The following is a 55,249-nucleotide window of genomic DNA, read 5'->3' on the forward strand; positions in this document are numbered from 1 at the left end:
GCCAGGTATAACGACCCCGCCCGGCCCACGATTCCGCCGCCGGGGTGGCCCCGACCACCCGACACCCGACGTCAGACCCGACAAACCGCCCACCCTGACGGCCTATCGAACCCGACATGCCGGCCCCGGCGTCGTGATCGACTCGGGTTCCTGAAAGTCGCGGTGTCCGGGTGTCGGGGATGCCCCGACGTCATGAAAGCCGAGTGGATCATGTCGGTCTGCGCCGTTTCCGTGGCCCTGGCCGTGTTGACCTGGGGCAGAGCGCCGTGCGGACTGGCCCGGCCAGGGGCACAGCGCCGTACGGAACCTCGCGGACCGGAAGATCGCGCTCGAACCAGGAAAGAGGCCCCTCCCTACACCACGAGGCCACTACATCCAGGATCGAGCGCGATCATGCGGGGGCGTGACACCTCAACCGCCTTGGCTAGCCGACGATGTGGCCGACGGGCGGGCGGCGTGCGGGGTGCGCGGTTGGGGCGAGAGCGGTCAGGTTGCGTCGAGCAGCTTCAGGACCGCGTCGCGGGCGGCCAGGACGGCTGCCTCGGACTGCGGACCGTGGTTGAGGATCTCGAAGGAGTGCTGGCCGTCCGGCACCTCGATCACCTGCATCGGCCAGCCCTGGGCGGTCGCTGCGGGGAGGAACGCGTCGATGCCGGCCAGGACCGGCGGGATGTCCTGGCCGGCGCGGGTCAGCACCAGTGGCACGTTCGTGCCGGAGTTGAGTGCCTCGACCGGCAGGAACCGAGCGTCGACTTCCCAGCCGGGGAACGGGATGAGCAGCGGGTACGTCAGTGCGATCCCGCGTAGCCATGGCGGCGGAACGCGTAGCCAGTCGGCCGCGAAGAGGCCGCCGCCGGAGAAGAACCACAGCACCACCCGCTCGCTGTCGACCCGCGGATCGGCGCGGACCTGCTCGACCATCGCGGCGATGTCGTCGGCTGCGGCGGGCAGCGCCGACAGGTCGGACACCTGGTAGCTGACCAGCGCGGTGACCACGCCGCTCTCGGCGAGCAGCGCGCCGTAGCCGCGGTAGAGCAACCAGTCGCGGGGGTCGGGCGCGTCGGGTGGCAGCGGAGCGCCGTGCACCACCACGACGGCGGGCGCGGGACCGGTGCGGGTGGGCAGGTGCAGGTCGACGTTGCCGTGTCGTTCGACAGGCGCGGCCGGGATGGACAGGACGAAGGGCCGTTGCGCGACGGGCGTCGTCATGGCCTCATCGTATCGATCATCGACCTGACAGTCTGCCCCACAGATGATCTACAGAGGACGATGGGTCAGGTCGGGTCGCCGGGTTTCGTGGCGTCGCTGGCCTGGGCATGTCGCTCCAGCAGCCGCTGCCGGATCTCCTCGGGGGTGTACGCGCGCCGACGCCGTTCGGCCCGCGCGATGACCACACCGGAGGCCGCGACACCGGCGAGCCCGGCCAGCCCGAGAACCTTCCACCACCGCATTCGTTGCCGCATCGGCCTAGGCTAGACCCTCATGAGCATCAGCCTGGATGAGGCCGTCGAGTTGACCCGCACCGGTGACGTGTGGGTGTTCCGGGGTCGCAGCGTGCCGGACCGGGCGATTCAGTTCACCACCAACAGCCCGGTGAACCACGTCGGGATGGCGGTGGTGCTGGACGACATGCCGCCGCTGATGTGGCACGCGGAGTTGGGCAGGTCGTTGCCGGACCTGTGGTCGGGCAGCCACCAACGCGGCGTCCAGCTGCACGACCTGCGGGACGCGGTCTGCGTCTGGGCCAACCGGTACGGCCAACGGGCCTGGCTGCGGCAGCTCGACCCGCCGGCCGACGCGGAGATGGAGCGGGCGGTGCTGCGGACGATCGCGCGGTTGGACGGCACGCCGTTCCCGTCGACCGCCCAGTTGGCGTGGCGCTGGGTGCGTGGTCGGGTGCCGGCGCTGCCGCGCCCCGGCCGGCTCGCCGACCGCCCTAACCCAGCCGACCGTGCAAACTCCTCCGGCCCGGCCACTCCGGCTCGGTCGGTGGGGGAGCGGGACCGGGCGCTGGAGACGGCGTACTGCGCCGAGGTGGTGGCGGTGACCTATGAGGCGATGGGGTTGCTGCCGGCGGGTCGGCGTCCGAACTGGTATGACCCGGGGCGGTTCTGGAGTGGCGACGACCTGGGCCTGGCCGCCGACGCCCGGTTGGGTTCCGAGATCGAGGTGCAGGTACCGCCGCGCTGAGGTTTGACCTGTGCGGTGACCGGCAATTGCTGTGACCGTGAACGCCTCCACGGATCTTGACACGCTGGCCGACTTCTTCGACCGGTACGGCGTGGCGCTGACCTCCGGTGACCTGCCGGCCATCGCCGGCTGCTACGCCCTGCCGGGGCTGGTGGTGGCCGACACCTACAGCTTCTCGTTCACGTCCGCGGCGGCGGTGGCGCTGTCCTTCGTGGGCGCCGCACCCGACTACCAGGATCGGGAGTTGGTCGCGGCCCACGCCCGGATCGAGGACGTGCAGCAGGTGTCCGCGCTGTTGACGATGGTGGCGGTGGAGTGGGAGTTCCTGGACAGTCGGGGGCAGGCGGTGCCGGGGGAGCGGTACCGGTACCTGCTGCGTATCTCGGATGACGGACCACTGATCTGCACTGTCGTCCGGACGGGCTGACCGACGGGGGCCGGTCGGCCCGATCCGTACCCGCCCGGTTTCCGGTTCGTGCGGCGCTGGCTACGCTGTCGCGTCGGTGGGGACGAGGGGAGACCTGATGGCGGTGCGGCCGGACGGTACGGCAGATTCGCGGGCGGCGCGGGTGTTGGCGTCGGTGCCGTGGATCGTGGTGCTGCTCGGGGTGTGCGCGCTGGTGGTGCTCCTGGTGATCGCGCTGTTGTCGTTCCGGACCAGGGAGCGGGACGCGCCGACGCAGGCCGCGCCTCCGGCGTTCCTGCCGACCGTGCCGGCCGCCGCGTCGGCCACCGGTGGGCCGACTCCGGCAGCTGTGGAGCGGCGTTCGGTGTCGCCGCGACCGTCCCGCAGTAGTCGGACGCCGTCACCGCGGGCCACAGTCACCGGCTCGCCGACTCCGGGGCGGACGAGCGTCCTGATGGCGCCGTCTGCGGACGACACTGTCAGCGCCCGGTACGAGGTCGGTTCGAACGGCTGGGACGGGGACGCGGCGGTGCTGACGATCGCCAACGAGTCGAGTCGATCGATGGACTGGCAGGTGGAGTTGGTGTTCGACGACGACACCTGGACTCTGCGAGTGGGTGATGACTCTGGCGTCTCGGTGCGGGGGCGCGGGCACGGGGAGTTCGTGGTGCGCGGCACCCGCTCGCTGGATGCGGGTGACTCTAGGACGCTGCGGCTGCGCGTCGGCTGGGGCGACTCGGCGCAGCGACCGGTCAAGTGCACTGTCAACGGGGGCGACTGCCGGATCGGCTGAGCCAGCGCCGCACCGCGTAGACCGCCGCACCGCGTAGACCGCCGCGCTGCTAGACCGCTGCACCGCTAAACCGTTGCACCCCTAGACCGCCGCACCGCTAGACCGCCGCGCCGCCAAGGCTTTCCGGGTCGGGCCGCCGATCGCTACGCTGCGCGGACGGTCCGCTGAAGGAGGTACATGTCCGGCATGCGCCGTGTTCCGCGCCCGCCGCACGGTCCGGTGGCGATCGCCACGTCGCCCTGGATCGTGGTCGGCGCCGGTGTCGTCGTGATGGTGGTCCTGCTCATCGTGGCTCTGGGCGCGTACCGGGGACGTAGCCCCGCGCCGGACGGCGCGCAACCGCCGGCGCTGCCGGTGCCGTCCGCGGTGGTGGCGCCGAGCGTGCCCACCTCGGTGCCGTCTCCGGCACCGGTGCTGCCGGGGATATCCGGCCGTGCGAGCGGGCTGCCGCCGAGCGCCGCGGCCGGGTCCGGGTCACCGTCGGCCGACCCGACGGCCGGTCCGATCGGGAAGCCGACGGCGACGCGGTCGCCGAGCCGGGCCGGGCCGGGGCAGTCGGCGATGACCGGGCGGTACCGGGTGGTGCAGAGCTTCGACGGGGGTTTCATCGGCGAGGTGGCGATGGCCAACACGTCCACCCGGAGCCGTGGTTGGACAGTGCGGTTGGAGTTCTCCGGTGGACGGCTGGTGACCGCGTGGGTGGAGGGCGTCCCGCAGGGAACGATCCGCCAGTCCGACGACGGCTTCACGTACGTCAGCGGGGTCGACGTGTCGCCCGGCGGCTCGGTGTCATTGCGGTTCCACATGGAGCGGGCGCCCAGCACGCCGAGGGAGTGCACCGTGGACGGGGCCCGCTGCAACGGGCTCTGAGCGGCGCTTCCGCAAGGATGCTGCTGTGTTGCGACCATGTTTGCAAGGTATTGCAGAATGTTTCGGCAAGGGTTAGCGTGCGGCCAATCAGCGACCAGAGGAAGGCGTCGATGAAACCCCCGCCGATACCGCGCACTGCCCTGCTGGCCCTTGCCTCCCTGCTCACCGTCACTCTCGTCGGCGCTCCGGTCGCCGTGCACCCCGCCGCTGCGGGTCCCCGGCCGTCCGACGGCGCCCCACTCGCGATCGGCGGCGCGACCCAGTGGCGTGCCGAACCCACAGCCGAGGCGCTGCTGAAGGCCGGTGGCAACTCCGCCCGAGCCGAGCAGTTCTACTTCGTCCTGCCGGACCGGTTCGCCAACGGAGACCCCCGCAACGACTCCGGCGGCCTCACCGGCGACCGGCTGCGGACCGGCCTCGACCCGACCGACAAGGGCTTCTATCACGGCGGCGACCTCAAGGGCGTCATCGACAAGTTGGACTACATCCAGGGGATGGGCACCACTGCCATCTGGCTCGCCCCGATCTTCAAGAACCGGCCGGTGCAGGGCACCGGCAACGACGTCTCGGCCGGCTACCACGGTTACTGGATCACCGACTTCACCCAGGTGGACCCGCACTTCGGCACCATGGAAGAGATGAAGCGACTGGTCAAGCTCGCCCACCAGCGCGGCCTCAAGATCTACCTTGATGTGATCGTCAACCACACCGCCGACGTGATCAAGTACGCCGAGGACAAGTACGCGTACGTGGACAAGGCGACATCGCCGTACACCGACGCGCAGGGGCGGGCGTTCGAGGACCGCAACTACGCCGACGGCTCCCGGGCGTTCCCGCCGGTCGACAAGGAGTCCTTCCCGTACACGCCGACGTTCGCCGAGCCGAAGGACGCGAGCGTCAAGGTCCCGGCCTGGCTGAACGACGCCACCATGTACCACAACCGGGGTGACTCCACCTTCGCCGGCGAGAACAGCGAGTACGGCGACTTCTTCGGCCTCGACGACCTGTGGACCGAGCGTCCCGAGGTGGTCCGTGGCCTGACCAAGGCGTACGGGGACTGGATCGGCGCGACCGGCGTCGACGGCTTCCGGCTGGACACCGTCAAGCACGTCAACATGGACTTCTGGCCGCAGTTCAGTCAGGGCATCGAGCGGGCCGCCGAGAAGGCCGGCAAGAAGGACTTCTTCATGTTCGGCGAGGTGTACAGCGCCGACCCGGAGATCAGCTCCAGCTACGTCCGCCAGGGTGGCCTGCCGGCCACCCTCGACTTCGCCTTTCAGGAGGCCGCGCGGGGCTTCACCGCCGGCGCCGGCTCCGCGAAGGCGCTCGCCGACGTGTACGCCCGCGACGACCTCTACGCGGCCCGGGACACCGACGCGGGCCGGTTGACCACCTTCCTGGGCAACCACGACATGGGCCGGATCGGATCGTTCATCGCCGGTGGTGGCAGCGACCCGGCCAGCCACCTGCGTCGTGACCAGCTCGCGCACCAGTTGATGTTCCTGACCCGTGGCCAGCCGGTGGTCTACTCCGGCGACGAACAGGGCTTCACCGGCCCGGGTGGGGACAAGGACGCCCGCCAGGACATGTTCGCGTCAAAGGTTCCCGACTACCTCGACGACGACCTGCTCGGCACCGACCGCACGCACGCCAGCGACCAGTTCGACGCGACCCACCCGCTGTACCGGACCATCGCCGACCTGGGCCGGCTGCGCAAGGCCCACCCGGCGTTGCGCGACGGCGTGCAGGTCACCCGGTACGCGGACGACGGGCCGGGCGTCTTCGCCGCCTCCCGGATCGCCCCGGCCGACCGCACCGAGTACGTGGTGGCAGTGAACAACGCCGACACCGCGCAGACTGTCACGGTGGACACCTGGTCGGCCGGCGCCACCTTCACCGGCATCTACGGCGGCTCGGAAGACGAACAGGCCGGCGACGACGGCGAGTTGACCCTCACCGTGCCGCCGCTGTCGGCGGCGGTGTTCCGGGCCGGCAACCCCATCGCACCGGCGGCCGACAAACCGACCATCACCATCACCAGCCCGGTTCCGGACGCGGCGGTCGCCACCCGGGCGGCGGTCACCGCCCGGGTGACCGGCGACCCGCTGGCCACCGTCACCGTCGCGGCGCGGGTGGCCGGCGGCCGGTGGACGCTGCTGGGCAGCGCCGACCACGCCCCGTACACGGTGCAGCACGACCTGACCGGCCTGGCCGGCGGCACCGGTGTCGAGTACAAGGCGGTGGTCCGCGACGGCAGGGGTCGTACCGCCACCGCCCGGTCCACAGCAGTCGTGGGGACCCCGCCGCAGGGCAGCTCCCGGGAGTGGGCGGTGGTGCACTACCAGCGACCGGCCGGGGGGTACGACGACTGGGGGCTGTACGCGTGGGGGGACATCGACCCGGCGTACGTCACCGAGTGGCCGAAGGGGCAGCCGTTCGCCGGGGAGGACTCCTACGGTCGGTTCGCCTGGGTGAAACTCAAGCCGGGCGCCACGTCGGTGAACTTCCTGGTTGTCGACAAGGCCGGTACGAAGGACGTCGCCCAGGACCGCAGCATCGACGTCACCCGGACCGGCGAGATCTGGCTCAAGCAGGGCGACCCGGCGATCTACCCGAGCAGGCAGGCGGCCGCCGGTGAACCGGAGCCGCCGGTCGAGGAGGGCACCGCCGTGCTCCACTATCGGCGGGCCGACGGCAACTACGACGGCTGGGGCCTGCACCTCTGGGACGGTGCGGCCAACCCGACCGAGTGGTCCGCCCCGCTGCGGCCGAGCTCCGTCGACGCGTTCGGGGCGGTGTTCCGGGTGCCGCTGGCGGCCGGTGCCACCGGCCTGAACTACATCATCCACCAGGGCGACACCAAGGACCTGCCCGACGACCAGCGGCTCGACTTCGCCAGCGCCGGCCGGGAGGTGTGGCTGCTCGCCGCCACGCCGGGCCGCCTGTTGCCGTCGACAGCCACCACCGCCAGCGGAGACACCGACATCGGCAAGCAGAAGGCGCACTGGATCGACAGGTCCACAGTGGCGTGGCAGACCCCGCCGACCGACGGCAAGACGTACGCGTTGGTCACCGCGCCCACCGGCGGGGTCAGCGTGGTCGACGGCGAGCTGACCGGCACGTACACCACACTGCCGCTGCGGGCGCAGCGCAACGGGCTCACCGACGCACAACGCGACAGGTTCCCGCACCTGTGGTCGTACCGTAGCTTCGCCCTGGACCGGGCGGACCTGGCCAAGGTCCCGGCGGCGCTGCGGGGGCAGTTGCTGGTCACCGAGCGCGACGCCGAGGGTGCGCTGCTCGCCGCGACCGGCGTGCAGATCCCCGGCGTACTCGACGACGTCTACTCCCGGGCGGCCGACGCCACCCTCGGGCCCACCTTCGCGGGCCGGACGCCCAGCCTCGCGCTGTGGGCGCCGACCGCCCACAGCGTGCGCCTGCACCTGTTCGACTCGCCCACCGCCGCAGCCAAGACGGTGCCGATGCGCCGCGACGACCGCACCGGCGTCTGGTCGGTGCGCGGCGACCACACCTGGACCGGCAAGTTCTACCGGTACGAGGTGCGGGCGTGGCAGCCCGCGGCACAGCGGATGGTCACCGCGTCGGTGACCGACCCGTACGCGGTGGCCCTCGCCGCGGACTCCACGCACAGCCAGCTCGTCGACCTGAACGACAGGGCGCTGGCACCCCCCGGGTGGCGCACGCTGCGCAAACCGGCACCGGTGCCGGCCGCGAAGGCGCAGATCACGGAGCTGTCCGTGCGGGACTTCTCCATCGCCGACGACACGGTGCCGGCCGAGCGCCGGGGGACCTTCCTCGCGTTCACCGACCCGGGAACCGCCGGCATGACCCACCTGCGGGCGCTCGGCGACGCCGGGGTCACCCACCTGCACCTGCTGCCGGTGTTCGACTTCGCGACGATCCCGGAGAAGCGGGCCGACCAACGGCAGCCGGCCTGCGACCTGGCGGCGCTGCCGCCGGACTCGGCCGAGCAGCAGAAGTGCGTGGCGGCGGTCGCCGAAACCGACGGCTACAACTGGGGGTACGACCCGCTGCACTACACGGTGCCGGAGGGCGGCTACGCCGTCGACCCGGTCGGCGCGGCGCGGACCACCGAGTTTCGGCGGATGGTCGCCGGGGCGAACGACGCCGGGCTGCGGGTGGTCATGGACGTGGTCTACAACCACACGTCGGCGGCCGGCACCGACGCGAAGTCGGTGCTCGATCAGATCGTGCCCGGCTACTACCACCGGCTGCTGGAGGACGGCACCGTGGCCAACTCCACCTGCTGCGCCAACACCGCCCCCGAGCACGCCATGATGGGCAAGCTGGTGGTCGACTCGCTGGTCACCTGGGCCCGGCAGTACAAGGTGGACGGGTTCCGCTTCGACCTGATGGGTCACCACCCGAAGGCGAACATCCTTGCCGTCCGGGCGGCCCTGGACCGGCTCACCGTCGCCCGCGACGGCGTCGACGGCAAGGCGATCATGCTCTACGGCGAGGGCTGGAACTTCGGCGAGGTCGCCAACGACGCCCGTTTCCTCCAGGCCACCCAGGCCAACATGGCCGGCACCGGCATCGGCGCCTTCAACGACCGACTGCGCGACGCGGTGCGCGGTGGCGGACCGTTCGACGCCAACCCCCGGGTGCAGGGTTTCGCCTCCGGGCTCTACACCGACCCGAACGGCGACGCGGTCAACGGGTCGCCGGCCGAGCAGAAGGCCCGACTGCTGCACGCCCACGACCTGATCAAGGTGGGGCTCACCGGCAACCTGCGCGGCTACCAGTTCACCGACACCGCCGGGCGTGCGGTCACCGGGGCGCAGGTGGACTACAACGGCTCCCCGGCCGGCTACACCGCCGCGCCGGGGGAGGCAGTCACCTACGCCGACGCGCACGACAACGAGATCCTGTACGACGCGTTGGCGTACAAACTGCCGCAGGCCACGACAGCGGCGGACCGCTCACGGATGCAGGTGCTGGCGCTGGGCACTGTGGTGCTGGGACAGGGCACCGGGTTCGTCACCGCCGGCACCGAACGGCTGCGGTCGAAGTCGCTGGACCGCAACTCGTACAACTCCGGTGACTGGTTCAACCAGATCCGCTGGGGCTGTGAAGGGGGCAACGGGTTCGGCGCCGGTCTTCCGCCCGCGCCCGACAACGAGGACAAGTGGTCGTACGCGAAGCCGCTGCTGGCCGACCCGGCGCTGGTGCCGGACTGCGCGGCGATCAACACCACCGACGCCCGGTACGCCGAGTTGCTGCGCATCCGGGCGTCGTCGCCGGTGTTCGGGCTGGCCACCGCCGAGCAGGTCCAGCGGAGGGTGGCGTTCCCGCTGTCCGGTGCCCAGGAGACGCCGGGGGTGCTGACCATGACCCTGGACGCCAGTGGGCTGGGCGGGCCGTGGAAGTCGCTGACAGTCGTCTTCAACAGCACGCCGTCGGCGGCCGACCAGACGGTGACCGGACTGCGCGGAGCGGACGTGGCACTGCACCCGGTGCTTGTCGACTCGGCCGACCCGGTGCTGCGTACCGCCTCGTTCGACAGGGCGGCCGGCACGTTCACCGTACCGGCGCGCAGCGTGGCGGTCTTCGTCCAGAAGTGACGTGAACCGGCCCCCTTCCGCGTCTCGCGGAAGGGGGCCGGCCGTTGTGCTGGCGCTACGCCGTCGTCACCCGAGGGTTGATCAGGCGAAGCAGTTGTCGATCGTGCCGCCCGGGATGGCCAGGCAGTTGGTCGGACGGTTCGCGGTGATCGCGGACTTGTCGTCCAGGTTCACGTCTCCGAAGAAGCTGAAGACACCGCCCGGCTCGAAGGTGGAGAAGTTGTGGGCGACCTTCGTCTTCGACAGGTTGACCTCGCCGAAGATGTTGAAGATGCCGCCGCCGACTCCGATCGGGCCCACGGCCCGGTTGCCGACAACCTCGCTGTCGCGCAGCGTGGTGACGCTGCCGGCGTTGAAGAGCCCGCCGCCGAAGAAGCCGGCGGTGTTGTCCTTGATGCTGCTCTTCTCGAAGGTGGCCACGCTGTCGAAGGCGATGGCCACACCGCCACCGACACCGGCGGTGCTGTTCTTCTCGACAGTGACGTTGTGCAGGTTCAGCTGGCTGTCCGCCGCAGCGAGACCGCCACCGGCGAGAACCGCGGTGTTCGAGACGAACTTGGTCTCGTACGCAGTGGTGTTGCCCTCGATGTCGAGGTAGCCGCCACCGAAGCCGAGCGTCTCGTTGTCGGTGATCTCGGTCTTCTTCAGCTCGACCGTTCCGCCGTCGACGTCCTCGGTGAAGATCTCCGCGGCACCGTTGGAGATACCGCCACCACCGATGACGGCGGTGTTGTCCTTGATCTTCGACTCCTCGACCTTGAGCAGCCCGGCGTTGAAGACGCCGCCACCGAAGAAGAAGGCGGTGTTACGGGTGACGGTGCTGTGCCAGATCTTCGTGGTGCCGAAGTTGGCCACACCACCACCGTTGCCGCCCGACTGGTTCAGGACGACCTCGGACTCCAGGATCTCGGCGGTGCCACCCGGCTGGACCAGGATTCCGGCGCCGTCGTTCTCCTCCGGCTGCTCGACGAGCGGCGTGACGACGCCCGGCGTGACCTTCGGGGTGACCTTCGGCGCGGCCTTCAGGCCGGCCTTCGGGTTGGCCTGCCGCGCGGTGAGCGCCTGGGCCAACGGAACGCCCGCCTTCACCTGCGCGGCGAGCGCCTCGGAGTCCGAGTAGGCCGCCCAGACCGCGGCCGGCTCGACACCGTTCTCCAGTTCGAGGGTCTGGCCACCCTTGATGGTCAGGCCCTTGATGGTGAGGTGACCACCGGCGCCGACGTTGAGGATGCGGAAGTAGTCCGCAGTGGCTTCCCGAGAGATCGTGGTGTGCTCGCCCTTGAGCGTGATCCGCTCGGTGATGATCGGCAAGCCGTTGCCCTCGTAGTCGTTGCGGGTCAGGTTGTAGGTGCAGCCCTTGGCCAGCTCCAGCACACCGCCGTGCTTGTTGTTGGCGAACACGATCGCCTGAATCAGCTTGTCGGTGTCGCAGGGCACCTCCTTCCCGCGCTCGTGGTCCTTGTCCTTGTCCTTGTCCCGGTTCTTGTCGTCCCGGTTCTTGTCCTCGTCCTTGTCCCAGTCGCGCGCCTCGTCACCTCGCTGGTCGCCGTCCTTGCTGACCTGCGCGGTGTTCCAGTTCAGGCCGACCGCTCCGGCGCTGCCCGCGACGCCCACCGCCGCGAGACTGATCACGCCCGTCAAACCGGCCACGCCACTGGCGAGCCAGAGCTTGCGGCGGCTCTTGGCCGTCGCCCGCCCGGAGGCTTCTTTGTTCGTTAGGTAGTTGGACATCGGAGCTCTCTGCCCTCTCCTCGTACCAGACAGGGTCGCCGCCGTCAGACGGGTGTCCCCTGCTACAAATCGGTTGTAGCTCCCAAAACCACCGTATGAGAAGGTTCCTCGCCTCGCGTGCTTATCCGAGATAAGCCCACATTCGGTTCATGTTGCCCCCAGCGAGGCCCGGACCGACACACCGGCCCCCAAGCGGCCTGCACGCGCCTGACCTGCCCAAACGGGTACGCCCCTCCGAGCCGTGACGGCTCGGAGGGGCGTTTTATGTGGTTCAGCCCCACCCGATCAGGCGAAGCAGTCCAGAACGTTGAAGCAGTTGGTCGGGCGGTTGGCAGTGACGGCGGACTCGTCGTCCAGCGTCACGGTGCCGCCGATGCTGTTGAAGATGCCGCCCGGCTCAAGGGTCGAGAAGTTGTGCGCCACAGTCGTCCGGTAGAGCCTGACCTCGCTCCCCTCGTCGTTGACGATGCCGCCGCCGCGGCCGAACGGACCGACGGCCCGGTTGCCCACCACCTCGCTGTCGCGCAGCGTGATGACGCCGTCGTCGTTGTGGATGCCGCCACCGTCGAAGCCCGCGGTGTTGTCCTTGATCCTGCTGCTCTCGATCGTCGCGACGCTGTCGGAGGTCACGACCAGGCCGCCACCGTCGCGAGCGGCGCTGTTCTTGGCCACCGTGGCGTCCTTGAGGGTGAGCTGGCTGTCCGCCACCGCGACGCCGCCACCGTCGAGCAGTGCAGTGTTGCCACTGACCGTCGTCTGGTGCAACGTCGTGGTGCCCTCGACATCCAGGACGCCGCCGCCGAAGCCGAGCGTCTCGTTGTCGGTGATCTCGCTCTTGTAGACCCAGACCGAGCCACCGTCGACGTCCTCGGTGAAGATGTCGGCAGCGCCGTTGGAGATGCCACCGCCACCGATGATTGCGGTGTTGTCCTTGATCTTCGACTCGTCGACCTGGAGTACGCCGGCGTTGAAGATGCCACCGCCGAAGAAGAAGGCGGTGTTGTGCGCGACGGTCGTCTTGCTGAGCCTGGTGCTGCCGAAGTTGGCCAGCCCGCCGCCGTTGCCGCCGGACTGGTTGTAGAGCAACTCGCTGTCCAGGATCTCCGCGCGACCACCGGGCTGCACCAGCACCCCGGCGCCGTCGTTGAACCCAGGCTGCACAACCAGCGGCACCACCGCTGTACCGGCACCCACCGGCTTAGCCGCCGCGGCTACCGGCTTGGCCGTGGCGGCCTTGGCGGCAGTCGTGGCGGCTGTGGTTGCTGGCGCTGCGGGCTTGGCCGGCGCTGCTTTCGCGACCGGCTTGGCGGCGGCCTCGGCAGGCGCTGCCTTGGTGGCCGGTTTGGCGGGCGCTGCCTTGGCGGTCACCTTGACAGGCGCTGCCTTCGCAGCCGGCTTGGCGGCGGTTGCTGCCGGCTTCGCTGCTGCTGGCTTGGCGCCTGGTGCGGCAGCGGTCGCCGGCTTCGCGGCGGGCGCCGCCGCTGCCGGTGACTGGGCCCCTGTCGAGCGGACCTGGGTCGAGTACGGCGCCCAGACCGTCGCCGGATCGGCGGTCATCGGGGACTGAAGGGTCTGGCCACCCCTGATGCTCAGGCCCTTGAGAGTGAGGTGCCCGCCGGCGCCGACGTTGAGGATGCGGAAGTAGTCGGCAGTGGCCTCGCGACCGATGGTGGTGTGCTCACCCTTCAGGGTGATGTGCTCGGTGATCACCGGCAGACCGTTGCCGTCCTGATTGCGAGTCAGGGTGTAGGTGCAGCCCTTGGCCAGCTCCAGCACGCCGCCGTCCTCGTTGTTGGCGAACGTGATCGCCTGGATCAGCTTGTCGGTGTCGCACGGGACCTGCTTGGTGCGGTCCTTCTCGTCGTGCTTGCCGTCCTTGCTGTCCTTGCCGTCCTTACGGTCCTTGCCATCCTCGCCGGACCGGTCGTCGAAGCCGCTCCAGTCGTCGCCGCTCCACTCGTCGTCCTGACCGCCGTCGTCCTTGGCGCCGCCCTTGTCCGCGCCGCCGTCGTCGCTGACGGTCTGCCGGTTGGTCGACGGCTGCGCGTCGGACACCTGGTCGGACTGTGGCTTGTCGTCCCGAGCGGCGACGCCGCCGAGGGCCGCCAGGCCGACCACGCCGGTCAGCCCGGCCACGCCGGCGACCCAGAGCGCCCGCCTTCGCCGTGTTGGCGGAGCTGTCGAGGCCCCGCCGTCGGTACTCGTTACGTCGTTGGACATCAGAGCCTTCCGCCCTTTCCTGCTACCAGACGGGATCGCACCGCCCGAGGCGCCACGACCAGCTACAAATGGGTTGTAGCCTCTGATCCTCACCGTATGAGAACCATCTTCGCGATGCGGATGTATCCGAGATAACCACGCATTTGGCGCAGGCCGGGTGAGGGCGACCAACCAGTCCGGTACGGTCGAAAAGGTCCCGAGCAGCATGAACACCGAACGGTGTGGACCACGACAGAAACCCCTGGCCGCCAGCCCCCAAGAAGGGGCGGGCGGCCAGGGGTGGGTGGGCCAGGGAACGGGGCTTGATCCGTCAGCCCCGGCAGACAGTCGGCTCAGCCGGGCAGGCGGGGGCCGGCTTCGCGCTGCTCGGCCAGCCAGGTCTCCACCTCGTCGGAGGTACGGGGCAGCCCGGCCGACAGGTTGACCGCGCCGGTGGCGGTGACCAGTACGTCGTCCTCGATCCGAATGCCCATACCGCGCAGCTCGGCGGGGACCAGCTCGTCCTCCGGCTGGAAGTACAGACCGGGCTCGACGGTGAGCACGTAGCCCTCGCCCAGCGCGCCGTCGCGGTAGGTCTCCTTGCGGGCGTTGGAGCAGTCGTGCACGTCGATGCCGAGCATGTGGCCGAAGCCGTGCAGCGTCCACCGCCGGTACACGGTCGACTTTTCGTCCATCGCCTCGTCGACGCTCACCGGCAGCAGACCCAGATCGGACAGGCCCTCGGCGAGCACCCGCATGCAGGTCAGGTGGACGTCCTTGAACTTCACCCCGGGGCGGATGGCCTCGATGCCGGCCTGCTGTGAGGCGTACACGATGTCGTAGACCTGGCGCTGTAGCGCGGTGAACCGGCCGCTGACCGGCAGGACCCGTGTGACGTCGGCGGTGTAGAGGTTGCGGCCCTCGACACCCATGTCCATCAGCAGCAGGTCACCCGGTCGGGTGGCGCCGTGGTTGTGCACCCAGTGCAGGATCGTGGCGTGCTCGCCGGCGCCGACGATCGAGCTGTACCCGACGTCGTTGCCGTCGTGACGGGCCCGCAGCGCGAAGACGCCCTCCAGCAGCCGCTCGGAGACCGCCCGGTCGGCCGGGAGGATCCGGGCGACGTCCTCGAAGCCGCGTACTGTGGCGTCGATCGCGTCCTGGAGTTGGCCGATCTCCCACTCGTCCTTGACCAGCTTCATCTCCGAGATGGCGATGGCCAGCTCGCGGTCCCGGGCCGGCTGGCCCTCGGCGCGCGGGCCATCGTAGGCCCGCACGGCCGCGTCCACCTGGGCGTCGAAACCGCGCAACACCCGGGTACGCCCCGGAGCCAGGTCGGCGAGCGTCGCCTCCAGGCCGGTCAGGTCGGCGGTGGGCAGGCCCAGCTCGGTCGACTTCTCGCCGAGGGTGTGTCGCCGGCCCACCCACAGCTCGCCGTTGCGGCTGCGGAAGAACTCGTCGGTCTCCCGGGAGGACCGGGGCCGCATGTACAGCGTCGCGTCGTGCCCCGAGCCGTTCGGGCGCAGCACCAGAACGCTGTCGGCGTCGTGGTCGCCGGTCAGGTAGGCGAAGTCGCTGCCCGGCCGGAACGGGTAGTCGGTGTCGTTGGCCCGGACCTTCTCGGTGCCGGTGGGGATCACCAGCGTCTCGCCGGGGAAGGCCGCCGAGAGGGCCGCTCGCCGCTTGGCGTAGTTGGGCGTCTCCGGGCGGGGCGTCACGGGGAGCGCGGTGTCGCTCCAGCCCTGCCGCATGAAGGACAGGAACGCCTCCGGGAAGTCCGGATCGTGCGATTCCGTACCGTCCGTCGGCGTACCGTCGGTCTGTCCCTCGGTCATTGCGCCGCTCCCTCCGCTTCGTTGCTGGTCCCGACGGTACCGCGCGTCCGGTTGGCGCTAACGCCCCCTGTGAGTCGGGTGGATCGACGGACGGCTGCAAGGGCCGACAGCGCGCGTGGAAAGATGGCCACCATGTGCGGACTTCTGGCCTTCTTCAGCGCGAACGGCAACGCCGCAGCGCATCGCGACCACATCGCCGGAGCGTTGGAATGCCTGCACCACCGCGGCCCCGACGAGACAGGGGTCGAGGTGGTCGGCGACGCCTCCGGCCGGTACGCGGACGGCGTGTTCGCCCACAAGCGGCTGGCCATCATCGACGTCGCGTCGAGCCACGAGCCACTGCCCTACGCGAACGGCCGTTACCTGCTGACCTTCAACGGCGAGATCTACAACTACATCGAGCTGCGCGAGGAGTTGATCAGAAACTTCGGTGCCCAGTTCGCCACCGCCGGTGACGGCGAGGTGATCGTCGCGGGCTACCACTTCTGGGGTGAGCAGGTGCTCACCCGGCTTCGGGGCATGTTCGCCTTCGTCATCTGGGACCGGCAGGAACGCCGGGCGTTCGGTGCCCGCGACTACTTCGGCATCAAGCCGATGCACTACCTGGAGACCGCCGACGGCCTCTACCTGGCCTCGGAGAAGAAGGCGCTGCTGCCGTTCGCGCACAGCAACTACCAGGGCGACGCGGGCGTCGACACGGCGAACCTGAGCCACTACCTGACCCTGCAGTACGTTCCCGAGCCCGGCACCCTGCACAAGGGCATCAGCCGGATCGGCTCCGGGGAGTACCTGAACTGGACCCCGGGCGGGCGGATCGACGTACGACGGTGGTACCGGCCGGTGTTCCGGCCGGCGCCGGTCGACGACGAGCAGAAGCTCTACCACGAGATCCGCGAGACGCTGCGGGAGAGCGTGCGCATGCACATGCGCTCCGACGTGCCGGTCGGCTCGTTCCTGTCCAGCGGCATCGACTCCACAGCGGTGGTGGCGCTGGCGCGGGAGTTCAACCCGAACATCCTGACCTTCACCGTCGGCTACGACGTGCCGGGTTACTCGGAGATCGACGTCGCCCAGGATTCGGCCCGGCACCTCGACGTCACCACGATCCCCACCAAGATCGGTCCCCAGGACATGATCGACGCGCTGCCGAAGATCGTCTGGCACCTTGACGACCCGGTGGCCGACCCGGCGTTGGTGCCGCTCTACTTCGTGGCCAAGAAGGCCGCCGAGCACGTCACAGTGGTGCTCTCCGGTGAGGGCGCGGACGAGTTCTTCGGCGGGTACACGATCTACCGGGAGCCGCTGTCGCTGGGCACCGTCAACGGTCTGCCCGGCGGTGTGCAGAAGGGGCTGCGCGCGGTCTCCAAGGCGATCCCGCAGGGGGTCAAGGGCAAGAGCTTCCTGGAGCGCGGCACCACCCCGATCGAGGAGCGTTACTACGGCAACGCCCGGATGTTCACCGAGGAGGAGAAGCAGCACCTGATGCGCCGCTACGACCCCTCGGTGCGCTACACGGACGTCACCGCCCCGATCTACGCCGAGTGCACGGAGCTCGACGACGTCACCAAGATGCAGTACGTCGACCTCTACACCTGGCTGCGCGGCGACATCCTGGTCAAGGCCGACCGGATCTCGATGTCGCACTCGCTGGAGGTGCGGGTGCCGTTCCTCGACCGTGAGGTCTTCGACGTCGCGGCGAAGATCCCGGTCGACCTGAAGCTGCCGCCGCGCTCCGACGCCACGAAGTACGCGATGCGTCAGGCGTTGCAGGGTGTCGTGCCACCGGCCATCGTCAACCGCAAGAAGTTGGGCTTCCCGACCCCCACCCGGGTCTGGCTGCGCGGCGAGATGTACGAGTGGGCCCGGCACGTGCTCAGCACCTCGGGCGCGGGTGACCTGCTGGACCTGTCGTACGCGCTGCGGCTGCTCGACGAGCACAAGCGGGAGGAGGCCGACCACTCCCGCAAGGTGTGGACGGTGCTGATCTTCTGCATCTGGCACGCGATCTTCGTGGCCAAGACCCTCGACCCGGGTATCCAGCGCAACCAGTCCGCCCTGCTCACGAAGCCGGTGGTCGGCTCCATGGTCCGCTGACCCCTGCCCCACGCTGTTGATCAAGAGGTTTGCGTCATCCGGAACGGCTCCGGTGACGCAAACCTCTTGATCATTTCAGGGTGGTTGTGGTGGTGGTTGTGGTTGTTGGGGTTGGGGTTGGGGTTAGCGGCGGGCGCAGGTGACTGTGGGGAGCCCGTTGGTTCCTGTGGAGCTCGCTAGGAAGCCGAACGTCGTGGTGCCATTCGGTGCGACTGTGCCGTTGTAACCGACGTTCGTCGCCGTCACCGTCGAGCCGGACGATGTCTGGGTGGCACCCCAGATCTGACTGATCGCCTGCCCGTTGGGCCAGGTCCAGTTCGCCGTCCAACCGGCGAACGGCGTACTGCCGTGGTTCATGATCGTGACCTCGCCCTGGAAACCGCCCTGCCAGGTGCTGGACACCTTGTAGGTGGCCATGCAGTCACCGCCGGACGGCGGTGGGGTGGTCGGGTCGGTCGGCGGATCCGTGGGGTCGGTCGGCGGGTCGGTCGGGTCGGTCGGCGGGTCGGTCGGGTCGGTCGGCGTGCCACCCGGACCGACACCGGTGACCTGGCCGCTGCCGCCGTCGAAGGTCACGTCGGAGCAGCCGAAGAAGTTCTCCTGCGAGTCCGAGCGGACCCAACGGGAGTAGATGATGTGCCGGCCACTCTTACCCGACGGCAGGTTGCCGCTGAAGTAGTAGTGCCCGTCGTTGCTGCCGACCGAGCCGCGCTGCGGCGGGTTGGTCACCGTCAGGAACGGCTCCTCCAGGTCACTCCAGGCCAGGGCCCGGGTCGGGCTCCAACTGTTCTTGGTCACGTAGAAGTAGAACGTGCCCGGGTGGTGCGCCCAGTTGCTGTACTTGAAGTCCAACCGCGCGCCGGCGGTCAGGTGGGTCAGCGGCCAGTCGGTGCGGGGCAGGTCGTAGCCGCGGAAACCGGTTGCTCCGCCGCTGCACAGTTGCCCGTCCGGAATGAAGCCGGTGGTGCGGCCGCCAGCGTCGGAGCGCAGCACGCTGAACCAGTTGTACAGCGAGTTCGCTCCGCTCTGGGCCACGGCGGCGGAGCACGCGGGATTGTTCGGCTTGATCTCACCGGTCTGGCTGCGGCCGTCCTGCCAGCACAGGTAGGTGCGGCTGCCCGGCGTCATCGCCGCGCCGTGTGCGGCGGCCGGCTGGGGATTGGACGCCAGGGCGACAGCGCCCAGCGCGAGGGTCGTGGCCGCGGTGAGCAGTGCGGCCATCCGGGAACGGTTCACGGGTTCTCCTGACTCGCGAGGGGCGCTGCCTGAGCCGCCCCGCCGCAATCGGGTGGGATGTGGCGTGATCGCCCGCTGTCGTGAGCGGTGCGACGATCACGGCGACGTGCCCCGGCGGAAAACAGCCAGTGGACGTGCGCCGTCGACGGTCCTGTCCTGGACCGGTGCCCTCGCGTCTAACCAACCCGGCAACCGGCGGCGCCGCAGCCCTCGCACCGCCCGGTACGCGTCATCCCACCACGCCGCGGCGGCCGAGCGCAATAGGACTTCCTCGATGCATCAGAAGACCCGCCGGTCGCCGTCGAACGCCATATCCTGCCTACGGGGAGCGGGAACGGAGAGGCGGCAGCCGGTGCCGGACGTGTTCGACGAGGTGCACCGCCGGTGCCGCGACGGGGAGCCGGTCGCGCTGGCCACAGTGGTGACCACCTGGCACTCCGCCCCGCAGCCGGCCGGTGCCGCCATGGTGGTCGCTACCGACGGCACTGTCATCGGCAGCGTCTCCGGCGGCTGCGTCGAGGCCGATCTCTACGAACGCGCCCGCCGTGTGCTCGGCACCGGCCAACCCGAGCTGTGCCGTTACGGGATCAGCGACGACGACGCGTACACAGTGGGCCTGACCTGCGGCGGCATCCTCGACGTGTTCGTGGAGCGCGTCGACGCGAGCGCCCTGCCGGCGCTGGACGCGGTCGCCGCCGCCCGCCGCAGCGGCCACCCGGCGGCGATCGTCACCTGCGTGGCCGCCGACGCAGGCCCCCGAGCAGCCAGCACCGGCAACGGCCCGGCCGGCACCGACGATCCACCCGCCGACGCGGGCAGTTCTCCGGTCGCCGGGCCGGCCGACCCGGCCCGTCGGCTCGGCCGGCGGCTGGTGCTGACCGGCAAACGGTCCGTCGGCTCGCTCGGCGACGACCGGCTCGACGACGCCGCCAGCGCCGACGCCCTCGGGCTGCTCGCCGCCGGGCGCAGCGGCATGCTCCGGTACGGCTACCACGGGCAGCGCCGAGGCGGCGGCGTCAGCCTCTTCGTGACCGCGCACGCCACCCCACCCCGGATGATCGTCTTCGGTGCGATCGACTTCGCCGCCGCCGTTGCCCGGATCGGCGCGTTCCTCGGCTACCGGGTCACCGTCTGCGACGCCCGGCCGGTCTTCGCCACCGCGCGGCGCTTTCCCGAGGCGGACGAGGTGGTGGTGCAGTGGCCGCACCGCTACCTGCGTACCGAGTTGGCGGCCGATCGGCTCGACGAGCGGACGGTGCTGTGCGTACTCACCCACGACCCCAGGTTCGACGTGCCGCTGCTGGAGCTGGCGCTGCGCCACCCATTGGCGTACGTCGGCGCGATGGGCTCACGACGCACCCACGACGAGCGACACAAGCTGCTGAGCGAGGCGGGGCTCAGCCCGGAGCAGCTCGCCCGCCTCGCCTCCCCGATCGGGTTGGATCTCGGTGGTCGTACCCCCGAGGAGACCGCAGTGAGTGTGGCCGCGCAGATCGTCGCGGCCCGGTGGGGCGGCACCGGTCGCCCCCTCGCGGTACTCGACGGGCCGATCCACCAGCCGGGGTAGCGCGCAGGTCGGTGCGTGGCCTTCGGCGCCCATCGGGGCGTGCGCTGTGCCAGCCTGGTGCCACGGAGATCGGCTCGGCGATCGGCGGCCGGTGGCGACGACGAGAGGATCGGCATGGGATACGCGGTGGTGCTCGGCGAAGCGCTCGTCGACCTGCTGGACAGCGAGCTCGACGGTGAGCGGGTCTATCGGCAGGCCATCGGCGGCGGGCCGCTGAACGTCGCCGTCGGGGTGGCCCGACTCGGCGGTGCGGCACAGTTCGTCGGCTCGCTCGGTGACGACGCGCTGGGCGGCCGGATTCGCGCCTTCCTCACCGCTGCCGACGTCGGGGTGGCCGGTGCGATCACGGTCCCGGCGCCGACCACGCTCGCGGTGGTCACGTACGCCGGGCCGGAGCCGGACTTCCGTTTCTACGGCGAGCCGCCCTCCTACGGCCTGCTCGGCCCCGACGACCTGGACCTGGCGTTGCTGGAGGGCGCCGACGTGCTCTACTGCGGCTCTATAGTTCTGCTGCGACCCGACACGCTGGCCGCCGCCCGCCGGGCCTGGTCGCTCGCCCCCGGCCTGCGGGTCTTCGACCCGAACGTACGTCCCCGGCTGCTGCACGGGCCGGCAGCGCTGGAAGGGCTGCGCGAGGTGGTGGCCGAGTTCGCCGCCGGCGCGCACCTGGTCAAGCTGAGCGCCGCCGACGCGGTGCTGCTCTATCCCGGTGAGCCGGTCGAGGGGGTGGCGGCGTACCTGCGTGAGTTGGGGGCGGCCACCGTGGTGGTGACGCTCGGCGCGGCCGGTGCGGTGCTGGCCGCCACCGACGCCGACCCGGTCCGGGTGCCGGCCCCCAAGGTCGACGCGATCGACGCCACCGGCGCTGGTGACTCCGTGATGGCCGCGCTGATCGCCGACCTGCTGCGCGACGGCGAGCCGGCGGTCCCGTCGGGCTGGGCCGATCGCGTCGCCTTCGCGCTGCGGGTTGCCGGCCTGGTCTGCGAATCCCCGGGCGGCGCCACCGCCATGCCCACCCGCGCCGCGGTCCAAAACCGCTACAACACCTAACCCCCCACGCCCCGCCCCGCCCCCACCCCCTCCGCGCCGATCTTGCACTTTCGGTCGTCAGTTGGTCCGCTTTGGTCATCTTTGACGCCACAGAGAGTGCAAGATCGCGGCAGCAAGGAGGGTGGGGGTGGGGATGGGGGAGCGTGGTTGACCTCGGGGCTTTGTGAGCGTTAACATCGACGAAGCACGATGGAAACGTGGGCGCTGGCGGGGAGGCTCTGATGCGGGTGGTTCTGGTACCTCTGGCGTTTCGCCGTGTCGCGGCCCTACTGGCCATGCTGCTCGTGGCTGCCGGGATGATCGTCGCCGACCCGCCCGAGCGAGCGGCCGCGTGGGACAACGGGGTGGCCGACACCCCGCCGATGGGGTGGAACAGCTACGACTCGTTCAACTGGAGCGTCACCGAGGCCGACGTCCGGGCCAACGCCGACTACATGGGCACCAACCTGCGGGAGTTCGGCTGGGAGTACGTGGTGATCGACTGGGCCTGGTACTACCCCGGTCAGCACAACAACAGCCCCAACCAGGACGCGAACCTGCAACCCCGGCTCCGGATGGACGCCAACGGACGGCTGCTGCCGGACACCACCCGGTTCCCCTCCGCCGCCGGTGAGAACGGGTTCAAGCCGCTCGCCGACTACGTGCACGCGAAGGGGCTGAAGTTTGGCGTCCACCTGATGCGCGGCATTCCCCGTCAGGCGGTCGCCGACAACGTCCCGATCCTCGGCACCACCTGCCGCGCCAACCAGATCAACAACACCACCACCGCGAACTGGCTCAACCTGATGTGGGGCCTGAACATGTCCAACCCCTGCGCGCAGACCTACCTGGACTCGATGTTCCAGTTGCTGGCGTCCTGGGGAGTCGACTACGTGAAGGTGGACGACATCGCCGCCCCGACGTACCGGCAGTCGGAGGTCGAGGGATACCGACTGGCCATCCAGCGCAGCGGCCGCCCGATGGTGCTGAGCCTGTCGCCCGGCCCGACCTCGCTGGCCAGCGGCGCACACGTCCAGGCCAACGCGCACATGTGGCGGATCGTCAACGACCTGTGGGACAACTGGTCGTCAGTGGACGCGCTCTTCGACCAACTGCGCAACTGGACCCCGTACCGCACCACCGGCGCCTGGCCCGACGCCGACATGATCCCGATCGGCCGGCTCTCCAAGTACGGGCCGGTCGGGTCGCCGCGGTACTCCAACCTGACCTCCGACGAGCAGCGCACCCTGATGTCGCTCTGGGCAATCAACCGGGCGCCGCTGATGTGGGGCGGCAACCTGGTCGAGAACCGCGCCGCGGAGCTGGCCTTGATGACCAACGCCGCGGTCATCGGGGTCAACCAGAACAGCGCTAACAACCGTCAGCTCTACGGCGGCAGCCAGCAGGTGTGGGTCGCCGACGTGCCGGGCAGCAACCATCGGTACGTCGCCCTCTTCAACCGCAACAGCAGCGCGGCACAGGTGTCGGTGAACCTCGCCGACCTCGGGATCGGAGCGGCCACAGTGACCGACCTGTGGTCCGGCGCGGCACTCGGCACGGTGACCGGCACCCTCACCCGGTCGCTCCCGGCCCACGGATCCGGGCTGTACCGGCTGGCCCCGGACACCACGGTGCCGGTGCCGACCACGTACACCCTCGCCGCGCGGCACAGCGGAAAGCTGCTGGACGTCTACAACAACGCCACCACCGACGGCGCCGAGATGGTGCAGTGGGCAGCGAACGGTCAGCCCAACCAGCGGTGGCGCTTCCAGGATGCGGGTGGCGGTTACCAGACGGTGGTCAGCGCGCACAGCGGCAAGTGCCTCGACGTCAACGGTGGCGCGAGCGCTACCGCCGACGGGGTCCGCGTGATCCAGTGGAGCTGCAACGGCGGCACCAACCAGCAGTGGCGCGTACAGGATCTCGGCTCGGGGTACGTGCAGCTCGTCGCCCGACACAGCGGCAAGTGCCTGGAGGTGCTCAACGCCGCCACCACCGACGGTGCCCGCCTGGCCCAGTGGACGTGTGGCACCGGCACCCACCAGCAGTGGCGCCGTACCGCGGCGTAGAACCGGTTAACCCGTGCCGGTCAGTTCCTGGTAGCCGCGGTGGGCGGCGACCAGGGCCGGGCGGGCCCCGAAGGGCGCCTCGGCGGCCACCCGCTCCGGCGGGGCGCTGCCGGTGTGCCCGGCCCGGATCAGCCAGGCCAGCTTCGCCAGCTCCGCGTGCTGGGCCCGCACGAAGTCGACGTCCACCGGGTCGCCGTGGCCCGGGATCACCACGGTGCGCGCGGTGGTCAGCCGCAGCAGGTCCGCGACCGCGTCCGGCCACTGCAAGGGGTACGAGTCCTCGAAGGCGGGCGGGCCGCTCTGCTCCACCAGGTCCCCGGCGACCAACACGTCGGCGTCCGGCACGTGCACCACCAGGTCGGCCTCGGTGTGCCCCCGCCCCGGGTGGCGCAGCAGCACCCGTCGACCGCCCAGGTCGAGGACCGTCTCGACGTGCACTGTGTGCGTGGGAGCGAGCAGCGGGGTGTCGGCCAGCTCGGCGGCGAGCGCCGGGTGCTCAGTGCGCAACTCCTCGTACGCCTCCCGGCGCAGCCGCTCCGGCTCCTCGCGCAGGGCGGCGGCGGCCAGTTCGTGCGCGTACACCGGGCGGGGTGGGTCGCCGGCCAGGACGGCGTTGCCGAAGCAGTGGTCGTAGTGGTGGTGGGTGTTGACAATCGTCAACGGACGGTCGGTGACCGCCCGGACGGCAGCGGCCAGCTCGGTGGCCTGGGCGGCCGAGGAGAGCGTGTCCACCAGGAGCGCCTCGTCGTCGCCGACGACCAGTGTGACGTTGACCCGCAGCAGCGGTTCGGCCAGCACGTGCACCCGGTCGGCGACCTCGACGAAGCCGGCGTTCACGACGCCCGCCCGGCCCGTTCGACGAAGCGTCCCCGGTCGACCAGGATCCGGTCCACCCGGCCCCTGGCCACCGTCTGGTCGCCGTCGCTGACAGTGACCTCGAACGACAGCCGGCGTCCGTCGACGGTCGCCAGCAGCGCCTGCGCGCGGACCGTCCGGCCGACCACTGTCGGCGCCAGGTGCTCCAACTCGACCCGGGTGCCCACTGTCGTCGACCCGGGCGGCATCCCGGTCGCCGTCGCCGCGACGGTGGCCGCCTCGGCAAGTGCCAGCACCCGGGGAGTGCCCAGCACCGGTACGTCCCCGGAACCGACCGCCTGGGCGGTGTCCGCGTCGGTGACTGTCAACTCGACCTGGGCCGTCAGACCCGGCGCGAAGGCCGGCTCGGGCTGCTCCTGCATGGTCGTCAGCCTAGGTGCTCACCGGACGCGTCGAGCACGCGCCCGACGAACCGGGCCCGACCACCCCTCGACGTGCAACGGGTGGTCCCCGTCGGTCGATGCCGTACCCGTCGTTAACCTTGACCCCGATGGCCGTCGTGACTGACCCCCAGCCCCCCGCCCGGACCGACCCGCCCGCGTCCCCGGACGGGGGTCGTCGGCGCGTCGTCGCCATGACCGTCTGGGCGGTCGCCTTCGTCGCCGCGTGGCTGGCCATCGGGCTGCCCACCGACCCGGCCTACGCCTTCGTCTGGATCTGGCTCGCGACCATCGCCTGGAACAGCGAACGGCCGTGGCGTAGTCACCTGCGCTTCGCCCGGGACTGGGTGCCGGTGGTGCTGCTGTTCGTGATCTACAACCTCTCGCGCGGATTCGCTGACAACGGGGCCACGCCGCACGCGATGGAGCTGATCGTCGCCGACCGGTTCATGTTCGGCTGGGCCACCGGCGGTGAGGTGCCCACCGTCTGGTTGCAGCAGCACTTCTACCACCCGCAGGTGCACTGGTGGGATGTCGCGGCGAGCTGGGTGTACTTCTCCCACTTCGTGGTGGCGCTGGCCGCCGCCGCTGTGCTCTGGCTGCGCGACCGGCACCGCTGGGCCGCGTACATGCGGCGCTGGGGTTTCCTCTGCGCGGCCGGCCTGGTGACCTACTTCATCTACCCGGCCGCCCCGCCCTGGTGGGCGGCGCAGAACGGCCTGCTCACCGAGGTCGCCCGGATCTCGACCCGGGGTTGGAAGGCGTTCGGCATGCACGGCGCCGGCAACGTCCTCAACGCCGGTCAGATCGCCTCCAACCCGGTCGCCGCGATGCCGTCGCTGCACACGGCGTGGGCGTTGTTCGTGGTGTTGTTCTTCCTGACCGCCACCCGTCGTCGCTGGTGGCCGCTGCTGCTCGCGTACCCGCTGGCGATGACCTTCACCCTGGTCTACTCGGGTGAGCACTACGTGATCGACGTGCTGGTCGGCTGGGCCTACGTGGGGCTGACCTTCCTGGTGGTCGGTCTGGCGGAGCGCGGCTGGGCGGCCTGGCGGGTCCGCCACCCGAGCGCCAAGGCGGCACGGTCCACGGAGCAGCCCACCGACCCCCCGCCCGGCCAACCTGAGCCCCCAACGCCACGGGAACCAGACACCACCACCCACCCCGCAGTCCCCGCCGACCACTGACCCACCCTCCGGGGCTCCCCAGGCCCCTCTCGGTCCGGCCGGGCCGCGATCCGTTGATCATGAAGTTGCCCCGACACGCCGTGCGGGAGTGCAATAACTCCATGATCACCGCCCGCGGGCGGGCGGGCGGGTTGGCTGGGTGGGGGTCAGGGTTGGGTTCGGGCTTGGTGGGCTCTTTCGGTCAGTTCGGCTGCCAGGGCCCAGGCCTCTGCCAGGTCGCGGTCCTGGGCGGTGGCGCCGGAGCCACCAGCGGTGTCCGCGTGGACGGTGGCCAAGCCGAGACGGCGCTGGAGGGGCCCCTGGACCACTCGTACGCTCTGGATCCGGGCGTACGGCACGATCACCAACTGCCGGGTGAGCCGCCCGGACCGGGTGGCGAACACCCGCTCGAACAGCCCCGCGCCGAACGCGGTACGGCCCAGCGGGTGCAGCCAGCGGGTGCGGCGCGGCGGCGGGCTCAGCGTGAGCGCGTCGAGGCGTACCCCGGGAAGCACCTCGGCGACGATCATCGTCGCCGTCGGCAGGTCGCCGACCGGCAGCAGCCGGTCGGGCCGGTTGCGGTCGTCGGCCTCCGTGACGGAGTAACCGGCCACCTCCAGCCGTAGCCGCAGCCAGCCCTTCATCCGCCACAGCAGCGGCCAGGTGGCCCGCACGGTCTGCACCCGCTCCAGGGGCACGGTCTGCGCCCGCGTCTCCAGCAGGCCGTTGTGCACCCGCAGCGTGCCGCCGTCGCGGGCCAGCCGGAAGTTCCAGTCGTCGAGGACCCGGCGGATCGGTTGCAGCAGCACACCCGCCATCGCGGTCAGGGTGCTCGCCACCGCGACGAACGACCACGAACCGGCGGTGAGGAACTGCACCACGACGAAGGCCACACCGAACGGGAGCAGGAACGCCTGCGGGGTGAGCAGTTGGCTGATCAGCAGGTTCTGGTTGCGTACCGCGTGCAGTGGCCGGCCCGGCACGGCAGCCGGTGGCGCCGTCGCACCCGGTGCCACCGGGGCCGCCGCGTCGCCGGGCGCGGGCTGCTGCGCCACCCGCCCGGCCAGCGCCAGCAGACGCTCGCGCAGCACTGCCGCGTCGGCCACCCCGAGGTACGCCAGTGGCGCCTCGGTCTTGCCTCCGCCGACCACCTCCAGGCGCAGCTCGGCCAGGCCGGTGAGCTGGGCGAGCAGTGGCCGGACCACCTCCACCGCCTGCAACCGCTCCAACGGGATGGCCCGGGTACGCCGCCAGAGCAGCCCTTCGTACACCCGTAGTTCCCGGCCGACGACGTGGTAGCCGGTGTTGTACCAGCTGATCACCGACAGCACTGTCGCGCCGAGCGCCAGCACCGCCACCATTGCGGCGAACCAGCCGAAGCCCACCCGGGACAGTGTCGACCAGGACAGCCCGGCGATCACCACGACCAGGGACTTGGCGCCGTGCAGCACCGGGCTGAGCGGATGCAGTCGCTGCCGGGGTTCGCCCTCGCCGCCGGCCGGCGGCGCCGGCCACGGCGCAGGCGTGCCGGGCGGCACCGGCCCAGGCGGTGCCGAGCCAGCGGCTGCCGAGCCAACGGGCAGCACCGGCCCCGGTGGCGTCGGGCCGGTGGGGGGCACTGTGCTCGGCTCGGCGGGCCCGTCGCTCATCGGCGCGGCCCTCGGTGCGGTCGGCGGCTGCCCGCGCGGGTGCTCACAGCCCCTCCGCCCGGTCCTCGCCGAGCGCTGTGAGTCGATCGCGCAGCCGGGACGCCTCCGCCGGACGCAGCCCGGGCACCCGGGCGTCGCTCGCCGCCGCCGCGGTGTGCAACTGCACGGTGGCCAGGTCGAAGGCGCGCTCCAACGGCCCGGCGCTCACGTCGACGAACTGCATCCGCGAGTACGGCACGATGGAGAGCCGGCGGACCAGCAGCCCGTGCCGGACCAGCAGGTCGTTCTCCCGCTCGGCGTACCCCCAGGCCCGGACCGCGCGGACGATCGCGACGGCCCGCCACGCGCCGAGCACCAGCACGACGGCCACGGCGAGCCCGAACAACCAGTGACCGCTGAGCGCCCAGCCGACACCGGTCACCGCCAGCCCGATGGCGACCACGATCGCCAGCCGGATCAGCTCCACCCAGATCAGGTCGGTGGAGATCGGCTGCCAGTTGACAGTGTCCGGCCAGGGCTCCAACGGACCCCGACCACCCGGCGCGGCCGTCAGCAGCGCACCGGGGTCGGGCGGCAGGAGGCCCGGGGGCGGCAGGTCGGGCGCGCGCTGGTCGGCGGCTGGTGCCGGCCGGTGACCGGGTGGCAGCGCGCCCGGTGGCAGCGGGGCGGGCGTCGAGGCATCCGGCGCGGTGGGCTCCGGGCCGAGCGTGCCGGGTGCCGGGAACGCGCCGGGCGGCGGGTCGACGCCGGGTGGTGCGGTGGCCGGGGTGGGCGGCCAGGACGGGGAGGTGGGGCCGGGGGAAGCCGGAGGGTCGCCGCTCACAGGTCGAGCGTAGGCGATCCGGGCACCGGAGTGACGGCACGCAGGAAGCCTCGAGCGTCGAGGAAGTCACCGAGGCTGCCCCGGTGCGCGGCGCAGGCCAACCAGGTCTTGCGCCGATCGGCGTCGTGCAGACGGGGATTGTTCCACTCCAGCGCCCAGACGGCGGTGGACCGGCAGCCCCGGGCCGAACAGACCAGGGCCTCATCGGCGGGGGAGGGGATGCTCATCCCGGCCAGTCTAGGGCGGCGGGACGGAGAGTTTGAGCGCCGGGCGACCACGGGGGGAGCCGCCCGGCGACGGGGTGAATCGTACACGCGGCGGGCCGGTCCGTGCACACCCGCGATGCGTGATTCGGCCGGTGGGGACGGCGCGGTCAAAATCGGCTTCTCCCCACCTCGACACTCAGCAAGGCGTGCGAGTCTTGATACCGCACGAGCCGCGACGACCGACAAACGCTGTGGAGGACCGGTGGCCCAGCCGACCATGCCCGACGCCCCGACGCCGAACGGAGCGGCACCTGCCCCGGTGACCACACCCGCGCAGGACGCCACCCTGCTGGAGAAGGGCCTGTTCGAGATCAAACGTGTGATCGTCGGGCAGGACCGGATGGTGGAGCGGATGTTCGTCGCGCTGCTCGCCCGCGGTCACTGCCTGCTCGAAGGCGTGCCCGGGGTGGCGAAGACCCTGGCGGTGGAGACCCTCGCCAAGGTCGTCGGTGGGTCCTTCGCCCGGGTCCAGTTCACCCCGGACCTGGTGCCCGCCGACATCATGGGCACCCGGATCTACCGGCAGTCGAGCGAGAAGTTCGACGTCGAGTTGGGCCCGGTCTTCGTCAACTTCCTGCTCGCCGACGAGATCAACCGGGCGCCGGCGAAGGTGCAGTCCGCGCTGCTGGAGGTCATGAGTGAGCGGCAGGTGTCCATCGGTGGGGAGAGCCACCGGGTGCCGGACCCGTTCCTGGTGATGGCCACCCAGAACCCGATCGAGCAGGAGGGCGTCTACCCGCTGCCGGAGGCACAGCGGGACCGGTTCCTCATGAAGATCGTGGTGGGCTACCCGACCGACGCGGAGGAACGGGAGATCGTCTACCGGATGGGCGTGGCCGCGCCCGAGCCGACCGCGGTGTTCGACACCCCGGAGCTGATCGCCCTGCAACGTAAGGCGGACCAGGTCTTCGTCCACAACGCCCTTGTCGACTACGCGGTCCGGTTGGTGCTGGCCACCCGGGCCCCGGCCGAGCACGGCATGCCCGACGTCGCGCAACTGATCCAGTACGGGGCCAGCCCGCGTGCCTCGCTGGGTCTGGTCCGGGCCACCCGCGCCCTCGCGCTGCTGCGTGGGCGTGACTACGCGCTGCCGCAGGACGTGCAGGACATCGCGCCGGACATCCTGCGGCACCGGTTGGTGCTCAGCTACGACGCGCTCGCCGACGACGTACCCGCCGACCACATCGTGCAGCGGGTGATGTCGACGATCCCGCTCCCGGCTGTCGCTCCCCGGCAGCAGGCCACCCCACCGTCGATCGCGCCGCCGCCGGGCGCTGGCTGGCCCGGGCAGCGCCCGTGACCTCACCCACCCCTCGTCCGGCCCCCCTCGCCGACCGTAGCGAGGCCGTGCTGTCCCGGCTTCAGCTGCTCGTCACCCGCAAGCTCGACGGTCTGCTGCAGGGCGACTACGCCGGCCTGCTGCCCGGACCGGGCAGTGAGGCGGGTGAGTCCCGGGAGTACCGCGCCGGTGACGACGTGCGCCGGATGGACTGGCCGGTCACGGCGCGGACCACCACACCGCACGTGCGGCGTACGGTCGCCGATCGGGAGCTGGAGACCTGGCTCGCGCTGGACCTCTCCGCCAGCCTGGACTTCGGGACCGGGCAGTGGCTCAAACGGGAGGTGGTGGTGGCTGCCGCGGCCGCCATCACCCACCTGACAGTGCGCGGGGGTAACCGGATCGGCGCCGTGATCGGCACCGGCGGCGGGGTTTCCGCGCCGGCGCGACGGTGGCGGGGCGGGCCACCGCCGTCCGGGCCCGGGGTGCTCACCCGGCTGCCGGCCCGCTCCGGGCGCAAGGAGGCGCAGGGCCTGCTGCGTGCCGTCGCCGGCACCGCCATCCAGCCCGGCCGTGGTGATCTTGGCGCGCTGATCGAGATGCTCAACCGTCCGCCCCGCCGTCGCGGGGTGGCGGTGGTGGTCTCGGACTTCCTCGCGCCGGCCGAGCAGTGGGCGCGGCCGATGCGCAAGCTGCGCGTCCGCCACGACGTGCTGGCGATCGAGGTGGTCGACCCGCGTGAGCTGGAGCTGCCCGACGTGGGCGTGTTGCCGGTGGTCGACCCGGAGAGCGGCGAGCTGCACGAGGTGCAGACCGCCGACCCGCGGCTGCGGCAGCGCTACGCCGAGGCCGCCGCCGCCCAACGAGCCGCCATCGCCGCCGCCCTGCGTGGCGCCGGTGCGGCCCACCTGCGTCTGCGTACCGACCGAGACTGGCTGCTGGACATGGTGCGATTCGTGGCCGCGCAGCGGCACGCGCGTACCCGGGGGACGACACGATGATCCGTTTTCTGCAACCGTGGTGGCTGCTGGCTGTGCTGCCGGTCTTCGCCCTCGCCGCGTTCTACGTCTGGCGGCAGCTGCACCGTCGGGCGTACGCGATGCGGTTCACCAATGTGGACCTGCTGCGTACTGTCGCGCCGAAGGGCCTGGGCTGGCGTCGGCACGTCCCGGCGACCGCGTTCCTGCTCTGCCTGCTGGTGCTGGCCACCGCGCTGGCCCGTCCCGCTGTGGACACCAAGGAGCCGCTGGAGCGGGCCACAGTGATGCTCGCCATCGACGTGTCGTTGTCGATGCAGGCCGACGATGTGGCGCCGAACCGACTGGAGGCGGCCCAGGAGGCGGCCAAGCAGTTCGTCAGTGAGCTGCCGGAGAGCTACAACCTGGGGCTCGTGTCGTTCGCCAAGGCGGCCAACGTGCTGGTGCCGCCGGGCAAGGACCGGGACGCGGTGACCAGCGCCATCGACGGACTGGTGCTGGCCGAGGCGACAGCGACCGGCGAGGCGGTGTTCACCTGCCTGGAGGCGATCCGGTCGGTGCCGACCGACGGCGCGGCGGGCATTCCGCCGGCACGGATCGTGCTGCTCTCCGACGGCTTCCGGACCTCCGGTCGGGCGGTGGAGGAGGCGGCGGCGGCCGCGCAGGCGGCCAACGTTCCGGTCTCCACCATCGCCTTCGGCACCGACACCGGTCAGGTCGACATCGGCGGGCAGTTGCAGCGGGTGCCGGTGGACCGGTTGGCCCTCGCCGAGCTGGCCGAGACCACCGAGGGTTACTTCTACGAGGCGGCCTCGGTGAGCGAGTTGAAGCAGGTCTACCAGGACATGGGCAGCTCGATCGGGTTCCGCACCGAGCCGCGTGAGGTGACCCAGTGGTACGCCGGGGTGGCGTTGCTGCTGGCGCTCTGCGCGGGCGCGTTCAGTCTGCTCTGGTCGTCCCGGATGCTGTAGCCGGTGCGCCGGCGGCGGTGTACGACCGCCGCCGCCGGCACCAGCACGAGGCAGCGTCAGCCAGCGGTCGGCGACACAGCCGGCCCGGAGCGGTCAGTGACCGCCACCGGCGAGCACGAAGACGATGGCCACCCAGACGGCGGCGAGGGTGAAGCCCAGCGGGGCGACGTAGCGGCTCATGACGGCTCCGGGTGGCGGCTGGACGGTCCGCGTGCGGGGGCGGACCGCAGGGGGTGGGGACGCGCACACGAAGTCGTGACCGGGCGGCTCCCGGCGACCGCCCGGGATCGGGCGGCGCGGCACACTCACCTCGGCAGGTGCCGACGTGGTGGGGAGCGGAGCGGGGTCAGCTCACCAGACTGAGTCGTGGCTCAGCGGGACTGACCATCGGCCCGGCCACGACTGGGAGGATCGCTATCTCGCACAGCGATCACCTCCTGCAAGTCGGGCGGGCCGGAACGTCGATGATCGTACACCTGCGGTGCCGACGGAACGCACTCGGCCGACCGGCCGGCGACCCCTCCACCGCCCGGTTGGCGACGCCGCTCGCCACCAGCGCGTACGCCTCGGCGGAACGAGCGCGGCTGCCCCACCCGCACGACCGTGACCAGCACCATGGCGAGCAGCGGCAGCCAGCAGCAGCGCGCCAGCACCCACCCCGGGCCGTCCGGGGCGGTGTGCAGACCGGGCAGTGCCAGCCCGCTGCGGGCGGTGAGCGCTGTCACCGCCACCAGTACCGGCTGGTGCCACAGGTAGATCCGGACGGCGGACCGGTTCACATCGGTCACCGCTCGACCCGGCAGCGGCCGGGTCAGCAGCCGGTGCAGTGCCGGCCGGGCGAGCATCCCCAGCCCGACCTGGGTCACCGCCAGCGCCACGACCAGTAGCGACGGCGGGTTCAGGTTGGACACCCCGGCCCCGGGCACGCCGACGGCGCTCACCGGGTAGCCCAGCGCCAGCAGTGCCGCCAGCCCCACCGCCCCACCGGCGGCCAACGTGCCGCCCGCCCGCCGGCCGTCCAGCCGCCCGTCGGCGTGCGCCACGCCCAGCAGGTACGGCACCGACCAGGCCGCCAGGACGGTGACCGGGGGCAGGTCGGTGCCGGCCGGCAGCAGCCGGACGGCCAGGTCGACAGCGGCCACCACTGCCACCGCCGGCGCCCCGCACCGCGCCACCCCCCACCGGCGTACGGCGACGCGCAGCGGGCCGGTCACCACGACCAGGATCACCAGGGGCAGCAGGAACCACAGCGGGCTGACCGCCAGCCGCAGCGCGACGGCGAGCGTGTCGTCGGAGGTGCCGACGACTGTGGCGGCGAGCAGCACGGCGGCCCCCACTCCGAGCAGCGCCACCATGGGCAGCAGCAGCCGCCGAAGCCGCCCGGCGAGCCAACCGCCCGCGCCGCCTGGGTAGCGGGCCAGCGACCGGGTCGAGCCGAACCCGGCGGTGAAGAAGAACAACCCGAGCGTCTGCAACACCCAGGTCATCGGGGCCAGATCGGGCAGGGCGGTCAGCGGGCTGGCCTGGTGCAGCCCGCCGTCGCCGGTCAGCACCAAGCCGGTGACCAGCCAGTGCCCCAGCACCACACCGCCGATGGCGTACGCCCGCAGCGCGTCGACCGCGCGGTCCCGGTTCACCGGGCGTCCCCGATCCGGTCGGTGTCGACGCCGCCCAGCACGACAGCCGCCACCGCTACCAGCGCGGCGCTGCCCGGCGCGAGGTAGCCGTCGTGCCCCGCCACCCCGCCCACCGGCAGCGCTCGGGCGCCGAACGCCGGATCGCCGGGCCGCCGGCCGAAACCCAGGCCGGGCAGCCGCACCGGCGGTACCCGACGGATCCAGTCGGACGGCGCCTCGGCCGCCCAGAACCGCCGCCCGCCGGGCAGGTCGTCGGCGCGCTGCACCCCGGCGCCGACGCCGCCGAGGCTGACCACGTCGGTGACCTGGGCCGGGGCGTCCGCCGCCGCCAGCGACACCACCAGCGCCCCGTAGCTGTGCCCGACCAGCGTGATCGTCGCCGCCGGACGCCGCTCGGCCAACTCCCTCAGCAGTGCGGCCAGCCCGGCCGCGCCGCGCCGCGCGCTGACGCCACCGGCGGCGGTCAACACCCCGTCGGGCGGGTCGTAGCCGAGCCAGGCCAGCACCGCGACCCGCGCCGCCGGATCGGTCGCCAGCAGCTCCCGGTAGAGCTGCCCGGCCTGCACCGCCGGCGCCCGCCGGGCCACCCCGCCCAACCCCCTGTCGAAGTCGGCGAGGGTGCTGCCGACCCCCGGCACCAGCACCGCGATCCGGTCCGCGTCGGCGAGGTCGCCGAAAACCTCGACAGCGCGGCCGTCACCGCGCTCGTCGAACAGCAGGAACCGGCGTCCGTCGGCAGCCCAGTCCGCGTACGGGGGGCCGGCCGCGCGCATCGCCGCCGCCATCACCGGGTACGCCTCGACGAACCCCGCCGCCGTGGCCGGCTCGGGTCGGGTCGGCAGAACCAGGTTCACGCCGAGCAGCGCGGCCATCGCCACCCGGCTGGCACCTCGTCGTCGCATCACGTTCTCCCTCCGGAATGTCGTCCGGAGGGAGAGTGCGCTCAGGGGCGGGGCCCGGTCGTCAGCCCGCAGAGCCGTTGCCGAGCTGGCTCCACGGGGCTACTCGCCGGCGGCCACCAGACCCGTCTCGTACGCCAGCACCACTGCCTGGGCCCGGTCGCGCAGCCCCAGCTTGGCCAGGATCCGCCCGACGTGCGTCTTCACCGTCTGCTCGGCCACCACAAGGTCACCAGCGATCTCCGCGTTGTTGCGGCCCCGGGCGATCAACCGCAGCACCTCGGTCTCGCGCGGGGTGAGCCCGGCCAGGTCGGTGGGGCGCGGGCGGCGGCGGTCCGGACGGTTCGCGAACTCGGCGATCAGCCGGCGGGTGACCCCCGGGGCGAGCAGCGCGTCGCCGGCCGCCACCACCCGCACCGCCTGCACCAGGTCGGCCGCCGGGGCGTCCTTGAGCAGGAATCCGCTGGCCCCGGCGCGCAGCGCCTCGTACACGTAGTCGTCCAGGTCGAAGGTGGTGAGGATGAGCACCCGGGGTCGCTGCGTCGACCGGTCACCGAGCAGCTTGCGGGTGGCCTCCAGCCCGTCCATGACCGGCATCCGCACGTCCATCAGCACCACGTCCGGGTCGAGGTGGCGGGCGGCGGCCACCGCCTGCTCGCCGTCGGAGGCGTCCCCCACCACCAGCAGGTCCGGTTGGGCGGCGAGCAGCGCGCCGAAACCCTGCCGGACCATCGCCTGGTCGTCGGCGATCAGCACCCGGATCATCGTTCCCCGCCCTCCGCGTCGTACGGCAACTCGGCCGCCACCGCGTAACCCCCGTCGGGCAGCGGCCCGGCGGTGAACGTACCGCCCAGCGAGGTGGCCCGCTCCCGCATGCCGGTCAGCCCGTGCCCGGGGCCGCCGTCGGCGGTCGGTCGGACGTCGGCAGGGGAGTTTTCGACGCGTACAACCAGACCGGACCGGCCGGCGCGGACGGTGACCCGCACCGCGGCGCCGGCCGCGTGGCGGGCCGCGTTGGCCAGGCCCTCCTGCACGATGCGGTACGCGGCCAGCCCGACCGGCGCGGGCACCCGGTCGTCCTCCACCGGCTCGGCGTCCAGGGTCACGGGCAGCCCGGCCCGGCGTGCCGCGTCCACCATCGCGTCCAGGTCGGTGAGGTCCGGTTGCGGCGCGGTCTGCGGCCCGCCGGTCTCGCTGCGCAGCACCCCCAGCAGCCGCCGCATGTCGGTGAGCGCGTCGCGGGCCGACGCGGCGATGGCGACGAACTCCGCGGCTGCCGGGGCCGGCACGTCGGTCAGCCGGTACGGGGCGGTTTCCGCCTGCACCGCGATCAGCGACATGTGGTGGGCAACCACGTCGTGCAGCTCCCGGGCGATCCGGGTGCGTTCCTCCAGCACCGCGCGGCGTTCCTGCTCCCGTTCGCTCAGCTCGGCCTGCGCCTCGAGGGCGTGCCGGGACAGCCGGTTACGCCGGATCAGGTCGCCGACGATCGCCAGCGCGCCGAGCAGCAGCAGGACGGGAACCCGGTTGTCGGGATGGACCAGGGTGAGCACCGGCACCGTGCTGATCGTCACCACCCAGGCCAGCACCGGCCGGTCGACCCGTGCGACGACCACCGCCAGCACCGCGATCGACCCGAGTGCCAGCGGCGGGGTCCACGGCCAGGCCTGGTCGTCCGGGGCGTTGAAGGTGCAGATCAGCAGGGCCAGCACCGTCAGCCGCCAGGCCAGCAGCGGACGCCGGGGCAGCGCCAGCAGCGGCGCCACTGTCATCGCCGCGAACAGGAGAGCGATCGGCGGCGGCAGGCCCCAGTCGCTCTCCACAGTCAACGTGATCAAAAAGAGGCCGAGCGCGGCGAGCAGGCCGACCGGCGCGGCGTAGCGGGCCGGGCCGGGCCAACGGGCCAGCAGCGACCGTTCGGGGCGGTCGTCGGGGCCGAACACTGTCTGCCGCAGGGCCCGCGCTGCCACCGCGATCGGATGCCGGTTCACCACCCGGAGGCTACGGGCCGACCCCGCCACCAGGCGTGCCACCAGGGGTTGATCCCGGTGTCGTACCCCAGTGTGACGCGACTCCCGTTAGCGCTTACCTGCCGGTAACGCCTAGGCTCCGACGCGTCCGTGCTGACCATTCGCAAGGGGGAACAGTGGCCCGTACCGTGCTGGTGACCGGGGGTAACCGGGGAATCGGCCTGGCCATCGCGCAGGCCTTCGCCAAGCAGGGCGACCGGGTGGCGATCACCCACCGCAGCGGCGAGGCGCCCGACGGGCTGTTCGGCGTCCGCGCCGACGTCACCGACGCCGCCTCGATCGACGCCGCGTTCACCGCCGTCGAGGCCGAGCTGGGGCCGGTCGAGGTGCTGGTCGCCAACGCCGGCATGACCGCCGACACGCTGCTGCTGCGGATGTCCGAGGAGCAGTTCACCGACGTGGTGGACACCAACCTCACCGGTGCGTTCCGGGTCGCGAAGCGGGCCTCCGGCAAGATGCTCCGCGCCAAGTGGGGTCGCATGATCTTCATCTCCTCGGTGGTCGGCCTCGCCGGCGGCGCCGGGCAGGTCAACTACGCCGCCAGCAAGGCCGGCCTCGTCGGCGTCGCCCGCTCGATCACCCGGGAGCTGGGCAGCCGCAACATCACCGCGAACGTGGTGGCGCCCGGCTTCATCGACACCGACATGACCGCCGGCCTCACCGGCGACCGCAAGGCGGAGATCCTCAAGTCCATCCCGGCCGGCCGGATGGCCAGCCCGGACGAGGTCGCCGCCGTGGTCACCTGGCTGGCCTCGGACAGCGCCGGGTACGTCTCCGGCGCCGTCATCCCGGTCGACGGCGGCCTCGGCATGGGCCACTAACCCTTTTGACTACGGAGGAAATCAGCGATGTCCGGACTGCTCGCCGGTAAGCGACTGCTCGTCACCGGTGTCATCACCGACGCCTCGATCGCCTTCTCGGTGGCGAAGCTCGCTCAGGAAAATGGCGCGCAGGTCGTGCTCACCGGCTACGGCCGGCTCTCCCTGGTCGAGCGCATCGCCAAGCGGCTGCCCGAGCCGGCGCCGGTCATCGAGGTGGACGTCACCAACACCGAGCACCTGGCCGGCCTCGCCGACCGGGTACGCGAGCACGTCGACGGCCTCGACGGTGTCGTGCACTCGATCGGCTTCGCCCCGCAGAGCTGCCTGGGCGGCGGCTTCCTCGACGCGCCCTGGGAGGACGTGGCGACCGCCCTGCACGTCTCCACCTTCTCGTACAAGTCGCTGGCGATGGCGGCGCTGCCGCTGATGTTGCCCGGCGGCGCGGTGGTCGGCCTGACCTTCGACGCGACGAAGGCGTGGCCGGTCTACGACTGGATGGGCGTGGCCAAGGCCGGCCTGGAGTCCGCGTCCCGCTACCTCGCCATGCACCTGGGCAAGCAGGGCATCCGCAGCAACCTGGTCGCCGCCGGGCCGCTGCGCACCATCGCCGCGAAGTCGATCCCCGGCTTCGACCAGTTCGAGGACGCCTGGGCCGAGCGTGCCCCGCTGGGCTGGAGCCTCACCGACCAGGAGCCCGCCGCGCGGGCCTGCCTGGCGCTGCTCTCCGACTGGTTCCCGGCCACCACCGGCGAGATCGTCCACGTCGACGGCGGCTACCACGCCATCGGTTCCTGACGCTGCACCGTGACGCTCCCTGGTCACCGTCCGCGTGATCTACGCGTCCGGACCAGGGGGCGTCGCCGGGACGTCCCGGCCGAGGGGCAAGAATGACCCCATGTCGTACGACGCGGTGGTGCTGGTGTCCTTCGGCGGGCCCGAACGGCCCGAGGACGTGATGCCGTTTCTGCAGAACGTGACCCGGGGCCGGGGTGTGCCTCCCGAACGACTGGTCGAGGTCGCCGAGCACTACCAGCACTTCGGTGGGGTGTCCCCGATCAACCAGCAGTGCCGGGACCTGCTGGCCGCCGTCCGCGCCGACTTCGACGCGCACGGTGTCGACCTCCCCATCTACTGGGGCAACCGCAATTGGGACCCGATGCTCGCCGACACCGTGACCCGGATGCACGACGACGGGGTCACCCGGGCCTTGGCCTTCGTCACCAGCGCGTACGGCGGCTACTCGTCCTGCCGGCAGTACCAGGAGGACATCGCCGCCGCCCGTGCCGCCGTCGGCCCGGACGCCCCGGTGATCGAGAAGCTGCGCCAGTTCTGGGACCACCCCGGCTTCGTCGAGCCGCACGTCGACGCGGTCCGGGCGGCGCTGGGCCAGCTGGACCCGGCGAAGCGGGACACCACCCGACTGGTCTTCACCGCCCACTCCATCCCCACCTCGATGGCGGCGAACGCCGGCCCACACGGCGGCCGGTACGAGGCGCAGCTGCACGAGACCGCCCGGCTCGTCGCCGCTGCCGCCGCACCCGACCTGGGGTACGACCTGGTCTGGCAGAGCCGCTCCGGCCCGCCGCAGGTGCCGTGGCTGGAACCGGACATCAACGACCACCTGGCCGCCCTCGCGCAGGGCGGCACCACGGCTGTGGTGGTCAGCCCGATCGGGTTCGTCTCCGATCACCTGGAGGTCGTGTGGGACCTGGACACCGAAGCGCTGGAGACGGCGAAGCAGCTCGGCCTGGACTTCGTCCGGGCCGGCACGCCGGGCACCGACCCGCGCTTCGTGACAATGGTGCGTGAGCTGGTCACCGAGCGGACCGACCCGGACGGCGCGCAGCTACGCCGCCGCCTGGGCGAGCTGCCCATGTGGGACAGCTGCCCCACCGTCTGTTGCGTGCCGACCCGTCGCCCCTGACCTCTGAGGATCATCATGCATGACCGTAAGCCCGTGCAGAGTTGGCTGACCGACATGGACGGCGTGCTGGTGCACGAGGGCCAACCGGTGCCCGGCGCGCCGGAGTTCATCAACCGGATGCGCGCCTCCGGCAAGCCGTTCCTGGTGCTGACCAACAACTCGATCTACACCCCGCGCGACCTGACGGCCAGGCTCAGCCGGATGGGCCTGGACGTACCGGAGGAGTCGATCTGGTCCTCCGCCCTGGCCACCGGCCAGTTCCTCGCCGACCAGCGGCCAGGTGGCACCGCGTACGTCATCGGTGAGGCCGGGCTGACCACGGCGCTGCACGCCGTCGGCTACGTGCTGACCGACTTCGCCCCCGACTACGTGGTGCTCGGCGAAACCCGCACCTACAGCTTCGAGGCGATCACCAAGGCCGTCCGCCTGATCAACGATGGCGCCCGGTTCATCTGCACCAACCCCGACGTGACCGGCCCGTCCGTGGAGGGCGCGCTACCCGCCGCCGGCTCGGTCGCCGCCATGATCTCCAAGGCGACCGGGGTCGAGCCGTACTTCGTCGGCAAGCCCAACCCGATGATGATGCGCTCGGCGCTCAACACCATCAACGCGCACTCGGAGAGCACCGCGATGATCGGTGACCGGATGGACACCGACATCCTGTGCGGCCTGGAGGCTGGGCTGGAGACGATCCTGGTGCTCACCGGGATCAGCAGCCGCACCGAGGCGGAGCGCTACCCGTACCGTCCGTCCCGGATCATCAACTCGGTCGCGGACCTGCTCGACGAGATCTGACCGATCGACCTTGGCGGGCCGCCACCATGCCTCGGTGCTGGCGACGTACCACGATGATCATCCAGACGAGGAACAGCACCTCACCGGCGGCGAACAGCAGTAACAGCGCGGTGCCAGCCATGGTTGCCTCCGTCAGGGGCGCAGGGGGGCGTTGCAGGCGGCCACCAGCGCCTGTCGGCAGGCTGCGGTGAGTGGCCGTAGTGCCGCGTCCCGTTGCTGCGCCTCGTAGTTGTTGATCGCGCCGCCCGGGGCGGCGTGCCCGGCCAACGCCAGAACCCGGTCGAGCACCGCGGCCCGGGCGAAGAGCCGGCGGGCCCGCGGGTCGAAGCCCGGTGGGAGGTCGGTGGTGCCGTCCGGGCGGCGGAGCGCGGCCAGCGCACCGGCCAGCTCGGGCCGCCACTGGGCGACGTCGAGGCGGGTCAGCACGGCGGTCGTCTCGGCCAGCGCGGTTGCCAACTCGGCCTCCGCCTCGGCGGCGCCGGGCAACGAGAGTGACGCGGCGGCCGCGTTGGCCGGCAGCGGGTAGACCCGCCAGAGCACCGTCTCGAAACAGTCCCCGGAGCCGGAGGTGTGCAGCCGCACCTGGGGGATCAACCCGAGCCCGCCGGCGACCACCGCCTCGCCAGTGACCAGCGCCGCACCGGCGAAGTCGCCGGGGCCGGGCAGACCCCTCGGGTCGCCCGGCGCGGGCAGCACCAGGCGGATCTCGTCCGGGGAGAGCTTGGCCAGGGTGGGCAGCGCGGCGCCCAGCGGGACGTCGGTCCAGGTGCCCGGGGCGTCCGCGACGAGGTGTTCCTCGTCGCCGGCGATGGCGTCGGCGACCTCGTCGTAGGGCACCAACCCGGCGCGCCACGCGCGCACCCAGGCAACGAACCGGCTGGACCGGCGCGGCGCGAGTGTGGCCGCGCCCGTTGCGGGGGTGGACATGCCGAAAGGGTACGTGGTCACGACCTGCCCTGTCTCGGCTGCCGCTCCGGTCGCCCGGCCTGCCCCCAACTGCCCTGTTCGCCCTAATCCCCGCCCCCTCTGGTCGGCGGTCAGGGGGCGGGGCGGTGTGTCGGGGGCCGGGGTGGGCGCGGGCTGGGTTTAGCGTGATCGACATGGCGGGGCGATACGGCGAGGACGTGTTGGCGGGCGACTGGCGACGGCGCAAGGTCACCCCCGAGGTGGACGCCGAACCGGATCTCGTGGTCGAGGATGCCGACTCCGGGTTCTGCGGAGCGGTGGTGGGCTTCGAGGCCGGAGCTGTGGTGTTGGAGGACCGGCACGGTAAACGGCGCAACTTCCCGCTGCTGCCGGCGGCGTTCCTGCTCGACGGCAGCCCGGTGACGCTGCGCCGCCCGACCCGGGCGGCGGTGCCGACGGCCCGTCGGCGGACCGCGTCCGGTTCGGTCGCCCTGGACAACGTGCGGGCCCAGGTGGCGAAGGCCAGCCGAATCTGGGTGGAGGGCATCCACGACGCCGCGCTGGTCGAGCGGATCTGGGGCGACGACCTACGGATCGAGGGCGTGGTGGTCGAGCCCTTGGACGGCATCGACGCCCTCGACGCCGAGGTACGCGACTTCGGCCCCGGCCCGACCCGACGACTCGGCGTGCTCGTCGACCACCTGGTGCCGGGCAGCAAGGAGAGCCGGATCGTCGCCCGGGTGAACTCGCCGCACGTGCTGGTGACCGGGCACCCCTACGTGGACGTGTGGCAGGCGGTCAAACCTGCCGCGTTGGGCATTGCGGCCTGGCCGGTGGTGCCCCCGGGGCGGCCGTGGAAGGAGGGGGTCTGCGCGGCCCTCGGGGTGGCCGAGCCGGCCGCCATGTGGCGGCACATCCTGTCCCGGGTGAACAGCTTCGCCGACGTGGAGACCCCCCTGATCAACGCCATGGAGCGCCTCATCGACTTCGTCACCGAGCCGGCCTGACCGCCTGGTTCTCCGGCCGCCCAGCGGCGGTTCGGTTCAGGGAACCTCGTCCGGGCTGCGCGTGAAGACGAACGTGGCGATGTCGACCGCCCGCGCCCGTCCGTCGTCGTCGCGCAGGACCGACAGGATCTCGCCGTTCTCCGGGCCGGAACGTCCCCGCCAGCGGTCCGTCCCCTCGGCGGTGAACCGGCTCACCCGCTCGCCGCGTACGTGGGCCACCAGGTCACCCGCGTCCCAGCTCAGGTCCAGCGGAGTGCCCATCCACCACCAGCGGCCGGTCAGCTCGGCCAACTCGGCATCCGGCGCGGCGGTGGGCGGCCGCCACGGGTGCGGGAACGCCGGCTCGGCGTCCAGCACCGTGGTCAGCAGTTGACGGCCGAGCCCGGTGATCGGGAAGCCGTACGAGTTGGCGAAGCCGACCACTGCGGTGCGGGTGGGCCGGTGCACCACGAGGGCGGCGACGTACCCGGGCATCGAGCCGCCGTGCCCGACGTACACGCGCTCGCCGTCGCGGTAGAGCTCCAGCCCCAGGCCGTGCCCGCCGGTCCAGGAGTCGAGGTCGCTGATCACCACGGGGGCACACATCTCGGTCAGGGTCTCGGCGGCCAGCACGGACGGGTCGGGGTCGGCCAGGAACGCGGCCCAGCGGCCCAGGTCCTCGATCGTCGACCAGAGTTGCCCGGCGGGGGCCATGGCGCCGGTGTCGGTGCGGGGTTCCTCGCGCAGTGTGCCGTGCCAGGGGTGGACGACGTAGCCGCGGGCGTACGGCTCGGTGGCCGCGTAGGTGGTGCGGCGCAGGCCCAGCGGGGCGAGGATCCGTTCGTCGAGCAGGTCGGCCCACTGTGTCCCGGTGAGCCGTTCGAGCAACCCGCCGAGCAGGCCGTACCCCAGGTTGGAGTAGTGGTACGCGCGGTGGGGCGGGTAAGCGATCTTGTCGGCGTCGACATCGGCGAGCAGGGTGTTGAGATCGACGCCCGCTGCCCGCTCCCACCAGTCGCCCTTGGGTTCGCGTTGGATGCCGCTGACGTGCCCGAGCAGTTGGCGCACTGTGAGCGCGCCCACACCGGCGCCCGGCAGGTGCTGCTCCAGCCGGTCGTCCAGGGCCAGTCGGCCGGCGTCGCGCAACTGCATGATCAGGGTGGCGGTCATCGTCTTGCTGATCGAGCCCACCCGGTACTGCAGGTCGACTTCCGGGCGGGGGTTCTCGCCGGCGACGGCCACGTGCGCCAGCGTGCCGTCGCGGACCACGCCCAGCACCAGCGACGGGGTGTGACCGTCGGCCTGTGCCTGGGCGACCCGGGTGTCGATCTGTCGGGCGGTCTCGGGTAACAGGGTCAACGGGATCTCCTCGGGTCGGGCCGCCGATTCGTGATGTTTTGACGGGCCGGAAAGGGTCCCGCAGAGCCTACTGATCTTCGTGGGGAGGCCGCGCGTGCATTTGCGTGTCACGATCGGGGGGTGGACGCCGTGGTGTGGATCGTTTTGGGTGTGCTGCTGGCCGTCGCCGAGATTTTCACGACGACGCTATTTCTGATCATGTTCGGGGCAGGTGCGTTCGCCGCCGCCGGTGCGGCCGCCCTGGGCGCGCCGGTCGCCGTGCAGGCGCTGGTCTTCGCTGTGGTGTCGGCGTTGAGCCTGGTGGTGGTCCGACCGGTCATCCGGCGGCACAGCCGCTCCGCGTTGGAGAGTGGCGAGCAGCCGTTCGGCGTGGAGGCGATCGAGGGCTCCACGGCGCTGGTGCTGGAACGGGTGGACGCCGAGCAGGGTCTCGTCAAGATCGACGGTGAGTTGTGGAGCGCCCGGTCGTACGACACGACGCAGGTCTACGACCCCGGTCAACGGGTTCGGGTGATAAAGGTCCGGGGCGCTACCGCCCTGGTGTGGCAGGACGATGTTTCTTCCGCCGGCGAGTTGCCGGAATCGAGAGGGTGAACGGGATGACCTTAATCGGGGTGGTGGTGATCGCGGTGGCGTTGATCGCCGTGATAACGCTGGCCAAGGCGGTGCGGATCGTGCCGCAGCAGCGCCAGGACGTGGTGGAACGGCTCGGCAAGTACAAGCGCACCCTCAGCCCCGGCCTCAACCTGCTGGTGCCGTTCATCGACGCGGTCCGTACCAAGGTCGACATGCGGGAGCAGGTGGTCAGCTTCCCGCCGCAGCCGGTGATCACCTCGGACAACCTGGTGGTCTCGATCGACACGGTCCTCTACTTCAAGGTGGTCGACTCGGTCCGGGCGACCTACGAGATCTCCAGCTTCCTCCAGGCCATCGAGCAGTTGACCGTCACCACGTTGCGTAACGTGATCGGTTCGCTCGATCTGGAGCGGGCGCTGACCAGCCGGGACGAGATCAACAGGCACCTGTCGGGTGTGCTGGACGAGACCACCGGCCGCTGGGGCATCAAGGTGACCCGGGTCGAGATCAAGGCGATCGAGCCGCCGGCCAGCATCCGCGACTCCATGGAGAAGCAGATGCGCGCCGAGCGGGACCGTCGCGCGGCGATCCTGACCGCCGAGGGGCACAAGCAGTCGGTGATCCTCACCGCCGAGGGTGACAAGCAGTCGGCGGTGCTGCGGGCCGACGGTGACCGGCAGGCCCGGATCCTCCAGGCCGAGGGTCAGGCGAAGGCGATCCGCACGGTCTTCGACGCGATCCACCAGGCCAACCCGAGCCAAAAGGTGCTCGCCTACCAGTACCTCCAGGCTCTGCCGCAGATCGCCCAGGGCAGCGCCAACAAGGTCTGGATCGTCCCGGCCGAGCTGACCAAGGCCCTGGAGGGGATGGGTGGCGCGCTCGGTGGGCTGAGCCAGATGGTGGGGGACCTGCCCGCTCCGGAGGCGGCCGAACACGCGAGCCAGGTGGAGCGCGAGGCCGCGGAGGCGGCGCAGGCCGCGGCGGACGCCGCCCAGCAGATCCACGACGAGGTACGCGTCGCCGAGGCGCAGGCCACCGGCGGCAACAAGCCGCAGGGGCTGCCCGCACCGGAGCCGGTGTCTCCGGCCAGCCTGACCGAGGACCCGGCCGACCAGCGCGAGCGCGGCTGATCCGGTACGCCGGCCGCCCGGTCGGCTAAATACGAGAAAGACTCATGGGGCGCTCCGACGCCTGCCACGATCGGTCCTAGGACGGGTGGTGACCAGGCAATCGGGGCGCCCCGGCGCGTCGGTGCACCGCTCGACGACGAGCGAGGTGACGCATGAAGGATCCGGCGAATCGGATGTGGTCCTCGGCCCCGGTGCCCGGCGCGCACGACCCGGTAGCCCCGCTGGGCTCCCGGCGCAGCGGTGGCGGGTTCGGCGTACTGCCCTTCGTCGGCGAGCCGACCCCGGGCGCCCCCGCCACGAACGCCAGTTGGGCCTTCTCGGTACGTCGGTTCGCACGGGCGGCGGTCTGGCTGCTGCCCGCGTACGCCATCCTCTACGGCGCTGTGGCGATGGCCAGCGACGGAGGGGTGGGCAACGACCCCTATCCGGCCGACGGCCGGGCGGTGTACCTGATCGGCTGGGTGGCAGCGGTCTGGCTCGGCCTGCTCGCGCTGCTGGCCCTCACCGGGCTGCTGGCCGCGACCCGCAGCCGCCGGGTGGCCGCCGCCGGGTTGCTGGTCAGCATCGCCGGCACCGTGCTGATGCTGCCGTTCGCCGGGTTCGAGGAGCAGACGCCGGTCTTCGGCGCCACCGCGCGGTCGCTGGTCCTGCTCGGGGCGACGTTCTACAGCGCGGGCTGGTTCCTCACCGGGTGGGCGGTGGCCCGCTCGGGCACCTTCAGCCTCGGCGACGGCGTCATGCTGATCATCGCCGCGCCCCTGCTCGGCCTCGGCGGCGCCCTGATCGGCTCGTTGCAGACCTTCGGTGCGATCTTCGTGCTGATCGCCGGCATCGGCATCGGCTACCGCTCCGGCCGCCTGATGCCCCGCGAAACGGCCAGAGACGCCGCCACCGCCAGCCTAAGTACCCCAAACCCCTAACCCACCCACCTGCCTTAAGCCTCGCCTACTGGCCGGTGATCAAGAGGTTTGCGTCAGCCGAAGGCCCTTTCCTGACGCAAACCTCTTGATCACCCTGAGCAACTGGTGCAGGGCGCGGGGGTGGGAGTTGGCTGGTGGGTGGGCGTGAAGTTGCTGACAATCGCGGGGCGGGGGTGGTCGGTTGGCGGCATTCGTGGCAATCCTGGGGAGCATGGCCGCCCCCCGCTCGCCGCTGTCGCGGCTGTTCACAGTGCTGCTCGCCGGCGTGTTGGCCGGGCTTGTCCTGGCAGTCGCCGCGCTGCCGGGCAACCTGCTGCTCGGGCTCACGGCCCGATCCGCGCTCGGGTCGTACGCCGCATTGCCGGCCTCGCTGAAGACCCCGGCCACGCCGCAGCGCTCGTACCTCTACGCCAACGACGGCAAGACGCTGATCACCACGTTCTACGACGTGAACCGCACCGACGTCCCGTTGTCGGAGATCGCCCCGGTGATGCGGCAGGCGATCGTGGCGGCCGAGGACCGGCGCTTCTACGACCACGGTGGCGCGGACCTGCGCGGTCTGGCCCGGGCGCTGGTGGCCAACGTCAAGGGTGGCGGCACCGAGCAGGGCGGCTCGACGCTGACCATGCAGTACGTCCGCAACGTGCTCAAGACCGACCCCACCCGCACCGCCGAGGAGCGCGCCGCCGCCACCGACCCCACGGTGGGCCGCAAGATCCAGGAGATCCGGTACGCGAGCGCGCTGGACAAGAACCTCGGCAAGGACGAGATCCTCGACCGGTACCTGAACATCGCCTACTTCGGCTCCGGCGCGTACGGGATCGCGGCGGCCAGCCAGCGCTACTTCGGCAAGCCCCCCGCGCAGTTGACCCTCGCCGAGTCGGCACTGCTGGCCGGTCTGGTGCAGTCCCCGGACGCGTACAGCCCGATCAGCGGTGACAAGGACGAGGCGCTGACCCGCCGGTCGTACGTGTTGGACTCGATGGTCGCCACCAACGCGATCACCGCCGCTCAGGCAGCCCAGGCCAAGGCTGGGCCGCTGGGCCTGCACCCCACCGCCCAGCCCAACGGCTGCACCGCCGTCTCCCAGGGCCACGACGACTGGGGCTTCTTCTGCGACTACCTGCGCCAGTGGTGGCTGACCCAGCCGGCCTTCGGGGCGACAGTGGCCGAGCGCGAGCAGGCACTGCGTTCGGGCGGCTACACGGTGGTCACCTCGCTGGATCCGAAGATCCAGGCCACCGCGCAGCAGCAGGCCACGAAGGTCTATGGGTACGACAACAAGCGCGCCCTGCCGATCGCGGCGGTCCAGCCCGGGACCGGGCGGGTGTTGGCGATGGCGGTGAACCGGCACTACAGCCTCGCCGACAACCCGGCCGGGCAGGCGAACTACCCGAACACCGTCAACCCGCTGATCTCCGGCGGAGCCAGCGTCGACGGGTACCAGGCGGGTTCGACGTTCAAGCTGTTCACCATGCTCGCCGCGCTGGAGTCGGGCCGTACCCTCTCCACCGGTTTCGACGCGCCCGCCAAGCTGCCCACCCGATACGCCGCCGAGGGACCGGGCAGCTGTGACGGCCACTGGTGCCCGGCGAACGCCAACCCGGACTGGATGGACGGGTACCGGATGATGTGGGACGGCTTCGGCCGCTCGGTGAACACCTACTTCGTCTGGCTGGCCGAGCAGGTCGGCCAGGACAAGGTGGTCCAGATGGCGCAGCGGCTCGGCATCACGTTCCGCGCCGACTCGGACGCCGCCTTCGCCAAGAACAACGCCGCGAACTGGGGTTCGTTCACCCTGGGTGTGGCGGCCACCACCCCGCTGGACCTGGCCAACGCGTACGCCACGGTGGCCGCCGATGGCACCTACTGCACGCCGGTGCCGGTGGTCTCTGTGACCGGCGCGGACGGCACGAAGGTGCCGGTGGGGCAGCCCTCCTGCAAGCGGGTTCTCGACGCCGACGTCGCCCGTGCCGCGACCGACGCGGCGCGCTGCCCGGTGGGTCAGCAGTCGGCGTTCGGGCAGTGCAACGGCGGCACCGCCACAGGTGTGAACGACATCCTCGACGGCCGACCGGTGGCTGGTAAGACGGGTAGCTCGGAGCAGAACTCCACAGAGACGTTTGTCGGTTTCACCCCGCAGGTCGCGGTGGCCGGTATCGCCGCCAACCCGGACGACCCGGCGGACTCGGTGGGCTCGGCGGTGCAGACCAAGGTGATCGACGCGGTCGCCCGGGTCATCGCCACCGCGGTGAAGGGCCAACCGGAGAAGACGTTCGTCGCGCCGAGCCACGAGTTGGCCGGCGACCCGCACCGCCCGGTGGACCGCCCAAAGGTCCCGGAACGCCGGCAGGACCCCACCACCGACGACCCCCGCTCAGCCCTCCAGCGCTGGCTCGACCGCCGAGGCTAACCCCCCGCCCTCCCGCCCTCCCGCCCTGCCGCCCTGCCGCCCTCACCCCCGCGATCTTGCACTTTCGGTTGTCGACAAGCACTCGTTTGCCCCCTTTTGTCGGCGCAGAAAGTGCAAGATCGCGGGGCCGGGGCCGGGGCCGGGGCCGGGGCCGGGGCCGGGGCCGGGGCCGGGGCCGGGGCGGGGCGGGGTTAGCGGTCGCGGCGTCGGGGACGGTAGCTGGCGAGGGTCGCTGGCAGGCCGCGTCGGACGATCCCGGCCCAGTCGGTGTCGCCACGTAGCACCGCCGCGGCGGTCTTGCGGGCCTGCTCGACTGTGAAGTGCGGTGGCAGCATCAGCTCCGCCGGGTCGACCAGAGCGTTGATCACCACCGGCCGGTCGGCGGTGAGCGCCCGGTCCCAGACGTCGCGCACCTGATCCGGGGAGTCGATCAACTCGCCGTGCAGCCCGAGCACCTCCGCCCACTGGTGGTAGGCGATGTCCGGCAACTGCTGGCTGTCCGGGAACATCGGCGTCCCCTCGGTGGAGCGTTGTTCCCAGCTGACGAACGCCAGATCCCGGTTGTTGAGCACCAGCACCACGAAGCGCGGGTCGGTCCAGCTGCGCCAGTACTTCGCCACGGTGATCAGCTCGTTGACGCCGTTCATCTGCATGGCGCCGTCGCCGATCAGCGCGACCAGCGGGCGGTCCGGGTGGGCGAACTTGGCGCTCAACGCGTACGGCATGGCGCCGCCCATGGACAGCAGCGTGCCGGAGAGGCTGGCCAGCATGCTGGGGCGTACCTGGATGTGTCGCGCGTACCAGGCGGTGGTGGTGCCGCAGTCGACAGCGAGCAGCACGTCGTCGGGCAGCCGTTCGTTCAGTGTGTGGTAGAGCAACTGCGGGTTGACCGGGTCGGCGGCCTGCTCGGCCAGGTCGTGCTGCACCCGACGCCACGCCGAGGTGGCCTCGGTGACCTCCGCCCGCCAGGCGGTCGGCCCGGGGCCGGGGCCCAGCTCGTCCAGCAACGCCCGCAGCGTGGGGCGGGCGTCGCCGGTCAGGTTCACCTCGGTCGGGTAGCGCAACCCGAGCTGGGTGCCGTCCAGGTCGATCTGCACCGCGCGGGCCTGCCCGGGCTGCGGGTAGAACTCCGAGTACGGCATGTTGCTGCCCACGATCAGCAGCCGGTCGCAGCCGCTCATCAGCTGCCAACTCGGTCGGGTGCCGAGCAGCCCGATCGCGCCGGTCACCCAGGGTTCGCGGTGGTCGACGGCGGTGAAGCCGAGCAGCGCTGTGGCCACGCCGGCGCCGAGTCGATCAGCTATCTCGCGGACCTCGTCGCGCGCACCGAGGGCACCCTGGCCGACCAGCATGGCCACCCGCTGCCCACCGCGCAGCACCTCGGCCGCCCGGCGCACGTCCGCCTCGGGCGGCACCGTCGGCGTGCTGCTCGGCGCGTTGCTGGTCTGGTAGTAGCCGTGCGCGTGCGGCGGGTTCGGGACGGCCGGCTCGTCCTGTAGGTCCAGGGGCAGGATCAGGGCGGTGACCGTACGCCGGGCCAGCGCCGTCCGGCACGCCCGGTCGACCAGGTGACGTACCTGCGCCGGGTGGTCGAGCTGGGCCAGGAACGCCGCTGCCACGTCCTTGTAGAGGGCGAGCAGGTCGACCTCCTGGTAGTAACCGCCGCCCTCGGCGGTGGTCGCTGTGTGCCCGACCAGGGCGACCACCGGTTGGTGGTCGAGCTTCGCGTCGTACAGGCCGTTGAGCAGGTGGATGGCGCCCGGCCCGCTGGTCACCAGCGCGCAGCCCAGCGGCCCGCCGCCGTACTTGACGTGCGCGGAGGCGGCGAAGCCGGCGGTCTCCTCGTGGCGGACCTGGATGAACTGGGCGCGGCCGTTGGTGCGTTGCAGCGCGGAGGTCATGCCGTTGATGCCGTCGCCGGGATAGCCGAAGTAGCGGTGTACGCCCCAGCTGAACAGTCGCGACACGATGTGGTCGGCGACGGTCGGACGTCGGGGCAGAGTGCCCGCTTCGCCCGCCGTGGTGTCGTCTGCGCTCACCTGGCTGGTCCTTCCCGTTCCGTCCGATGCCCGCCGGTCATTCCCCTTCTTCTTCGGACAAAACACCCCGCCGGACGGGCGTCGAAGCGCACTGCTCCGCGTCCGGCAGAATCGTCGGGTGCCCGTCCACCAGATCACCGACCCCGACGACGACCGGATCGCCGACTACCGGGCGCTCACCGACGTCGAGCTGCGCACCCGCTGGGAACCACCGCACGGCCTGTTCATCGCCGAGGGGGAGCTGGTGCTGCGCCGGGCGCTGCGCGCGGGCTACCCGGCCCGGTCGTACCTGGTCGACGCCAAGCGCGTCGACCAGCTCGCCGACCTGGACACCGGCGACGCGCCGGTCTACGCCGCGACACAGGACGTGCTGCAACGGGCCACCGGCTTCCACGTACACCGGGGGGTGCTGGCGTCGTTCCACCGCCGGCCGCTGCCGACGGCGGCCGAGGTGCTCGCCGCCGCGCGCCGGGTCGTGCTCCTGGAGGACGTGAACAACCACACCAACCTCGGTGCGGTCTTCCGGGGTGCCGCCGCGCTCGGCATCGACGCGGTGCTGCTGTCGCCGTCCTGCGCCGACCCGCTGTACCGGCGCAGTGTCCGGGTCAGCATGGGTGAGGTCTTCGCGATGCCGTACGCGAAGCTCGACCGCTGGCCCGAGGGCCTGGACCAGGTACGGGAGGCCGGCTTCACCGTGCTCGCCATGACGCCCGCGCCGGACGCCGTACCGATCCAGCGGTTGACCCCGGCGCAGCGGGAGCGGGCGGCGCTGCTGCTCGGCGCCGAGGGGCCCGGCCTCACCGCTGCGGCCCAGGCCGCCAGCGACGTGCGGGTGGTTCTTCCGATGCGGCGCGGCGTGGATTCGTTGAACGTGGCCGCCGCGGCGGCGGTGGCGTTCTGGGAGCTGGGCCGCGACGATCCGCCGTTCGGCGGCGAGTAGGTCGCTTCGGCTTGCATGGCCATGCGTTCTATTGCATAATTTTCCCCGTGTCCAAGGTTCTCACCTCCCTGCCCACCGGCGAACGTGTCGGCATCGCCTTCTCCGGCGGCCTCGACACCTCGGTCGCGGTCGCGTGGATGCGCGACAAGGGCGCCATTCCCTGCGCCTACACCGCCGACATCGGCCAGTACGACGAGCCCGACATCGCCTCGGTGCCCGGCCGCGCGCTCAGCTACGGCGCCGAGGTCGCCCGTCTGGTCGACTGCCGCGCCGCTCTGGTCGAGGAGGGCCTTGCCGCGTTGACCTGCGGCGCCTTCCACATCCGCACCGGCGGGCGGGCGTACTTCAACACCACCCCGCTGGGCCGCGCCGTCACCGGCACCCTGTTGGTGCGCGCGATGGTCGCCGACGACGTCCAGATCTGGGGCGACGGCTCGACCTTCAAGGGCAACGACATCGAGCGGTTCTACCGGTACGGCCTGCTGGCCAACCCGATGCTGCGCATCTACAAGCCGTGGCTCGACACCGCCTTCGTCACCGAGCTGGGTGGGCGTAAGGAAATGTCGGAGTGGCTGCTCGAACGCGGCCTGCCCTACCGGGACAGCACCGAGAAGGCGTACTCGACCGACGCCAACATCTGGGGCGCCACGCACGAGGCGAAGACCCTGGAGCATCTCGACACCGGCATCGAGACCGTCAACCCGATCATGGGCGTGCGGTTCTGGGACCCGTCAGTGGAGATCCAGGCCGAGGACGTCACCATCGGCTTCGACCAGGGCCGCCCGGTCACGATCAACGGCAAGGAGTTCGGCAGCGCCGTCGACCTGGTGCTGGAGGCCAACGCCATCGGCGGCCGGCACGGCCTGGGCATGTCGGACCAGATCGAGAACCGGATCATCGAGGCCAAGAGCCGGGGCATCTACGAGGCGCCGGGGATGGCGCTGCTGCACTACGCGTACGAGCGGCTGGTCAACGCCATCCACAACGAGGACACCCTGGCGAACTACCACAACGAGGGTCGCCGCCTCGGTCGGCTGATGTACGAGGGCCGCTGGCTGGACCCGCAGGCGCTGATGCTGCGCGAGTCGTTGCAGCGGTGGGTCGGCACGGCGGTCACCGGTGAGGTGACGTTGCGGCTGCGCCGGGGCGAGGACTACTCGATCCTGGACACCACCGGCCCGTCGTTCAGCTACCACCCGGACAAGCTGTCGATGGAGCGCACCGAGGACTCGGCGTTCGGCCCGTCGGACCGGATCGGCCAGCTCACCATGCGCAACCTGGACATCGCCGACTCGCGGTCGAAGCTGGAGCAGTACGCCTCCCTCGGCCTGGTCGGCGGCGGGAACTCGCAGCGGATGATCGGGGCCGCGCAGGCCGCCTCCACCGGATTGATCGGCGCGATGCCCGAGGGCGGTGCGGAAGCCATCGCGTCCCGGGGCGTCGCCTCGCCCGAGGACGAGATGCTCGACCGCGCCGCGATGGAGTTCGGCGTCGACTAACCCCCTCGCGCCGGTGGCAAGTCGAGTTCCGGCGTCACGGACGGTAGCGTGGCGGCCGTGTTCCCTACCGTCCGTGAGGTCCTCGCCCTGGACCCGGTCCGCCACGGCGCGCCACGCGTGGTCGCCGGCGACGCCGGGCTGGACCGACCCGTCCGCTGGGTGCACGTCGCCGAGGTGCCGGACATCGCCACCCTGCTCGGCGGTGGCGAACTGGTGCTCACCACCGGCATCGGCCTGCCCGGGGACGACGCCGGGCTGCGCGCGTTCATCGGCGACCTCGCCGACGTCGGAGTCTCCGGACTCGTCGTCGAGTTGGGCCGCCGGTACGTCAGTGGTGTGCCCCGGGTGATGACCGCCGCCGCCGAACGGCGCGGGCTGCCCCTGGTGGAGCTGCGCCGGGCCACCCCGTTCGTCCGGATCACCGAGGCGGTGCACGCGCTGATCGTCGACGCGCAGCTCACCGAGCTGCGCGCCACCGAGGAGATCCACCAGCGGTTCAACGACCTGTCCGTGGAGGGCGCCGACGCCGCCGAGGTGATCCGACAGGCCGCCGAGCTGTCCGGTTGCCCTGTGGTGCTGGAGAACCTGTCCCGGCAGGTGCTCGGGTACGACCCGGCGGGGGAGAGCGCCGAGCTGCTGCTGGACGGCTGGGAGCAGCACTCCAGGCGGATCCGCCCGGCCGGGCGGACCGCGTACGACCCGGACAGCGGCTGGCTGGTGACCACCGTCGGCGCCCGGGGGCAGGACTGGGGCCGGCTGCTGCTGCGCTGGCCGGCCAGCGGCGACGTGCCCAGCGCCCGGGCCGTCGAACCGACAGCGGGCTCGCCCACCCGGCTCACCATCCTGATCGAGCGAGCCGCGTCCACCCTCGCGCTGGGCCGGCTGATCCGCCGCGACGCCGAGGGCCTGGAACGGCAGATCCACCGCACCCTGCTCACCGCGCTGCTCGACCACTCCCGCCCGGTGGACGAGGTGGGGCTGCGCGCCAAGGCGCTCGGCGTGGTGCTCGACCGGCGACACCTGGTCGGCGTCATGGTCCGGCACCGCGCCGACGACCCCGCCGGAGAGGTCGGCCCCGAGGCCGGCCAGGCCCGGCTACGCGATCTCTCCGAGGCGGTCGGCCAGGCACTGCGGGAGGCGAAGCTGACCGCGCTGACCAGCGCCGTCGACGACCACTCGGTGGGCGCGCTGCTGGCCCTGCCGGACCCGGCCGCCGAGGACCGCGCGCTGTCCGCGTTCGCCGGCGCCCTTCGTCGGGTACGCCTCGACGCCGGCACCGGCCGACCGGCGCCCGGTGTCGAACCGGCGCGGGCCGCCTCCGGCGTGGACGTCTCCCGTCCCGCAGCTGACGTGTCCCGCTCCGCATCCGACGCTTCCCGTGCGGCGGTCGGCGCCGATGCGGCCCGCACGGGCTTCGGCGTAGATCCGTCCCGCGCGGCGTTCGGTGTCGAGGCCGCTCGGTCGGGGGTCGGTGTCGACTCGTTCCGGGGTGCTGGTCAGGGTGCCGTGATCGTGGCCGCCGGCTCCGGGGTGGGGACCCTGCGGGAGGCCCGGCGGTCGCTGGTCGAGGCGCGGCAGATCGCCGAGGCGGCCCGGCGTGACCGGCGTGACCTGCCGATCTTCCGGCTGCCGCACGTCGGACTGGCCGGGCTGCTGCACCTGCTGCGCGACGAGCCCCGCCTCCAGACGTTCGTCGAGCGTGAACTCGGCGCGCTGCTGGAGTACGACGCCCGGCACCCCCGGGAACGGCTGCTCGACACCCTGCGCGCCTACCTGGAGCAGGGGCGCAACAAGTCGGCCGGTGCCGCCGCCGCCCACCTGTCCCGGCCGGCCTTCTACGAACGCCTGGCCCGCATCGCCCGCATCCTCGACGTGGACCTGGATTCGGTAGAGGCCAGCCTCTCCCTACACGTAGCCCTACTTGCCCTGGAAGCAGTCCGCACCCCCTAACCCCACCCCGGCCCCACCCCACCCAAGCCCCGCCCGCGTCGATCAAGGAGTTGTGGTGGGCGGCAGAAGGCGCGAAAACGTCTATTGCGCCCACCAGAACGCCATGATCGACGGGGGCGGGGTCGGCCTGGCGTAGGGGTGGCATAGAGGGCCGGCACGCTATCGAGTTGATGTCGTGAACGAATCGCGCGGCCCGGCTCGGGTCGGCCCGGCCCGGCCCGGTCCGGCTCGGTCCGGCTCGGTCCGGCTCGGCTCGGCTCGGGTCAACCGCGCCCTGATTCGTTTACGACATCAGCTCCAAAGGAGCAGGGGCACACTCCCCAGGGGCGGGGCGGGGCGGGGCGGGGCGGGGCGGGGCGGGGCGGGGCGGGGCGGGGCGGGGGGGGGCGGGGCGGGGCGGGGCCGTGGGTGGC

The 55,249-nt window shown here is 71.6% G+C and carries 44 protein-coding genes; 25 read left to right on the top strand and 19 right to left on the bottom strand.

Going from position 1 to position 55,249, the window contains the following annotated elements:
- Positions 1–486: 486 nt before the first annotated feature.
- Both AB0C19_RS31635 and AB0C19_RS31640 read right to left on the bottom strand, forming a co-directional pair.
- On the bottom strand, positions 487–1,209 hold the full coding sequence (locus AB0C19_RS31635; RefSeq protein WP_357191257.1) for a hypothetical protein: 723 nt from the start codon (positions 1,207–1,209) through the stop codon (positions 487–489).
- A 65-nt stretch (positions 1,210–1,274) separates the two neighbouring features.
- Positions 1,275–1,463 carry a hypothetical protein gene (locus tag AB0C19_RS31640; protein ID WP_357191331.1) on the bottom strand — a complete coding sequence of 63 codons (189 nt, stop codon included), beginning with the start codon at positions 1,461–1,463 and terminating at the stop codon, positions 1,275–1,277.
- Between the two features lie 19 nt (positions 1,464–1,482).
- Here AB0C19_RS31640 and AB0C19_RS31645 point away from each other — a divergent pair, with 19 nt between their 5' ends.
- The 5 genes from AB0C19_RS31645 to pulA all read left to right on the top strand — a co-directional run bounded on the left by AB0C19_RS31645 (position 1,483) and on the right by pulA (position 9,865).
- The gene (locus AB0C19_RS31645; RefSeq protein ID WP_357191259.1) at positions 1,483–2,190 is read left to right on the top strand and encodes a hypothetical protein; all 708 of its coding nucleotides are present in this window, start codon (positions 1,483–1,485) and stop codon (positions 2,188–2,190) included.
- A 37-nt stretch (positions 2,191–2,227) separates the two neighbouring features.
- Positions 2,228–2,617 (top strand): hypothetical protein, encoded by a 390-nt coding sequence (locus tag AB0C19_RS31650; protein ID WP_238681355.1) that lies wholly within the window; start codon positions 2,228–2,230, stop codon positions 2,615–2,617.
- Positions 2,618–2,714: 97 nt separating this feature from the next.
- Positions 2,715–3,389 (top strand): hypothetical protein, encoded by a 675-nt coding sequence (locus AB0C19_RS31655; RefSeq protein WP_357191261.1) that lies wholly within the window; start codon positions 2,715–2,717, stop codon positions 3,387–3,389.
- Positions 3,390–3,575: 186 nt separating this feature from the next.
- Positions 3,576–4,259: a cellulose binding domain-containing protein gene (locus AB0C19_RS31660; protein WP_357191263.1), complete on the top strand. Its 684-nt coding sequence runs from the start codon at positions 3,576–3,578 to the stop codon at positions 4,257–4,259.
- 110 nt (positions 4,260–4,369) lie between these two features.
- Positions 4,370–9,865 (top strand): pullulanase-type alpha-1,6-glucosidase, encoded by a 5,496-nt coding sequence (pulA, locus tag AB0C19_RS31665; protein WP_357191265.1) that lies wholly within the window; start codon positions 4,370–4,372, stop codon positions 9,863–9,865.
- Between the two features lie 81 nt (positions 9,866–9,946).
- Here pulA and AB0C19_RS31670 read toward each other — a convergent pair whose 3' ends face one another.
- The 3 genes from AB0C19_RS31670 to AB0C19_RS31680 form a co-directional block, all read right to left on the bottom strand.
- Positions 9,947–11,596 (bottom strand): hypothetical protein, encoded by a 1,650-nt coding sequence (locus AB0C19_RS31670; protein WP_357191267.1) that lies wholly within the window; start codon positions 11,594–11,596, stop codon positions 9,947–9,949.
- A 285-nt stretch (positions 11,597–11,881) separates the two neighbouring features.
- Positions 11,882–13,816, bottom strand: a complete 1,935-nt coding sequence (locus AB0C19_RS31675; protein ID WP_357191269.1) for a hypothetical protein — start codon at positions 13,814–13,816, stop codon at positions 11,882–11,884.
- Positions 13,817–14,148: 332 nt separating this feature from the next.
- On the bottom strand, positions 14,149–15,630 hold the full coding sequence (locus tag AB0C19_RS31680) for an aminopeptidase P family protein (protein WP_357191271.1): 1,482 nt from the start codon (positions 15,628–15,630) through the stop codon (positions 14,149–14,151).
- Between the two features lie 132 nt (positions 15,631–15,762).
- Between AB0C19_RS31680 and asnB the strand changes: the two genes are divergently transcribed.
- Complete coding sequence (gene asnB, locus AB0C19_RS31685; protein WP_091405235.1) at positions 15,763–17,724, top strand: asparagine synthase (glutamine-hydrolyzing); 1,962 nt, start codon at positions 15,763–15,765, stop codon at positions 17,722–17,724.
- A gap of 123 nt (positions 17,725–17,847) precedes the next feature.
- On the opposite strand, the gene AB0C19_RS31690 is transcribed toward asnB, so the two are convergent.
- On the bottom strand, positions 17,848–18,945 hold the full coding sequence (locus AB0C19_RS31690) for a lytic polysaccharide monooxygenase (protein WP_357191323.1): 1,098 nt from the start codon (positions 18,943–18,945) through the stop codon (positions 17,848–17,850).
- Positions 18,946–19,312: 367 nt separating this feature from the next.
- Here AB0C19_RS31690 and AB0C19_RS31695 point away from each other — a divergent pair, with 367 nt between their 5' ends.
- The 3 genes from AB0C19_RS31695 to AB0C19_RS31705 all read left to right on the top strand — a co-directional run bounded on the left by AB0C19_RS31695 (position 19,313) and on the right by AB0C19_RS31705 (position 23,625).
- Positions 19,313–20,527, top strand: coding sequence for an XdhC/CoxI family protein (locus AB0C19_RS31695; protein ID WP_357191274.1), 1,215 nt, complete (start codon positions 19,313–19,315; stop codon positions 20,525–20,527).
- Between the two features lie 114 nt (positions 20,528–20,641).
- The gene (locus tag AB0C19_RS31700; RefSeq protein ID WP_357191276.1) at positions 20,642–21,577 is read left to right on the top strand and encodes a carbohydrate kinase; all 936 of its coding nucleotides are present in this window, start codon (positions 20,642–20,644) and stop codon (positions 21,575–21,577) included.
- 221 nt (positions 21,578–21,798) lie between these two features.
- Positions 21,799–23,625 carry an alpha-galactosidase gene (locus AB0C19_RS31705; protein WP_357191278.1) on the top strand — a complete coding sequence of 609 codons (1,827 nt, stop codon included), beginning with the start codon at positions 21,799–21,801 and terminating at the stop codon, positions 23,623–23,625.
- A 6-nt stretch (positions 23,626–23,631) separates the two neighbouring features.
- On the opposite strand, the gene AB0C19_RS31710 is transcribed toward AB0C19_RS31705, so the two are convergent.
- Both AB0C19_RS31710 and AB0C19_RS31715 read right to left on the bottom strand, forming a co-directional pair.
- Positions 23,632–24,462, bottom strand: coding sequence for an MBL fold metallo-hydrolase (locus AB0C19_RS31710; protein WP_357191280.1), 831 nt, complete (start codon positions 24,460–24,462; stop codon positions 23,632–23,634).
- Positions 24,459–24,863: a hotdog domain-containing protein gene (locus AB0C19_RS31715; protein WP_030488289.1), complete on the bottom strand. Its 405-nt coding sequence runs from the start codon at positions 24,861–24,863 to the stop codon at positions 24,459–24,461. Before AB0C19_RS31715 ends, AB0C19_RS31710 begins: the two co-directional genes overlap by 4 nt.
- A 128-nt stretch (positions 24,864–24,991) precedes the next feature.
- Between AB0C19_RS31715 and AB0C19_RS31720 the strand changes: the two genes are divergently transcribed.
- Positions 24,992–26,068: a phosphatase PAP2 family protein gene (locus tag AB0C19_RS31720; protein ID WP_357191283.1), complete on the top strand. Its 1,077-nt coding sequence runs from the start codon at positions 24,992–24,994 to the stop codon at positions 26,066–26,068.
- A gap of 146 nt (positions 26,069–26,214) precedes the next feature.
- Here the strand turns inward: AB0C19_RS31720 and AB0C19_RS31725 are convergent, their stop codons facing one another.
- From AB0C19_RS31725 to AB0C19_RS31735, 3 genes are all read right to left on the bottom strand, one after another.
- Positions 26,215–27,696, bottom strand: a complete 1,482-nt coding sequence (locus AB0C19_RS31725; RefSeq protein WP_357191285.1) for a PH domain-containing protein — start codon at positions 27,694–27,696, stop codon at positions 26,215–26,217.
- A gap of 43 nt (positions 27,697–27,739) precedes the next feature.
- Positions 27,740–28,273 carry a PH domain-containing protein gene (locus AB0C19_RS31730; protein WP_357191325.1) on the bottom strand — a complete coding sequence of 178 codons (534 nt, stop codon included), beginning with the start codon at positions 28,271–28,273 and terminating at the stop codon, positions 27,740–27,742.
- A 242-nt stretch (positions 28,274–28,515) separates the two neighbouring features.
- Positions 28,516–28,746 carry a hypothetical protein gene (locus AB0C19_RS31735; RefSeq protein ID WP_357191287.1) on the bottom strand — a complete coding sequence of 77 codons (231 nt, stop codon included), beginning with the start codon at positions 28,744–28,746 and terminating at the stop codon, positions 28,516–28,518.
- Between the two features lie 241 nt (positions 28,747–28,987).
- On the opposite strand from AB0C19_RS31735, the gene AB0C19_RS31740 reads away from it, so the two are divergent.
- The 3 genes from AB0C19_RS31740 to AB0C19_RS31750 are packed head-to-tail and all read left to right on the top strand — an operon-like array spanning position 28,988 to position 32,012.
- Entirely contained in the window at positions 28,988–30,085 is a 1,098-nt protein-coding gene (locus tag AB0C19_RS31740; protein ID WP_196924350.1) for a MoxR family ATPase, read from the top strand.
- A complete protein-coding gene (locus tag AB0C19_RS31745; RefSeq protein WP_357191327.1) occupies positions 30,064–31,065 on the top strand; it encodes a DUF58 domain-containing protein in 1,002 nt (333 codons plus the stop codon). Before AB0C19_RS31740 ends, AB0C19_RS31745 begins: the two co-directional genes overlap by 22 nt.
- The gene (locus AB0C19_RS31750; RefSeq protein WP_091403838.1) at positions 31,062–32,012 is read left to right on the top strand and encodes a VWA domain-containing protein; all 951 of its coding nucleotides are present in this window, start codon (positions 31,062–31,064) and stop codon (positions 32,010–32,012) included. The genes AB0C19_RS31745 and AB0C19_RS31750 overlap by 4 nt, the downstream gene beginning before the upstream one ends.
- A gap of 93 nt (positions 32,013–32,105) precedes the next feature.
- Here the strand turns inward: AB0C19_RS31750 and AB0C19_RS31755 are convergent, their stop codons facing one another.
- From AB0C19_RS31755 to AB0C19_RS31775, 5 genes are all read right to left on the bottom strand, one after another.
- Positions 32,106–32,321, bottom strand: a complete 216-nt coding sequence (locus tag AB0C19_RS31755) for a hypothetical protein (protein ID WP_196925116.1) — start codon at positions 32,319–32,321, stop codon at positions 32,106–32,108.
- A gap of 62 nt (positions 32,322–32,383) precedes the next feature.
- Positions 32,384–33,649: an acyltransferase family protein gene (locus AB0C19_RS31760; protein ID WP_357191290.1), complete on the bottom strand. Its 1,266-nt coding sequence runs from the start codon at positions 33,647–33,649 to the stop codon at positions 32,384–32,386.
- Positions 33,646–34,551, bottom strand: coding sequence for an alpha/beta hydrolase (locus tag AB0C19_RS31765; protein WP_357191292.1), 906 nt, complete (start codon positions 34,549–34,551; stop codon positions 33,646–33,648). Before AB0C19_RS31765 ends, AB0C19_RS31760 begins: the two co-directional genes overlap by 4 nt.
- 99 nt (positions 34,552–34,650) lie before the next feature.
- On the bottom strand, positions 34,651–35,313 hold the full coding sequence (locus AB0C19_RS31770) for a response regulator transcription factor (RefSeq protein WP_357191294.1): 663 nt from the start codon (positions 35,311–35,313) through the stop codon (positions 34,651–34,653).
- On the bottom strand, positions 35,310–36,539 hold the full coding sequence (locus AB0C19_RS31775) for a histidine kinase (RefSeq protein ID WP_357191296.1): 1,230 nt from the start codon (positions 36,537–36,539) through the stop codon (positions 35,310–35,312). Before AB0C19_RS31775 ends, AB0C19_RS31770 begins: the two co-directional genes overlap by 4 nt.
- A gap of 155 nt (positions 36,540–36,694) precedes the next feature.
- Here AB0C19_RS31775 and fabG point away from each other — a divergent pair, with 155 nt between their 5' ends.
- The 4 genes from fabG (at position 36,695) to AB0C19_RS31795 (ending at position 40,118) form a co-directional block, all read left to right on the top strand.
- Positions 36,695–37,399, top strand: coding sequence for a 3-oxoacyl-ACP reductase FabG (gene fabG / locus AB0C19_RS31780; protein ID WP_357191298.1), 705 nt, complete (start codon positions 36,695–36,697; stop codon positions 37,397–37,399).
- Positions 37,400–37,426: 27 nt separating this feature from the next.
- Entirely contained in the window at positions 37,427–38,194 is a 768-nt protein-coding gene (gene fabI / locus AB0C19_RS31785) for an enoyl-ACP reductase FabI (RefSeq protein WP_357191300.1), read from the top strand.
- A 100-nt stretch (positions 38,195–38,294) separates the two neighbouring features.
- Positions 38,295–39,323: a ferrochelatase gene (locus AB0C19_RS31790; RefSeq protein WP_357191302.1), complete on the top strand. Its 1,029-nt coding sequence runs from the start codon at positions 38,295–38,297 to the stop codon at positions 39,321–39,323.
- A gap of 15 nt (positions 39,324–39,338) precedes the next feature.
- On the top strand, positions 39,339–40,118 hold the full coding sequence (locus tag AB0C19_RS31795) for an HAD-IIA family hydrolase (RefSeq protein WP_091403868.1): 780 nt from the start codon (positions 39,339–39,341) through the stop codon (positions 40,116–40,118).
- Positions 40,119–40,250: 132 nt separating this feature from the next.
- Here the strand turns inward: AB0C19_RS31795 and AB0C19_RS31800 are convergent, their stop codons facing one another.
- Positions 40,251–41,045: a hypothetical protein gene (locus tag AB0C19_RS31800; protein WP_357191305.1), complete on the bottom strand. Its 795-nt coding sequence runs from the start codon at positions 41,043–41,045 to the stop codon at positions 40,251–40,253.
- Positions 41,046–41,218: 173 nt separating this feature from the next.
- On the opposite strand from AB0C19_RS31800, the gene AB0C19_RS31805 reads away from it, so the two are divergent.
- The gene (locus tag AB0C19_RS31805) at positions 41,219–42,031 is read left to right on the top strand and encodes a DUF3097 domain-containing protein (protein WP_357191308.1); all 813 of its coding nucleotides are present in this window, start codon (positions 41,219–41,221) and stop codon (positions 42,029–42,031) included.
- Between the two features lie 36 nt (positions 42,032–42,067).
- On the opposite strand, the gene AB0C19_RS31810 is transcribed toward AB0C19_RS31805, so the two are convergent.
- The gene (locus AB0C19_RS31810; protein ID WP_357191310.1) at positions 42,068–43,369 is read right to left on the bottom strand and encodes a serine hydrolase domain-containing protein; all 1,302 of its coding nucleotides are present in this window, start codon (positions 43,367–43,369) and stop codon (positions 42,068–42,070) included.
- Positions 43,370–43,489: 120 nt separating this feature from the next.
- Between AB0C19_RS31810 and AB0C19_RS31815 the strand changes: the two genes are divergently transcribed.
- From AB0C19_RS31815 to AB0C19_RS31830, 4 genes are all read left to right on the top strand, one after another.
- The gene (locus AB0C19_RS31815; protein WP_091403880.1) at positions 43,490–43,963 is read left to right on the top strand and encodes an NfeD family protein; all 474 of its coding nucleotides are present in this window, start codon (positions 43,490–43,492) and stop codon (positions 43,961–43,963) included.
- A 5-nt stretch (positions 43,964–43,968) separates the two neighbouring features.
- The gene (locus AB0C19_RS31820) at positions 43,969–45,075 is read left to right on the top strand and encodes an SPFH domain-containing protein (protein ID WP_238682619.1); all 1,107 of its coding nucleotides are present in this window, start codon (positions 43,969–43,971) and stop codon (positions 45,073–45,075) included.
- Positions 45,076–45,227: 152 nt separating this feature from the next.
- The gene (locus AB0C19_RS31825) at positions 45,228–45,995 is read left to right on the top strand and encodes a hypothetical protein (RefSeq protein WP_357191312.1); all 768 of its coding nucleotides are present in this window, start codon (positions 45,228–45,230) and stop codon (positions 45,993–45,995) included.
- A gap of 211 nt (positions 45,996–46,206) precedes the next feature.
- On the top strand, positions 46,207–48,408 hold the full coding sequence (locus AB0C19_RS31830) for a transglycosylase domain-containing protein (RefSeq protein ID WP_357191314.1): 2,202 nt from the start codon (positions 46,207–46,209) through the stop codon (positions 48,406–48,408).
- Positions 48,409–48,599: 191 nt separating this feature from the next.
- Here AB0C19_RS31830 and AB0C19_RS31835 read toward each other — a convergent pair whose 3' ends face one another.
- Positions 48,600–50,447 (bottom strand): thiamine pyrophosphate-requiring protein, encoded by a 1,848-nt coding sequence (locus AB0C19_RS31835; RefSeq protein WP_357191317.1) that lies wholly within the window; start codon positions 50,445–50,447, stop codon positions 48,600–48,602.
- 91 nt (positions 50,448–50,538) lie between these two features.
- Here AB0C19_RS31835 and AB0C19_RS31840 point away from each other — a divergent pair, with 91 nt between their 5' ends.
- From AB0C19_RS31840 to AB0C19_RS31850, 3 genes are read left to right on the top strand one after another with little or no spacing between them, the layout of a single operon-like run.
- Positions 50,539–51,387: an RNA methyltransferase gene (locus tag AB0C19_RS31840; RefSeq protein ID WP_357191329.1), complete on the top strand. Its 849-nt coding sequence runs from the start codon at positions 50,539–50,541 to the stop codon at positions 51,385–51,387.
- Between the two features lie 47 nt (positions 51,388–51,434).
- The gene (gene argG, locus AB0C19_RS31845) at positions 51,435–52,886 is read left to right on the top strand and encodes an argininosuccinate synthase (protein WP_357191319.1); all 1,452 of its coding nucleotides are present in this window, start codon (positions 51,435–51,437) and stop codon (positions 52,884–52,886) included.
- 48 nt (positions 52,887–52,934) lie between these two features.
- On the top strand, positions 52,935–54,836 hold the full coding sequence (locus AB0C19_RS31850; protein ID WP_357191321.1) for a PucR family transcriptional regulator: 1,902 nt from the start codon (positions 52,935–52,937) through the stop codon (positions 54,834–54,836).
- The last annotated feature ends 413 nt before the right edge of the window (positions 54,837–55,249 follow it).

This window comes from Micromonospora sp. NPDC048842, assembly GCF_040649935.1.
Classification (GTDB): Bacteria; Actinomycetota; Actinomycetes; order Mycobacteriales; family Micromonosporaceae; genus Micromonospora; species Micromonospora hortensis.

Bases quoted from the DNA above. Each gene is read 5' to 3' on its own strand.
- AB0C19_RS31795 (WP_091403868.1), top strand. From the start codon at position 39,339: ATGCATGACCGTAAGCCCGTGCAGAGTTGGCTGACCGACATGGACGGC.
- AB0C19_RS31655 (WP_357191261.1), top strand. From the start codon at position 2,715: ATGGCGGTGCGGCCGGACGGTACGGCAGATTCGCGGGCGGCGCGGGTG.
- AB0C19_RS31765 (WP_357191292.1), bottom strand. From the start codon at position 34,551: ATGCGACGACGAGGTGCCAGCCGGGTGGCGATGGCCGCGCTGCTCGGC.
- AB0C19_RS31670 (WP_357191267.1), bottom strand. From the start codon at position 11,596: ATGTCCAACTACCTAACGAACAAAGAAGCCTCCGGGCGGGCGACGGCC.
- AB0C19_RS31680 (WP_357191271.1), bottom strand. From the start codon at position 15,630: ATGACCGAGGGACAGACCGACGGTACGCCGACGGACGGTACGGAATCG.
- AB0C19_RS31830 (WP_357191314.1), top strand. From the start codon at position 46,207: ATGGCCGCCCCCCGCTCGCCGCTGTCGCGGCTGTTCACAGTGCTGCTC.
- AB0C19_RS31790 (WP_357191302.1), top strand. From the start codon at position 38,295: ATGTCGTACGACGCGGTGGTGCTGGTGTCCTTCGGCGGGCCCGAACGG.
- AB0C19_RS31725 (WP_357191285.1), bottom strand. From the start codon at position 27,696: ATGAGCGACGGGCCCGCCGAGCCGAGCACAGTGCCCCCCACCGGCCCG.
- AB0C19_RS31640 (WP_357191331.1), bottom strand. From the start codon at position 1,463: ATGCGGCAACGAATGCGGTGGTGGAAGGTTCTCGGGCTGGCCGGGCTC.
- AB0C19_RS31700 (WP_357191276.1), top strand. From the start codon at position 20,642: ATGGGATACGCGGTGGTGCTCGGCGAAGCGCTCGTCGACCTGCTGGAC.
- AB0C19_RS31675 (WP_357191269.1), bottom strand. From the start codon at position 13,816: ATGTCCAACGACGTAACGAGTACCGACGGCGGGGCCTCGACAGCTCCG.
- AB0C19_RS31635 (WP_357191257.1), bottom strand. From the start codon at position 1,209: ATGACGACGCCCGTCGCGCAACGGCCCTTCGTCCTGTCCATCCCGGCC.
- AB0C19_RS31735 (WP_357191287.1), bottom strand. From the start codon at position 28,746: ATGAGCATCCCCTCCCCCGCCGATGAGGCCCTGGTCTGTTCGGCCCGG.
- AB0C19_RS31800 (WP_357191305.1), bottom strand. From the start codon at position 41,045: ATGTCCACCCCCGCAACGGGCGCGGCCACACTCGCGCCGCGCCGGTCC.
- AB0C19_RS31770 (WP_357191294.1), bottom strand. From the start codon at position 35,313: ATGATCCGGGTGCTGATCGCCGACGACCAGGCGATGGTCCGGCAGGGT.
- fabI (WP_357191300.1), top strand. From the start codon at position 37,427: ATGTCCGGACTGCTCGCCGGTAAGCGACTGCTCGTCACCGGTGTCATC.
- AB0C19_RS31720 (WP_357191283.1), top strand. From the start codon at position 24,992: ATGGCCGTCGTGACTGACCCCCAGCCCCCCGCCCGGACCGACCCGCCC.
- AB0C19_RS31645 (WP_357191259.1), top strand. From the start codon at position 1,483: ATGAGCATCAGCCTGGATGAGGCCGTCGAGTTGACCCGCACCGGTGAC.
- AB0C19_RS31660 (WP_357191263.1), top strand. From the start codon at position 3,576: ATGCGCCGTGTTCCGCGCCCGCCGCACGGTCCGGTGGCGATCGCCACG.
- AB0C19_RS31690 (WP_357191323.1), bottom strand. From the start codon at position 18,945: ATGGCCGCACTGCTCACCGCGGCCACGACCCTCGCGCTGGGCGCTGTC.
- AB0C19_RS31820 (WP_238682619.1), top strand. From the start codon at position 43,969: ATGACCTTAATCGGGGTGGTGGTGATCGCGGTGGCGTTGATCGCCGTG.
- AB0C19_RS31715 (WP_030488289.1), bottom strand. From the start codon at position 24,863: ATGCAGGAGCAGCCCGAGCCGGCCTTCGCGCCGGGTCTGACGGCCCAG.
- AB0C19_RS31705 (WP_357191278.1), top strand. From the start codon at position 21,799: ATGCGGGTGGTTCTGGTACCTCTGGCGTTTCGCCGTGTCGCGGCCCTA.
- AB0C19_RS31825 (WP_357191312.1), top strand. From the start codon at position 45,228: ATGAAGGATCCGGCGAATCGGATGTGGTCCTCGGCCCCGGTGCCCGGC.
- AB0C19_RS31750 (WP_091403838.1), top strand. From the start codon at position 31,062: ATGATCCGTTTTCTGCAACCGTGGTGGCTGCTGGCTGTGCTGCCGGTC.
- asnB (WP_091405235.1), top strand. From the start codon at position 15,763: ATGTGCGGACTTCTGGCCTTCTTCAGCGCGAACGGCAACGCCGCAGCG.
- AB0C19_RS31805 (WP_357191308.1), top strand. From the start codon at position 41,219: ATGGCGGGGCGATACGGCGAGGACGTGTTGGCGGGCGACTGGCGACGG.
- pulA (WP_357191265.1), top strand. From the start codon at position 4,370: ATGAAACCCCCGCCGATACCGCGCACTGCCCTGCTGGCCCTTGCCTCC.